This is a genomic window from Mesorhizobium sp. M0563 (genome assembly GCF_040321065.1).
Classification (GTDB): domain Bacteria; phylum Pseudomonadota; class Alphaproteobacteria; order Rhizobiales; family Rhizobiaceae; genus Mesorhizobium.
Map to the genome: position 1 here is coordinate 1 of NZ_JAMYQV010000016.1, position 54,693 is coordinate 54,693.

59 protein-coding genes and 1 pseudogene are annotated in these 54,693 nt (G+C 62.6%); 38 read left to right on the plus strand and 22 right to left on the minus strand.

What is annotated here, in order from left to right:
* Positions 1-275 precede the first annotated feature (275 nt).
* Positions 276-1,058: a TIGR02391 family protein gene (locus NKI50_RS19960; protein WP_352717385.1), complete on the plus strand. Its 783-nt coding sequence runs from the start codon at positions 276-278 to the stop codon at positions 1,056-1,058.
* On the opposite strand, the gene NKI50_RS19965 is transcribed toward NKI50_RS19960, so the two are convergent.
* On the minus strand, positions 1,027-2,439 hold the full coding sequence (locus tag NKI50_RS19965; RefSeq protein ID WP_352717387.1) for a DUF6538 domain-containing protein: 1,413 nt from the start codon (positions 2,437-2,439) through the stop codon (positions 1,027-1,029). The genes NKI50_RS19960 and NKI50_RS19965 overlap by 32 nt on opposite strands.
* 213 nt (positions 2,440-2,652) lie before the next feature.
* On the opposite strand from NKI50_RS19965, the gene NKI50_RS19970 reads away from it, so the two are divergent.
* Positions 2,653-3,141 (plus strand): GNAT family N-acetyltransferase, encoded by a 489-nt coding sequence (locus NKI50_RS19970; RefSeq protein WP_352548339.1) that lies wholly within the window; start codon positions 2,653-2,655, stop codon positions 3,139-3,141.
* A 419-nt stretch (positions 3,142-3,560) separates the two neighbouring features.
* On the opposite strand, the gene NKI50_RS19975 is transcribed toward NKI50_RS19970, so the two are convergent.
* From NKI50_RS19975 to NKI50_RS19990, 4 genes are all read right to left on the minus strand, one after another.
* Positions 3,561-3,968 (minus strand): heme-copper oxidase family protein, encoded by a 408-nt coding sequence (locus NKI50_RS19975; RefSeq protein ID WP_023719001.1) that lies wholly within the window; start codon positions 3,966-3,968, stop codon positions 3,561-3,563.
* Between the two features lie 271 nt (positions 3,969-4,239).
* A complete protein-coding gene (locus NKI50_RS19980) occupies positions 4,240-4,512 on the minus strand; it encodes a hypothetical protein (protein WP_031194005.1) in 273 nt (90 codons plus the stop codon).
* Between the two features lie 443 nt (positions 4,513-4,955).
* A complete protein-coding gene (locus tag NKI50_RS19985; protein ID WP_023718999.1) occupies positions 4,956-5,564 on the minus strand; it encodes a YdeI/OmpD-associated family protein in 609 nt (202 codons plus the stop codon).
* A gap of 120 nt (positions 5,565-5,684) precedes the next feature.
* Positions 5,685-6,110, minus strand: a complete 426-nt coding sequence (locus NKI50_RS19990) for a cupin domain-containing protein (protein WP_031194003.1) — start codon at positions 6,108-6,110, stop codon at positions 5,685-5,687.
* A gap of 319 nt (positions 6,111-6,429) precedes the next feature.
* On the opposite strand from NKI50_RS19990, the gene NKI50_RS19995 reads away from it, so the two are divergent.
* The 13 genes from NKI50_RS19995 (at position 6,430) to NKI50_RS20055 (ending at position 19,392) form a co-directional block, all read left to right on the plus strand.
* Positions 6,430-6,864: a DUF3597 domain-containing protein gene (locus NKI50_RS19995; protein ID WP_352483570.1), complete on the plus strand. Its 435-nt coding sequence runs from the start codon at positions 6,430-6,432 to the stop codon at positions 6,862-6,864.
* A 408-nt stretch (positions 6,865-7,272) separates the two neighbouring features.
* Positions 7,273-7,503 (plus strand): hypothetical protein, encoded by a 231-nt coding sequence (locus tag NKI50_RS20000; protein WP_023718996.1) that lies wholly within the window; start codon positions 7,273-7,275, stop codon positions 7,501-7,503.
* A gap of 255 nt (positions 7,504-7,758) precedes the next feature.
* Positions 7,759-7,947 (plus strand): DUF3606 domain-containing protein, encoded by a 189-nt coding sequence (locus NKI50_RS20005; RefSeq protein ID WP_023718995.1) that lies wholly within the window; start codon positions 7,759-7,761, stop codon positions 7,945-7,947.
* Positions 7,947-8,129: a hypothetical protein gene (locus NKI50_RS20010; protein ID WP_036244723.1), complete on the plus strand. Its 183-nt coding sequence runs from the start codon at positions 7,947-7,949 to the stop codon at positions 8,127-8,129. Before NKI50_RS20005 ends, NKI50_RS20010 begins: the two co-directional genes overlap by 1 nt.
* A 161-nt stretch (positions 8,130-8,290) precedes the next feature.
* Positions 8,291-9,772: a hypothetical protein gene (locus NKI50_RS20015; protein WP_352642205.1), complete on the plus strand. Its 1,482-nt coding sequence runs from the start codon at positions 8,291-8,293 to the stop codon at positions 9,770-9,772.
* A gap of 335 nt (positions 9,773-10,107) precedes the next feature.
* Positions 10,108-10,197 carry a K(+)-transporting ATPase subunit F gene (locus tag NKI50_RS20020; RefSeq protein ID WP_023675300.1) on the plus strand — a complete coding sequence of 30 codons (90 nt, stop codon included), beginning with the start codon at positions 10,108-10,110 and terminating at the stop codon, positions 10,195-10,197.
* Positions 10,198-10,222: 25 nt separating this feature from the next.
* Positions 10,223-11,926 carry a potassium-transporting ATPase subunit KdpA gene (kdpA, locus tag NKI50_RS20025; RefSeq protein ID WP_352642207.1) on the plus strand — a complete coding sequence of 568 codons (1,704 nt, stop codon included), beginning with the start codon at positions 10,223-10,225 and terminating at the stop codon, positions 11,924-11,926.
* A gap of 221 nt (positions 11,927-12,147) precedes the next feature.
* Positions 12,148-14,241, plus strand: a complete 2,094-nt coding sequence (gene kdpB / locus NKI50_RS20030) for a potassium-transporting ATPase subunit KdpB (RefSeq protein ID WP_352717391.1) — start codon at positions 12,148-12,150, stop codon at positions 14,239-14,241.
* Positions 14,242-14,253: 12 nt separating this feature from the next.
* Positions 14,254-14,823 (plus strand): potassium-transporting ATPase subunit KdpC, encoded by a 570-nt coding sequence (kdpC, locus tag NKI50_RS20035; RefSeq protein ID WP_352642209.1) that lies wholly within the window; start codon positions 14,254-14,256, stop codon positions 14,821-14,823.
* A gap of 52 nt (positions 14,824-14,875) precedes the next feature.
* The gene (locus NKI50_RS20040; RefSeq protein WP_352717393.1) at positions 14,876-17,614 is read left to right on the plus strand and encodes a DUF4118 domain-containing protein; all 2,739 of its coding nucleotides are present in this window, start codon (positions 14,876-14,878) and stop codon (positions 17,612-17,614) included.
* Positions 17,611-18,303, plus strand: a complete 693-nt coding sequence (locus tag NKI50_RS20045; protein ID WP_023718987.1) for a response regulator transcription factor — start codon at positions 17,611-17,613, stop codon at positions 18,301-18,303. Before NKI50_RS20040 ends, NKI50_RS20045 begins: the two co-directional genes overlap by 4 nt.
* A gap of 147 nt (positions 18,304-18,450) precedes the next feature.
* Positions 18,451-18,756, plus strand: coding sequence for a hypothetical protein (locus tag NKI50_RS20050; RefSeq protein WP_023718986.1), 306 nt, complete (start codon positions 18,451-18,453; stop codon positions 18,754-18,756).
* A gap of 126 nt (positions 18,757-18,882) precedes the next feature.
* On the plus strand, positions 18,883-19,392 hold the full coding sequence (locus tag NKI50_RS20055) for an NUDIX hydrolase (protein ID WP_352483576.1): 510 nt from the start codon (positions 18,883-18,885) through the stop codon (positions 19,390-19,392).
* Between the two features lie 71 nt (positions 19,393-19,463).
* On the opposite strand, the gene NKI50_RS20060 is transcribed toward NKI50_RS20055, so the two are convergent.
* The 6 genes from NKI50_RS20060 to NKI50_RS20085 all read right to left on the minus strand — a co-directional run bounded on the left by NKI50_RS20060 (position 19,464) and on the right by NKI50_RS20085 (position 25,477).
* A complete protein-coding gene (locus NKI50_RS20060) occupies positions 19,464-20,315 on the minus strand; it encodes a citryl-CoA lyase (protein ID WP_352642215.1) in 852 nt (283 codons plus the stop codon).
* A 19-nt stretch (positions 20,316-20,334) separates the two neighbouring features.
* A complete protein-coding gene (locus NKI50_RS20065; RefSeq protein WP_352642217.1) occupies positions 20,335-21,519 on the minus strand; it encodes a CaiB/BaiF CoA transferase family protein in 1,185 nt (394 codons plus the stop codon).
* Positions 21,520-21,534: 15 nt separating this feature from the next.
* Positions 21,535-23,058, minus strand: coding sequence for a tripartite tricarboxylate transporter permease (locus NKI50_RS20070; protein ID WP_352642219.1), 1,524 nt, complete (start codon positions 23,056-23,058; stop codon positions 21,535-21,537).
* A 4-nt stretch (positions 23,059-23,062) separates the two neighbouring features.
* On the minus strand, positions 23,063-23,596 hold the full coding sequence (locus NKI50_RS20075) for a tripartite tricarboxylate transporter TctB family protein (RefSeq protein WP_023718981.1): 534 nt from the start codon (positions 23,594-23,596) through the stop codon (positions 23,063-23,065).
* Positions 23,597-23,751: 155 nt separating this feature from the next.
* On the minus strand, positions 23,752-24,729 hold the full coding sequence (locus NKI50_RS20080) for a Bug family tripartite tricarboxylate transporter substrate binding protein (RefSeq protein ID WP_352453995.1): 978 nt from the start codon (positions 24,727-24,729) through the stop codon (positions 23,752-23,754).
* Positions 24,730-24,937: 208 nt separating this feature from the next.
* Positions 24,938-25,477 carry a GNAT family N-acetyltransferase gene (locus tag NKI50_RS20085; protein WP_352642221.1) on the minus strand — a complete coding sequence of 180 codons (540 nt, stop codon included), beginning with the start codon at positions 25,475-25,477 and terminating at the stop codon, positions 24,938-24,940.
* Between the two features lie 227 nt (positions 25,478-25,704).
* Here NKI50_RS20085 and NKI50_RS20090 point away from each other — a divergent pair, with 227 nt between their 5' ends.
* The 4 genes from NKI50_RS20090 to NKI50_RS20105 all read left to right on the plus strand — a co-directional run bounded on the left by NKI50_RS20090 (position 25,705) and on the right by NKI50_RS20105 (position 29,389).
* Positions 25,705-26,160, plus strand: coding sequence for a DUF2214 family protein (locus NKI50_RS20090; RefSeq protein ID WP_352717397.1), 456 nt, complete (start codon positions 25,705-25,707; stop codon positions 26,158-26,160).
* Between the two features lie 184 nt (positions 26,161-26,344).
* Positions 26,345-27,322 (plus strand): tripartite tricarboxylate transporter substrate-binding protein, encoded by a 978-nt coding sequence (locus NKI50_RS20095; RefSeq protein WP_023718977.1) that lies wholly within the window; start codon positions 26,345-26,347, stop codon positions 27,320-27,322.
* Positions 27,323-27,400: 78 nt separating this feature from the next.
* Complete coding sequence (locus NKI50_RS20100; protein WP_023718976.1) at positions 27,401-27,868, plus strand: tripartite tricarboxylate transporter TctB family protein; 468 nt, start codon at positions 27,401-27,403, stop codon at positions 27,866-27,868.
* Positions 27,869-27,877: 9 nt separating this feature from the next.
* Positions 27,878-29,389 (plus strand): tripartite tricarboxylate transporter permease, encoded by a 1,512-nt coding sequence (locus NKI50_RS20105; RefSeq protein ID WP_023718975.1) that lies wholly within the window; start codon positions 27,878-27,880, stop codon positions 29,387-29,389.
* 34 nt (positions 29,390-29,423) lie between these two features.
* On the opposite strand, the gene nth is transcribed toward NKI50_RS20105, so the two are convergent.
* A complete protein-coding gene (nth, locus tag NKI50_RS20110) occupies positions 29,424-30,245 on the minus strand; it encodes an endonuclease III (RefSeq protein WP_352495480.1) in 822 nt (273 codons plus the stop codon).
* Positions 30,246-30,267: 22 nt separating this feature from the next.
* Between nth and NKI50_RS20115 the strand changes: the two genes are divergently transcribed.
* Positions 30,268-30,762, plus strand: a complete 495-nt coding sequence (locus NKI50_RS20115) for a DUF2244 domain-containing protein (protein ID WP_023718973.1) — start codon at positions 30,268-30,270, stop codon at positions 30,760-30,762.
* Between the two features lie 3 nt (positions 30,763-30,765).
* On the opposite strand, the gene NKI50_RS20120 is transcribed toward NKI50_RS20115, so the two are convergent.
* Entirely contained in the window at positions 30,766-31,581 is an 816-nt protein-coding gene (locus NKI50_RS20120; RefSeq protein WP_352642227.1) for a class I SAM-dependent methyltransferase, read from the minus strand.
* Between the two features lie 114 nt (positions 31,582-31,695).
* Between NKI50_RS20120 and NKI50_RS20125 the strand changes: the two genes are divergently transcribed.
* The 6 genes from NKI50_RS20125 (at position 31,696) to NKI50_RS20150 (ending at position 36,700) form a co-directional block, all read left to right on the plus strand.
* The gene (locus NKI50_RS20125) at positions 31,696-32,589 is read left to right on the plus strand and encodes a methylated-DNA--[protein]-cysteine S-methyltransferase (RefSeq protein ID WP_352717399.1); all 894 of its coding nucleotides are present in this window, start codon (positions 31,696-31,698) and stop codon (positions 32,587-32,589) included.
* Between the two features lie 112 nt (positions 32,590-32,701).
* Positions 32,702-33,610: a ribokinase gene (locus NKI50_RS20130; RefSeq protein ID WP_023718970.1), complete on the plus strand. Its 909-nt coding sequence runs from the start codon at positions 32,702-32,704 to the stop codon at positions 33,608-33,610.
* 6 nt (positions 33,611-33,616) lie between these two features.
* On the plus strand, positions 33,617-35,077 hold the full coding sequence (locus tag NKI50_RS20135) for an amidase (RefSeq protein WP_352495483.1): 1,461 nt from the start codon (positions 33,617-33,619) through the stop codon (positions 35,075-35,077).
* A 103-nt stretch (positions 35,078-35,180) separates the two neighbouring features.
* Positions 35,181-35,795, plus strand: a complete 615-nt coding sequence (locus NKI50_RS20140) for a LysE family translocator (RefSeq protein WP_352717402.1) — start codon at positions 35,181-35,183, stop codon at positions 35,793-35,795.
* Positions 35,796-35,893: 98 nt separating this feature from the next.
* Positions 35,894-36,214 carry a hypothetical protein gene (locus NKI50_RS20145; RefSeq protein WP_023718967.1) on the plus strand — a complete coding sequence of 107 codons (321 nt, stop codon included), beginning with the start codon at positions 35,894-35,896 and terminating at the stop codon, positions 36,212-36,214.
* 249 nt (positions 36,215-36,463) lie between these two features.
* Complete coding sequence (locus NKI50_RS20150) at positions 36,464-36,700, plus strand: hypothetical protein (RefSeq protein ID WP_023718966.1); 237 nt, start codon at positions 36,464-36,466, stop codon at positions 36,698-36,700.
* A gap of 6 nt (positions 36,701-36,706) precedes the next feature.
* Here NKI50_RS20150 and NKI50_RS20155 read toward each other — a convergent pair whose 3' ends face one another.
* The gene (locus NKI50_RS20155) at positions 36,707-37,648 is read right to left on the minus strand and encodes a nucleoside hydrolase (protein ID WP_352483583.1); all 942 of its coding nucleotides are present in this window, start codon (positions 37,646-37,648) and stop codon (positions 36,707-36,709) included.
* 144 nt (positions 37,649-37,792) lie between these two features.
* Between NKI50_RS20155 and NKI50_RS20160 the strand changes: the two are divergent.
* Together NKI50_RS20160 and NKI50_RS20165 are read left to right on the plus strand one after the other, a co-directional pair.
* Positions 37,793-38,217: pseudogene (locus NKI50_RS20160) on the plus strand (Hsp20 family protein).
* Positions 38,218-38,280: 63 nt separating this feature from the next.
* Positions 38,281-38,538 (plus strand): BQ00720 family protein, encoded by a 258-nt coding sequence (locus NKI50_RS20165; protein WP_352483584.1) that lies wholly within the window; start codon positions 38,281-38,283, stop codon positions 38,536-38,538.
* A 71-nt stretch (positions 38,539-38,609) separates the two neighbouring features.
* On the opposite strand, the gene ptsN is transcribed toward NKI50_RS20165, so the two are convergent.
* The 6 genes from ptsN to lptC all read right to left on the minus strand — a co-directional run bounded on the left by ptsN (position 38,610) and on the right by lptC (position 43,860).
* A complete protein-coding gene (gene ptsN, locus NKI50_RS20170) occupies positions 38,610-39,074 on the minus strand; it encodes a PTS IIA-like nitrogen regulatory protein PtsN (protein WP_023718962.1) in 465 nt (154 codons plus the stop codon).
* Between the two features lie 59 nt (positions 39,075-39,133).
* On the minus strand, positions 39,134-39,718 hold the full coding sequence (gene hpf / locus NKI50_RS20175; protein ID WP_352483585.1) for a ribosome hibernation-promoting factor, HPF/YfiA family: 585 nt from the start codon (positions 39,716-39,718) through the stop codon (positions 39,134-39,136).
* Positions 39,719-40,006: 288 nt separating this feature from the next.
* Positions 40,007-41,533: an RNA polymerase factor sigma-54 gene (rpoN, locus tag NKI50_RS20180; protein WP_023718960.1), complete on the minus strand. Its 1,527-nt coding sequence runs from the start codon at positions 41,531-41,533 to the stop codon at positions 40,007-40,009.
* A 197-nt stretch (positions 41,534-41,730) separates the two neighbouring features.
* Positions 41,731-42,549 carry an LPS export ABC transporter ATP-binding protein gene (gene lptB, locus NKI50_RS20185; protein WP_352642235.1) on the minus strand — a complete coding sequence of 273 codons (819 nt, stop codon included), beginning with the start codon at positions 42,547-42,549 and terminating at the stop codon, positions 41,731-41,733.
* Entirely contained in the window at positions 42,549-43,160 is a 612-nt protein-coding gene (locus NKI50_RS20190) for an LptA/OstA family protein (RefSeq protein ID WP_023718958.1), read from the minus strand. The genes lptB and NKI50_RS20190 overlap by 1 nt, the downstream gene beginning before the upstream one ends.
* Complete coding sequence (gene lptC, locus NKI50_RS20195) at positions 43,147-43,860, minus strand: LPS export ABC transporter periplasmic protein LptC (protein WP_352642237.1); 714 nt, start codon at positions 43,858-43,860, stop codon at positions 43,147-43,149. Before lptC ends, NKI50_RS20190 begins: the two co-directional genes overlap by 14 nt.
* 305 nt (positions 43,861-44,165) lie before the next feature.
* Here lptC and sppA point away from each other — a divergent pair, with 305 nt between their 5' ends.
* The 4 genes from sppA (at position 44,166) to lhpI (ending at position 46,887) form a co-directional block, all read left to right on the plus strand.
* Positions 44,166-45,122, plus strand: coding sequence for a signal peptide peptidase SppA (gene sppA, locus NKI50_RS20200; protein ID WP_023718956.1), 957 nt, complete (start codon positions 44,166-44,168; stop codon positions 45,120-45,122).
* A 78-nt stretch (positions 45,123-45,200) separates the two neighbouring features.
* A complete protein-coding gene (locus tag NKI50_RS20205) occupies positions 45,201-45,485 on the plus strand; it encodes an integration host factor subunit beta (protein ID WP_006200394.1) in 285 nt (94 codons plus the stop codon).
* A 49-nt stretch (positions 45,486-45,534) separates the two neighbouring features.
* Positions 45,535-45,867 carry a DUF1049 domain-containing protein gene (locus NKI50_RS20210; RefSeq protein WP_352483587.1) on the plus strand — a complete coding sequence of 111 codons (333 nt, stop codon included), beginning with the start codon at positions 45,535-45,537 and terminating at the stop codon, positions 45,865-45,867.
* 51 nt (positions 45,868-45,918) lie between these two features.
* Entirely contained in the window at positions 45,919-46,887 is a 969-nt protein-coding gene (gene lhpI, locus NKI50_RS20215; protein WP_352642241.1) for a bifunctional Delta(1)-pyrroline-2-carboxylate/Delta(1)-piperideine-2-carboxylate reductase, read from the plus strand.
* Positions 46,888-46,985: 98 nt separating this feature from the next.
* Here lhpI and NKI50_RS20220 read toward each other — a convergent pair whose 3' ends face one another.
* Both NKI50_RS20220 and NKI50_RS20225 read right to left on the minus strand, forming a co-directional pair.
* Positions 46,986-47,354: a VOC family protein gene (locus NKI50_RS20220; protein ID WP_352717405.1), complete on the minus strand. Its 369-nt coding sequence runs from the start codon at positions 47,352-47,354 to the stop codon at positions 46,986-46,988.
* Positions 47,355-47,440: 86 nt separating this feature from the next.
* Complete coding sequence (locus NKI50_RS20225; RefSeq protein WP_023718953.1) at positions 47,441-48,124, minus strand: helix-turn-helix transcriptional regulator; 684 nt, start codon at positions 48,122-48,124, stop codon at positions 47,441-47,443.
* Positions 48,125-48,248: 124 nt separating this feature from the next.
* Between NKI50_RS20225 and NKI50_RS20230 the strand changes: the two genes are divergently transcribed.
* From NKI50_RS20230 to NKI50_RS20255, 6 genes are all read left to right on the plus strand, one after another.
* Positions 48,249-48,734, plus strand: a complete 486-nt coding sequence (locus NKI50_RS20230) for a DUF1772 domain-containing protein (RefSeq protein WP_023718952.1) — start codon at positions 48,249-48,251, stop codon at positions 48,732-48,734.
* An 89-nt stretch (positions 48,735-48,823) separates the two neighbouring features.
* On the plus strand, positions 48,824-49,885 hold the full coding sequence (locus tag NKI50_RS20235; RefSeq protein WP_352642244.1) for an RsmD family RNA methyltransferase: 1,062 nt from the start codon (positions 48,824-48,826) through the stop codon (positions 49,883-49,885).
* Entirely contained in the window at positions 49,886-50,749 is an 864-nt protein-coding gene (locus tag NKI50_RS20240; RefSeq protein ID WP_023718950.1) for a TrmH family RNA methyltransferase, read from the plus strand.
* Positions 50,750-50,775: 26 nt separating this feature from the next.
* Entirely contained in the window at positions 50,776-51,252 is a 477-nt protein-coding gene (lspA, locus tag NKI50_RS20245; protein ID WP_023718949.1) for a signal peptidase II, read from the plus strand.
* A 52-nt stretch (positions 51,253-51,304) separates the two neighbouring features.
* Complete coding sequence (gene acuI, locus NKI50_RS20250; protein ID WP_352642246.1) at positions 51,305-52,294, plus strand: acrylyl-CoA reductase (NADPH); 990 nt, start codon at positions 51,305-51,307, stop codon at positions 52,292-52,294.
* Between the two features lie 87 nt (positions 52,295-52,381).
* Positions 52,382-54,670 (plus strand): hybrid sensor histidine kinase/response regulator, encoded by a 2,289-nt coding sequence (locus NKI50_RS20255; protein ID WP_023718947.1) that lies wholly within the window; start codon positions 52,382-52,384, stop codon positions 54,668-54,670.
* Positions 54,671-54,693: the final 23 nt, after the last annotated feature.

The following is a 54,693-nucleotide window of genomic DNA, read 5'->3' on the forward strand; positions in this document are numbered from 1 at the left end:
GAGGCCGCAGGCCGAGGCGCTGGAGGTGGAGGCCGCAGGCCGAGGCGCTGGAGGTGGAGGCCGCAGGCCGAGGCGCTGGAGGTGGAGGCCGCAGGCCGAGGCGCTGGAGGTGGCCTACCCCCCAGGGGGGAAGTCCGCCCGCCGCCACGCAAATAGGAGCACTCGGGTGATCGACCCCAGCGGGCGATCCGGTAAGGAAGCCCTATCAATTGAAATATCGTAGACCCCGGCCTAGTGAGGACACAATGTTCATTTCGACCTGAGGAGTTCAAGGCATGTCTCATGCTGCCCAAATGCTTCCCGACGTAGACCTCCTAGTCACAATGGAACCGGAGGAGCTTGCGGCGTCCTTGCTTATGGCGCTCCCCTCGATAGCCAACAGCGGCATGAACATGGTCGCGATGACGAACATTCTCAGCTCACTTTTCACTGTGGGAAACAGTGGGCAGAGCGCGATTCCACTGTCACGTCGCGAGGAAGTCGAGCAGGCGATTACGGAGGCTTGGGTGTGGCTTGAGGTCCAAGGGCTCCTGATCCCTGCCTCGGGAACGAATGGCCAAAACGGATGGAGGAAGCTTAGCCGAAGGGCGTCCAAAATTAAGGACAAGCGCGACTTCCAACAATTCTCCGCCACACGATTCCTACGGAAAGAGTATCTGCACCAGGCAATTGCCGACACGGTCTGGGCTGCCTTCCTTCGGGGAGAGTACGACGTGGCGGTATTTCAGGCCATGAAAGCTGTTGAAGTCGCCGTTCGCGCCGCAGCCGCACTGTCGGATAACGATGTGGGGGTCTCCCTTGTGCGCAAGGCCTTTAATCCAGAGTCCGGCCGACTGACCGACAAGAGCATCCAGACGAGCGAGCGGGAAGCAGTGGTGAACCTGTTTGCGGGCGCAATTGGCCTCTACAAGAACCCGCAATCGCACCGCGATGTGGCCTTGGATGATCCCGTTGAGGCAATGGAGGTGGTGATGCTGGCCAACCATCTTCTGCGGATCGTGGATGCTAGAACAGCAGCGCTGATGGCTACAGGACAGCCTGCCTCACAGGCAACTTGACGGCCTCCACCAAGGCCTTCTTTGACTTCTCCGGGTCCTGCCCCGCGTAACCGTGCTGGCTAAGGTCGAGGCTCTTCGCCCGGTCGCTGTCGGTATGCCCGACCACCCAGGTCAGCGTCCATTCGTCAAACCCCGAGTCACCCGCGAGTTTCGCATTGCGGACCTTACGGACAAACCAGCGGCGGAACGAGTGGAAGTCCACGTTGCTCTTGGCCTTGTCGTTCGGCCGCTCGTCCACCCCGATGTCCCGACGATACCGGGTGAACCGCTTGATGGCTGGGTCCGATCGCGTCTCGCGTGACTTTGGGGTTGGCGGGAGTTCTTCGAACAGGAAGTCGCCCGGCTTCTTACTTTCGATGCGGCGCTTGACGATCCCGACCAGGTCGCTGTGGATTGGCACCGTTCGGCGGGCGTTGTCGGTCTTACCGGCCCATACGTTGAAGGCCTCTCCGACACAATCCGAGACAAACAGTTGGCACATCTCCTCGACCCGCATGCCGCTCAAGGCACCCACCCGCATCATATCGTTGAGAAGCGGCCCGGCGTCACCAGCCAGGAGCGAGACCACTTCGTCATCCGTGAAGGGACGCTTACCCCGGTCCGGGTCGGCTTCGCGTTGTCGCCTGGGCGGAGCCGGCAGGGTCTGGCCAGCCCAAGGGTTGTCGGCGGTGAGGTGTCCCTTGTCCCGCAGCCACGTCCAGTACTGTCGGATGAACCCTAGATACGCGGCGGCCTTCTGCGCACCCCTGCCGACCACAAGGCTCTCCGTGATGAAGCGCCCGGCCTCGATCCTGGAAACGCCTTCAAGGGCCACCGGCAAGTTGCTATCCCGTAGCCATGTCGTGAGCCAAACCAGAACCCTGCGGAAGTCGCCCTCGGATTTCTGCCTGTAGCCCTGGTGCGCCAGGAAAGCGTCCGCATGGTGATCCAGTGGCGTGATCTCTCCGCTGGCTAGACCGTAGAATGCCTGGGCGCGGGCGAACCCTTCAGCCGCCTCGACCTGGGTGGCTCGGTTATGGAGAAAGTATTGGGTCGCCTCGTCGTCTTTCGTGAGGCGGAACTTCAGCGCCTCGGCCTCAAGCGGATCATTGGAGGCCAGCGCTCGGCTGGCTGCCATGATGACCTCCTTGAGCCTGGCCACTATGGGCCACTTGCGGGCATCCGCATCACTGAGGTCCGAGGTGTGGAGCGGGAATGTGAGCTTGCCCCGCCCGATCAAGTCGCGCACTTTGGCGGGAACCTTCACGCGGACTCGCCATTGCTGTCCGTGCCATTCGAGATATTGCCTTTGGTTTGCCACTCTGACCCGGTGCCCCACTCTGGTGCCCCACTGCTGGGCCTCAAGGAGGCGGAAGTCAAGAGCCGCAAGGGGTCTAGGCATCTGGAGGAGAGTGTCCCGCTCTCTCCGCCAGCTAATCCCGAGAAACCCTTTATTTTCGGGGCGTTTGGTAAGGTTCGGTTAGTAGCCTACTAACCAGCCTACTAATCACTAGGGTCAAAACTCCGCCAATGGCCGAGATGGGTGGAAGACCGACGTTCGCTGACAGAAAGACATCACCGTCGCAGCGTCGTCTACAAACGGGGAGGTGTCTCAATGTCAGTGGAAATCCGGGCTGCCTCGGAGGCAGACTTTGACGCGCTCGTTCGGCTCAATCAGGTGGTTCAGAGTCTCCATGCTGAATTGCATCCAGACGTTTTCAAACAGGCAGCCGATCCGTCTGCGGTGAGGACATTCTTCGCAGCGAGGCTGGCTGATCCGAAGAGCTCGATCGCGATTGCTGAGATTGATCGCGCTCCAGTCGGCTACGTCTGGTTTGAAATTCAGTCGCTGCCAGAAACGCCGTTCACTTTCCCTCGGCCCCTGATCTATGTGCACCACATCTCGGTTATGCCGGAAGCTCGTCGTCGTGGAGTTGCCGCAGCTTTGATGTGCCATGTTGAACAGCGAGCTGCTTGCGAAGGTATCGACGAAATTGCTATGGGCATCTGGGCAGCCAATCTCGACGCGCGGCATTTCTTTGGGTCGCAAGGATGCGTTCCGTACAACATTGCACTTTGCAAGAAGCTTGTGAGAGTCAGCTAAGGGTCAGCAAGCGGACGTTTGAATTACGGTGACAGTGCACTTTGAATTACGGCGACAGAATTACGGTGACAGTGCACTATTTGTCATGTTTGCTCGGCTGTCGCTGTGCGTAAATTGAACGCATGGCTCGACTTGCATTACCGCGCCGCCGATGTCGCGCAACCGATGGGCAGCGAAGCACTTCTCGACCGTGATTGCCGAGCAAACCGGAAAGAGCAGTGAAATTGGGAAACGCGACAGGCGGGAAAAAGAAGATGGTGCACTGTCACCGTAATTCGTAATTTGCAGAGGGCGCGAAGGATCGCTACTGAGCGGCTCCATCTGCGCCGCACCCCTTACCCCAGATCAGCCCACAAGCCGAACGACCCGCGCTCCACCAGAGCGCGGGCTTCGACAGGTTCGTTAGTGTCGCTACGCGTCTAGCGCGGAACCGCTTGTATTCCCGAGACCGAGCGCTCTGTTTCGCCGGAGAAAACCACGAAGGCAAAGATCAGCACGGCGACAGCGACAATCATTGAGCCGGTGGCGACGATCGGCTCGAGCGCCGGATTTCCCTGCAGCATCAGGTAAAGCGCCGGCAACATCACGACCAGGCCGAGATTGTAGACGCCATAGTGGATCATCGCCGTCCTGCGGGCAGCCTTCGCCGGGTTCAGCGCATAATAGCCGCCGAATATTGCACTGGTGACCCATCCCAGCAGGTTGATGTGCGCGTGAGCCGGAAACGCGCCGTGATCGCCTGAAATTGCCATCTGCAGGCCAGCTGCAATTCCCAGAATAAGAAAGACGATGGCTGTCTTGAAAAAGAGCTCCGAAACCTTAGGCATGTCATTCTCCCAAACCCGTTTTGCCGCCGCATCATGCTTTGTTTCCGGCGACCTTGCCAAGGGGGACCGTCGGGCCTGCCGAACCATTTGTTGGCGGCCTGACGGCCCGTTGGCGGCCGGCCACCGAGACTGGCCGGTTGCGAGTCCAGCCGGTAAAAAATATGCGCTCACGCTAATTTGATTGCAATATCACCCGCCAGGCTTCCACGTCGTTCTCACAAGGGAAGTGTCCTGCACGATGGTGGTGCCATACGCGCCAAAGGTCAGCCTGTCAGTGTTGCAGCAAGGCCTCGCCAAACTTCTCCCACAGCTGTGTGCAATCTGTTGCTCTGAGGCTGGGGGTTCCGAGTGGGCCATATCGGATGACGGCGGCGTGAACATCATAGCCAACGATAGGTGCATTGGCGACAAAGTGGATAGCCTCGCCCAATCGGCGAGAGCCAATTGGCGCATCGGTTTTGTTGGTGATGTCGAAGACACCACAAATATCCACTTCCTGATTTCTGGCTGCCAACGCAGCTTCCATTACCTGTTCGTGCATCATCGAAATCTCTCCTAACGGTCTAAGTCTAAGAACCGCGGCTTTTGCCGGTCCGGCAGCTGACAACCGCCAAGTCGAAGTGCCTTTTGCAGCATCTCGATTGGCTCTTGCTGCGAGCCACTCCGCCCGCTCCCGCGGCAAGCCGATAAGGCAACTGCCCGCGAAATCCGCAGGCACGTCCACGGTCGCATCAAACACGGCCCACGTGCCAGTCGGCTCCTGAACGGGCAAAAACCTCATAACAGCGTCTGCTAATATACCATACCGACTGTGAGGACGGAGCTTTGTTCCTGCATCGATCAAACGAATGAGAGATGTTGTCGAAATGTCAGGCGACGCTCGCCGAAAACAATCGTCGGCGACATCGCCAGGATCGAAGGCTGAGCAGCGATCCGGCCGCATTCGGGACAAGCACAAGATGCCGGAGACAAGCGCGGTCAGAATGTTCAGCCAGAATCGCGTTTTCGTTGCGGATGGATGGTCTCGCCGCGCTTCAGCATCTCCACGAACGCCGCGATCTTCTTCTTGCGTCCGGCTTCGGTCTTCATGTTGTGGGTGCGGAAGGCGAGCGCGAAGCGGTTTTGCTCGCTGAGCTTCGCCAGCATCTCTTTCGCCTTGGGCTCGGCGTCTATTGCCGCCTGGAGGTCGTCGGGGATCTTCATCTCCTTGCCGCTCCTATAGGCGCGCGCCCAGCGGCCGTCGGCCTTGGCTGCCTCGGCCTGCCTCAGCCCATGCTCGGTCATCCGGCCCTCCTCGATCAGCCGGGCGACATTGTCGACGTTGATCTGGCTCCAGGTGCTCTTCTTGCCGCGCGGGGTATAACGCTGCAAATAGCTTTTGCCGTCCAGGGCCTTGCGCACCGCATCGATCCAGCCCCAGCATAACGCCACGTCGATGGCTTGCTTCGGCGTGATCGACGGCAGCCCCGAATCGCGCTTATGGATCTTGATCCAGACTTCGTCCTCGCTGTCGTGATGCTCGCCAAGCCAGGCATGGAAGCTTTCGGCATCCCTGAACTCGCGCACCTTGGCCGGGTCGACCTTGACGGGCGCCATCAGCCGGTCCGCCCGTGACACAGGCGCGTAACGACGCCGAACCGCTTGCCGGCCGCGCGCGCGCTCATCTCAGCTCCAAGTCCGCAATCGGCAGGCCGGATGATTCCCGCTGGCACGCGTTCAGCCTGCGCGATTGGGCGTGCCGAGGACATGGGATTTCGGCGGCAGCATGACGTCGTCGAATGTCTGCGTGAACATCGCCGCCGCAAAGAAAGCGACGGCGCGCAGGGTTTCGGTGCCGGTGTTGACGAGGTCGTGCCGGACCGGCGTCGGAAGTACCAGGACGCTGCCGGGCCTGACCGGGTGGATGCTGCCGCCCTCGATGTGCAGCTCGCCGGTGCCGGCGATGATGTATTGCGTCTCCTCGGTGGCGTCGGTGTGCCAGCCGAGCCGCTTGCCGGGCTCGATCTCGTAGACAATGACTGAGGACTGGGTGGTGCCGTGCCCGCCGTAAACCGCGAAAGCGCCGGCCCATTTGACCGACGGATCGTCCTCTGCCCAAACCAGCGAACGTTCGAGCCTGTCGGATGCGACGACTGCTGTCATGGCTTCGTTCCTCTCAGCGAATGGCGAACACGAATCTAGATGATTTTTCTGGTCTGCGTCAGCAAAACTGGCTGCCAACCGTTTCCTCGCCCATTGCGCGTAACTATTTGTCGTGCCGCGATCTGACCATTCTACTCTGGGATCGTATCACTGAGCCGATTTCACCATGCAACCAAGCCTTTACCTTTCAGCCAGTTTGGAGTTGCCCCTGCGTTGCGTTCGTGGTCCGGTACAACCAGGGCGCTCAATGCGAATTCGGCAACGGTCGCCTCACCGACCGTCAAGGCAACACACCGTGAAGGCAACCCAGGAGATAGCAATGGGCATTTTCGACAGTATCAAAGGTGCGATTTTCGGAAACGCGGTTGCGGCCGAAGCGCCGCCGGCGCAACCGTCTCCCGCGCCTGCTTCGAGCACGGCCACCCAGCCGACGGCGCCTACCCGACCCGACCCGGCTGCAACCCCGGCTCCGGCAACGCCATCCGCGCCGTCCTCTGCTCCTGACATCGCTGCCATTCTCGACAAGGCGGTGGCCGCGAAAGGGCAAAAGCTCAACTGGAAGAATTCGATCGTCGACCTGATGAAGGCTCTGAATATCGATAGCAGCCTCGGCGCCCGCAAGGAGCTTGCTCACGAGCTGAACTACACCGGCGACATGAACGACACCGTAACGATGAATCTGTGGCTGCATGATGCACTGATGAAAAAGCTGGTCGAGAATGGCGGCAAGCTTCCGAGCGATCTGGCCGCCTAGAGTCATAAGACAAGCAATTCCAGGAAAACGTGTGAACGGTTTTCCATCCGGAATTGCGTCAAACAAAAAAGACAGACCGGTTCGGCGTTCCGTGAAACGAAGAACCGTCCTGGTCCTGCCCGCACCGTGGTTCTTGCTGCGCTGACTTCGACCGCAACCGAGCAGACCCGACTGCCAAGCAATCAAACTGCCAAGTAAATAAATTGAGACCCATCCCGGCCGCCGGGATGGGTCTGTGGCGAAGTCGCATGGCACAAAAGTGCTGCCGCCTCGCGCCCGGATTGCCTCACGCAAAACCGACGATTTCGGTCGCTGCCCCGCGCGCTGGTAGGACCACCATTTCGCTGGCGAAACCCGACGTTCGGCGTATCATTCTCGCGGGAGAGGGTTCATGGTGGGAGGAAGCCAATGAACGTGGTGCAGAGGGTGACTGTCGCCGACTTGACGGCCCAAGAGCTTGTTTCATCTGCGCTTTCAAGATTCGGCGCCGGCGACACCATATCGACGAGGGCGATGCTGGACATCGTTCGCCGGACGGCCCCGGCCTGCGGTGACAGTGACGACGATCTGGTCGAGATTATCGTCATGACGGCCGTTGGTAGGACCATGGGGGTCGTGTTCGACCATCGCTACCCTTAGCAATCCGCAACGAATACCAGGCTGCGCCCAGGAGCAGTGGCGGGCGGTTGGCAGCGCGCGGCGGAAATTTACTGGTGCGGCCAAGGAAGCGAGCCTTTTTGTGCGCGAAGGCCAGCCTGGCGCCGTGCCCTTGCTTTGAGCAAAAACCGCCGCTCATGTCGGGTCATGCCCGAGGGTAGGCAACTGGGCGACACGCTCGAAGGAACTCGCTGAAATCTTGCCCGTTATGCTCTCGTTGAGATGAGGAGAGCTGCCATGGCCGACGACAAAACCAGGACCGACAGTCGCGACCGCTCACGAGTGGCGGGCGGCGAAGACTATGAGGTACGTCATTTCGCCGAGGAAGCGGGCATTACCCCTGATCAGGCACGCACGCTGATCAAGCGCCACGGCACCGACCGCAAGGTGCTGAACGAAATCGCCGAGAGCATAAGAGCGTCGTAATGGCTAACAAGAAAACCGCAATGGCCGACCGCAAGACGCGCGATCCGGACGAAAAGAAGGCTCTGCACCTGGCCGAAACCACCGACGTTTCGCCGAAGCAGGCGAAGGATCTGATGCGCAAGCACGGCAAGGACAGCCCGAAAGTCGAGAAGGAAGCCAAGAACTTCAAGGCCGAGGGCTGAACGGCCGGAGGTCTGCCCCTCACCCGCAACTTAGTAGTCGCTGCTCAACGTGCCCAGCCGGTTAGACGCGCGGCACAGGGTTGTGGCCGCAATCCTGCAGCTTATCGGTTTTCTAACAAATTCGGGCTATCCCTTCCGCTATCGCGGCTCAGGGATGCCATATGCGCGGGATGTCTGGTGAGGCGAGGCCGTCGATAGACGACATACGGCATGTGAGGCTGGTGTTTTGCCTGCTGGCGGCCGTCGTGATGGCGACGGCGCTCCTCGCCTTTGCCACCTCCCTCCTGCAGGATCCCGATAGCTGGTGGCACATCAAGGTCGGCATGGATATGCTGGCAAGCCGCACATTCCCCTCCGTCGACATTTACTCCTACACTTTTGCCGGCCAGCCATGGATCGCCAAGGAATGGCTTAGCCAGGTTCTCCTTGCCCTTGCCTTCGAAGCCGGCGGCTGGAACGGCGTGGTACTGCTGGCGACTGCGGTAATCGCGCTGACGGCCTTCTTGACGTCGTGGTATCTCAGCGCGTCGTTGAAGCCGACGCTGGCGATAGCACTGACACTGGTGCTCGCGCTCTTGATCGGGCCAATCTATGTCGCCCGACCCCACATCTTTACCTTGCCCATTATCGTCGTCTGGACCGCCGGTCTTTTCCAAGCCGCACGCAACGAGAAAGCGCCGCCTCTATGGCTGCTGGCGCTGCTTTGCCTGTGGGCCAATCTCCATGCCACCTTCACCTTCGGTTTCATTATCGCCGCCTTCGCCGGCCTCGATCTCGTCATGCGCACGCGCTTGTCGAACCCCCGGCTGCTGGCCAAGTGGATCGCTGTCGGGCTGCTTTGCCCGCTGGTCAGCCTGCTCAATCCCTATGGCGTCAAGGCCATACTCGCCACATTCACCGTGGCCTATGGCAATGAGGCGGTGCCTTACATTGCGGAGTGGCAACCCTTCGACGCCTCGCGGCATACCCTCCAGGAGGTGGCCCTGCTGGTGGCGTTTTTCGGGCTGCTCGCGTCGAGATTGCGTATTGGCTGGGCCAAGGCGCTGTTCCTTGTCTTCACCTTGCACGTCTATCTCACCCACATACGGTTCATGTACCTGTTCTTTCTTCTTGTCCCGGTCGTCCTTGCCGTCGAGGTTGCGCAACAATATCCAGCGCTTTCAGCCCCTACATGGGCCGCGGAAAAGCGCGACGGACTTGAACAATTTTTCGCGCGGCAATTTTCCAGAATTTGCGCTGGACTTGCCGTTTTGCTGGTTTTGGCGGCCGCGGTCTTCCTGGCCTATCCGGTCGTGCCGAGCCAGAAGACTTCGGCGAGGGATGCGCTGGCCTTCGCCCAAGCCCATAATCTGTCAGGCAATCTGCTGAATTCCTACAATTTCGGCGGCACGCTGATTTTCCATGGCATCAAGACGTTTATCGACGGCCGGGCGGATCAGCTCTTCCTGAACGGCTTTACGGAAACGGATGAGCAGACTGGGCACAGCCGGGGCAAGCCGATCCTGAAAGCCCAGCTCGAGAAATATGCGATAGGCTGGGCATTGTTGACCGCCGACGACAGCCGCATTCCGTTCTTCGACGAACTGGGCTGGAAGCGGGCCTATGCGGACGATTACGCTCTGATCTATACCCGCGCAGACTGATCCCCGGCAGCTTCGCGCGCCGGTGCGCACCTCCCCCTGAAGCTGTGGCCAGCGCCGAGGCGGCGAAATCCTTATGGGATTTTGATTTCTTTGCTCCGCGTCCCGTCTCGAACCTTTATGGCACTTTGATCCATATTCGGCAGAGCGATGTATCCGGCCGCCGATGTGAAGCGGTGAGCGGGCTTGGACAGTTTTGTCCAAGTTGAAAAGAACAAACTCAATATAGGAAATTGCACGATGGACATCATTGTTGTCGGGATAGGAATCTCGTTCTTTGCTCTATGCTTCGGTTACATCAAAGCCTGCGACGGGCTGTAAGTTTAGGGGATCGAAACATGCTCTTCGACTATATCCTCGGCGGCGCCGTGACCCTGTTCCTTCTCGCTTACCTGACATACGCCCTCGTTCGCCCGGAACGCTTCTGATCTCCGCTGGCAAGGAGCCAACCCCATGACAATCAACGGATGGCTGCAGATCCTCGTCTATTGCGGGATCGTCGTTTTGCTGGCCAAGCCGCTCGGCGGCTACATGCATCGCGTTTTCAGCGGCGAGCGCACATTCCTGTCGCCAATTCTGGCCCCGCTCGAGCGCGGGCTCTACCGTATGTCCGGGACCAGCGAGCGCGAGGAGCAGCACTGGACCTCCTATGCGGCGGCCCTGCTGTTCGTTAACCTGGCCGGCTTCCTGGTGCTCTATTTCCTGCAGCGGCTGCAAGGCGGCCTGCCCTACAATCCGGCCGGCATGACCGCCGTCGAACCTGGGCTTGCCTTCAACACCGCCGCCAGCTTCATGACCAACACCAACTGGCAGAACTACGGCGGCGAAAGCACGATGTCCTATCTCGTGCAGATGGCCGGCTTGACCCTGCAGAACTTTCTGTCGGCCGCGACCGGCATCGCCATCGCGGTCGCACTGATCCGCGGTTTTGCTAGAGCCTCAGGCAAATCGATCGGCAATTTCTGGGTCGATATGACCCGCTGCACGCTCTATCTGCTTGTGCCGTTCTGCATCGTGTTGACGCTTGTCTATGTCTATCTCGGTATGCCGCAGACGGTTGGTGCTTACGTCAACGCGACGACGCTGGAAGGCGCGCAACAGACGATCGCGGTCGGGCCGGTCGCTTCGCAGGTTGCCATCAAGATGCTCGGCACCAATGGCGGCGGCTTCTTCAACGCCAATGCAGCGCATCCCTTCGAAAATCCCGACGCGATCTCGAACCTGATCCAGATGGTGACGATCTTCGCCTTCGGCGCGGCGCTAACCAATGTCTTCGGTCGCATGGTCGGCAACCAGCGCCAGGGCTGGGCAATTCTGTCGGCGATGGGCGTGCTGTTCATCGCCGGCGTTGCCGTCTGCTACTGGGCCGAGGCCGCCGGCAATCCGCTCGTCCATGCGCTGGGCATCGACGGCGGCAACATGGAGGGCAAGGAAAGCCGCTTCGGCATCGCTCTGTCGGCACTGTTTGCCGTCATCACCACCGCCGCGTCCTGCGGCGCGGTCAACGCCATGCATGACAGCTTCACCGCACTCGGCGGCATGATCCCCATCATCAACATGCAGCTCGGCGAGGTCATTGTCGGCGGCGTCGGGGCCGGCTTCTACGGTATCCTGATGTTCATCGTGATCGCCGTCTTCGTTGCCGGGCTGATGGTCGGACGCACGCCCGAATATCTCGGCAAGAAGATCGAGGCCAAGGAGGTCAAGATGGCGATGCTTGCCGTCCTCTGCCTGCCGCTGGCAATGCTGATCTTCACCGCTATCGCGGTGGTGCTGCCGACCGGTGTTGCTTCCATCGCCAACACCGGCCCGCACGGTTTCTCCGAAGTCCTCTATGCCTACACCTCGGCCGCGGCGAACAATGGCTCCGCCTTTGGCGGCCTCAGCGGCAACACGCCCTGGTACAATATGACGCTCGGCATCGGCATGCTGATGGGCCGCTTCCTGGTCATTATTCCGGCGCTGGCGATTGCTGGCTCGCTGGTGGCGAAGAAGACCGTCCCTGCCTCCGCCGGCACCTTCCCGACCGACGGGCCGCTCTTCGTCGGGCTGCTGGTCGGTGTCATCCTGATCGTCGGTGGCCTGACTTTCTTCCCGGCCCTCGCGGTCGGACCGATCGTCGAGCACCTGGCCATGATCAACGGTCAGACCTTCTGAAACGCTGAAACGGCCATGCCCAGGTTCAAGATCATGTCTCGAAAGGTCCGGCATCGTTCCGAGCCGGAGGGGGAGAAAACGCCCCCTCCTTTCCCGACCCTGTCCACATTCCTCGCTATTGCGGCAGCCTTGATCATGATCTGGCTGCTGGCTTACGGGCCGCCGCACCTTCGTTCGGCACACGATCGACCGGTCAACAACATCGACACTGGAGCCACCAAATGAGCCAGTCGAAATCCGTGAGCATCATCGATACCCGCATCCTGTGGCCCGCTATCGGCGGTTCCTTCAGAAAACTGAACCCGCGCACCTTGGTGCGAAACCCGGTGATGTTCGTCGTCGCCGTCGTCTCGGCGCTCACCACCGTGCTGTTCGTCAAGGATCTCGTTACCGGCGGCGGTGATCTCGGCTTCACGCTGCAGATCATCATCTGGCTGTGGTTCACCGTGCTTTTCGCCAATTTCGCCGAAGCGGTGGCCGAAGGCCGCGGCAAGGCGCAAGCAGACTCGCTGCGCCGGGCGCGCACCGAGACGCAGGCCAAGCTGTTGACCGGCGGCGATCGGAGCAAGTTCAAGCTGGTGCCCGGCACCAGCCTGAAGGTCGGCGACATCGTGCTCGTCGAAGCCGGCGACATCATCCCCTCGGACGGCGAGGTGGTCGAAGGCGTGGCTTCGGTCAACGAGGCGGCGATCACCGGCGAATCCGCACCGGTCATCCGCGAATCCGGCGGTGACCGTTCGGCGGTGACCGGCGGCACGCAGGTCTTGTCCGACTGGATCCGCGTGCGCATCACCGCGGCTGCCGGCCATACGTTCCTCGACCGCATGATCTCGTTGGTCGAGGGCGCCGAGCGCCAGAAGACACCCAACGAGATCGCGCTCAACATCCTGCTCGTCGGCATGACTCTGATCTTCGTGCTGGCCACCGCTACAATCCCAAGCTTTGCCTCCTATTCGGGCGGCTATATCTCGGTGACGGTGCTGGTCGCCCTGTTCGTCACCTTGATCCCGACCACGATCGGCGCGCTGCTGTCGGCCATCGGCATTGCCGGCATGGACCGCCTGGTGCGCTTCAATGTACTGGCCATGTCGGGCCGCGCCGTCGAAGCGGCCGGCGACGTCGACACGCTGCTGCTCGACAAGACCGGAACCATCACGCTGGGCAACCGCCAGGCGACGGCGTTCCGTCCGGTGAGGGGCGTCACCGAACAGGAACTGGCCGACGCCGCCCAGCTTGCTTCGCTTGCCGACGAAACACCGGAAGGCCGCTCGATTGTCGTGCTGGCGAAGGAGAAATACGCCATCCGCGCCCGCGACATGGCAAGCTTGCACGCGACTTTCGTGCCCTTCACCGCGCAAACCCGCATGAGCGGCGTCGATCTGGAGAGCTCCTCGGTCCGCAAAGGCGCCGTCGATGCGGTGCTCGCCCACGTCAACCTCTCGACCGTTGCCACGGGCGGTACTCGGCCCGGCAGCGACACAGTCCGCGACCTCCAGGCGATCGCCGACGAGATCGCCAAATCCGGTGGCACACCGCTGGCGGTCGAGCGCGACGGGCGCCTGCTCGGCGTCGTCCATCTGAAGGACATCGTCAAGGGCGGCATCAGCGAGCGTTTTGCCGAATTGCGCCGCATGGGTATCCGCACGGTGATGATCACCGGCGACAATCCGATGACCGCGGCGGCGATCGCGGCGGAAGCCGGCGTCGACGATTTCCTTGCCCAGGCGACGCCCGAGGACAGGCTGAAGCTGATCCGCGACGAGCAGGCCAAGGGCAAGCTGGTCGCCATGTGCGGCGACGGCACCAACGACGCGCCGGCCCTTGCGCAGGCCGATGTCGGCGTCGCCATGAACACCGGTACGGTCGCGGCGCGCGAGGCCGGCAACATGGTTGATCTCGACAGCGATCCGACCAAGCTGATCGAGATCGTCGAAATCGGCAAGGCGCTGCTGATGACGCGTGGCTCGCTGACCACTTTCTCCATAGCCAACGACGTGGCCAAGTATTTTGCCATTATCCCGGCAATATTCGCCGTCTTCTACATCGCCCCGGGCCAGACCGCCGGGCCGCTGCAAGCGCTCAATGTCATGCATCTGGCGACGCCGCAGAGCGCTATCCTCTCGGCCATCATCTTCAACGCGCTGATCATCATTGCACTGATCCCGCTGTCGCTGAGGGGCGTCAAATACCGCGCGGTCGGCGCCGGTGCGCTGCTCAGCCGCAACCTTCTTGTCTACGGCCTTGGCGGCGTCATCGTCCCCTTCGTCGGCATCAAGGTGATCGACATGGCCATCACTGCTCTCGGTCTCGCATAAGGAACCACGTCGATGCTCAATCAAATCAGGCCCGCTATCGTCATGATCGTCTTCTTCTCCGTTCTGACGGGTTTGGTCTATCCGATCGGCATGACCGGCATTGCCCAGGCGCTGTTTCCGGGCCAGGCCAATGGCAGCCTGATCGAGAGGAACGGCAAGGTCATCGGTTCCGAGCTGATCGGCCAGACTTTCACCGGCGATCGCTACTTCCATGGCCGTCCGTCAGCTGCCGGCGACGGTTACAATGCCGCCGCCTCGGGCGGCTCAAATCTCGGCCCGACTAACCCGAAGCTGATCGACCGTATCAAGAGCGACGCCGAAAAGTTGAGGGCCGAAAACCCGAACCAGCCGGTGCCGATGGATCTGGTCACCACGTCCGGCAGCGGCCTCGATCCGCATATCAGCCCCGATGCGGCCTATTTTCAGGTCACCAGGGTGGCCAGGGCCAGGAACGTCGATGAATCCAGGATCAAATCGCTTGTCGACAGCCATGTCGAGGATCGCGAATTGGGCTTTATAGGCGAGCCGGTGGTCAATGTGCTGGCCCTCAACCTTGCGCTGGACGATGCCACGAAACAATGATGGCGGGCGCCGGGATCGACACCGAAGCCGGCGCCGTTCATGATTGATCCTAATGCCAGACGACAGCCGCACCGCCGAAACCAGGCCCTCTCCCGACGCGCTGCTTGAGCATGCCGAGCGGGAGGTGCGAGGTCGCCTGAGGATATTTCTCGGCGCCGCTCCCGGTGTCGGCAAGACCTACGAGATGCTGATGTCAGGCCGCGCCAGGCTGGCCGACGGGATCGACGTGGTGATCGGCATCGTCGAGACGCATGGTCGCAAGGAGACGCAGACGCTGGTCGAAGGCTACGAGGTCATTCCTCGCCTTGAGATCGACTACAAGGGGCGCATTCTCGAGGAGATGGATCTCGACGCCATCCTCGCCCGGCGCCCGGCGCTGGTTCTGGTCGACGAACTCGCCCACACCAACGTCGCCGGCAGCCGCCACCCCAAGCGCTACCTCGACGTCCAGGAAATCCTGACGCACGGGATCGATGTCTACACGACACTGAACATCCAGCACGTCGAAAGCCTGAACGACGTCGTGGCCCAGATCACACGCGTCAGGGTGCGTGAAACCGTCCCCGACTCCATCATCGATCAAGCCGACGATGTCGAGATCATCGACCTCACCCCCGACGACCTGATCAAGCGGCTGGAGGAAGGCAAGGTCTACTTCCCCAACACCGCCCAGCGCGCCATCGAGAACTATTTCTCGCCGGGCAATCTGACGGCGCTCAGGGAGTTGGCGCTTCGCCGCACCGCCCAGCGGGTCGATGAGCAGTTGCTCAACCATATGCAGGCACACGCGATCCCGGGACCGTGGGCGGCCGGAGAAAGGGTTCTCGTCTGCGTCGACGCGCGTCCTGGCGGAGCGGCTCGCATACGCTATGCGTGCAGGCTGGCCGACCGCCTCCGTGCCCCCTGGACGGCGCTTCATGTGGACACCCCTCGCTCAGCCGCCATGCCCGAGGAGGACAAGGATCGGCTGGCGACGCAGTTGCGCCTTGCCGAGCAGCTCGGTGCCGAGGTGACGACCATTCCGGGTCAGAATGTCGCGCAAGACATCGTTCGCCATGCGACGGCGAACAACTTCACCCATATCGTGATCGGCAGGCCGACCCGATCACGCTGGCGCGAATTGATCGAAGGCTCGCTCACCTATGATCTCATCCGCGACGCCGGCAACATCAGCGTCCATGTAATTTCGGGAACCGACCAGGGCACCGACGCACCCTCGAAAAATGTCAGCGCGGCAACCGCGCAGAAGCAGTTTCAGGTTAGGCCCTACCTGCTAGCTACAGCCTATGTCATGGGCTCGCTGGCCTTCAGCACTGTTCTCGACCAGTTTCTCGACGTTCGCAATCTGGCCATTGTCTTTCTGCTGGCGGTGCTCACATCGGCTGTAATGGGCGGGCTCTGGCCAGCGTTGTACGCCTGTGTCGTCAGCGCCCTTGCATTCAACTACTTTTTCCTAGAGCCGCGCTACACACTGACGATCAGGGATCCGGAGAGCATCGTTGCGCTTGCCGTCTTCCTTGTTGTCGCCGTTATCGCCAGCAATCTGACGGCGCGGGTGCAGCGTCAAGCGATCGCTGCCAGCTCACGGGCGCGCGCCACGGAAGACATCTATCAGTTTTCAAAGAAGCTCGCCGGCGCCGGTACCCTGGACGACGTGCTATGGGCCACTGCCTTCCAGATCGCCTTGATGCTGAAGCTGCGCGTAGTGCTGCTTTTGCCCGAGGACGGCACAATCGCGGTCAAAGCCGGCTACCCACCCGGCGACACGCTGGCCGAGGCCGACAGCGCAGCAGCCCGCTGGGCGTGGGAGCATAACCGCGCCGCCGGGCGCGGCGCCGACACGCTGCCCGGAGCAAAACGCCTCTATCTGCCCTTGCGGACCGGACGCACGGCGGTGGGCGTCGTCGGCCTCGACAACGACAAGCAAGGTCCGCTGCTGACACCCGAGCAGCAACGTCTGCTCGATGCGCTCGCCGACCAGGCGGCGGTCGCCATCGAGCGCATCCAGCTCGTCGCCGATGTTGACCGGGCCAAGCTTGCGGCCGAGGCAGACCGTCTGCGCTCGGCCTTGCTCACCTCCATTTCCCACGATTTGAAAACGCCGCTTGCCGCCATCATGGGCGCGGCCGGAACACTCAGGGACTTCGAGGCCGCACTGCCCGAGCAGGACCGGGCGGAACTGCTGTCGACCGTGCTTGATGAATCGGAAAGGCTGAACCGCTTCATCGCCAATCTGCTCGACATGACCAAGATAGAATCCGGCACGATGGAGCCGAATTATGCATTCCACTATGTCGGCGACATTGTCGGCTCAGCCCTGCATCGGGCCCGCAAAATCGTCGGCGAGCATAAGACCGAGACCGATATTCCATCGGATCTGCCGATGTTGCGGCTCGACCCCGTTCTGTTCGAGCAGGTGCTGTTCAATCTCCTCGACAATGCTGCAAAATACGCGCCGCCAGGTTCGACGATCCGCCTGCAGGCCTGGGCCGACAATGGCAGCGTCATCCTGCAGATCATGGATGAGGGACCAGGCATTCCGCCAGCGGACCTGGAGCGCGTTTTCGACACTTTCTACCGTGTGCGCAAGGGTGACCAGGTGCGTGCCGGCACCGGGCTCGGATTGTCGATTTGCCGCGGCTTCATCGAAGCGATGGGCGGGACGCTCTCGGCGGCGAACAGGACCGACCGCTCGGGCGCGGTTTTCACTATAAGAATGCCGGTGCCGGCAGAACTCCCCGATGTCGGTGAACCCGATGCTGACGATCGAAACATGGACCACCTGTCATGACGAATTTGGACGTCAGGATATTGGTGGTCGACGACGAGCCGCCGATCCGGAAACTGCTTCGCGTCGGGCTCGGCAGCCAAGGCTATGCGATCAGCGAGGCGCCGAACGCCAGCGCGGCGATTGAACTCATGGAGACGGAAAAGCCGGACCTGGTCCTCCTCGATCTCGGCCTGCCCGGCATGAGCGGGCATGAGCTGCTGCGCAAATGGCGGGATGATGGCCTGGACATTCCCGTGGTTATTCTTTCGAGCCGCACTGATGAGGCCGGCATCGTCTCGGCCCTCGAACTCGGCGCCGACGATTATGTCACCAAGCCGTTCGGTATGAACGAGCTTGTGGCACGCATCCGCGTGGCGCTGCGCCACAAGTTCCAGCAGCAGGGTGAGAAACCGGTGTTCCACACCGGCGACCTCTCCGTCGATCTGGTGAAGCGCATCGTCAAGGTCGAGGACAAGGAGATAAAGCTCTCGCCGAAGGAATACGACATCCTCCGCATCCTCGTACAGCACGCCGGCAAGGTTCTCACCCACCAATTCCTGCTGAAGCAGGTCTGGGGCGATTCCACCGACGTTCAATATCTCAGGGTCTATGTCCGGCAACTCAGGCAAAAGATCGAAAAGATGCCCGACCAGCCCCGTTATATCACCACCGAGACCGGCGTCGGATATCGGCTGCGCGAAGTCGAGTGAAATGGGAGAGCCAGCCTCGCGTACCGCAATGCCTCCTCAAAGCCGGCAGGACGACGTAGCAATTCGCCGCGAATCAGCGGCGGCCATGGCATCGCCGGGCAAAACCCCTATATTAATCTGAGGTCGGTTTTGTGCGGGAATTAATGAATGTCACAGCTTCGTCTATTGACGTTTTTAGGGTCGGCAATGCTGGCAACGGTGATGCTGTCGGGCGTAAATCCTGCCGCATCGGCACAGATCGTCAGCCCCGCCGACCGCAACGCATTGATCCAGCAAAACCAGTTGCAGATGCTGGAGAACAGGCTGCAGCGGCAGCAATATCAGCAGCAGCAACAGCAATACCGTGCGCAGGACCGCCAAATCCCGGCGCCCCAACCGCAGGTGGTGCCGCAGATGAAGCCGACTTGTCAGTTGCTGCCGTCAGGGAGCGGCTTTGTCAGCACTTGCCGCTAACGTTTTCATTTATTTAGCCGACTTATTATGCTTGGATGCCGCCGCACCTGAGATAACATCGAAGGCGGTTTGGATTTAGCAATGCTGCCCTTCGTGCTTTGGGCACCGCTTCGACTGGATTTTTGAATGGCAGCCAGCAGAAAGAAGGTCGTCCGTAAGGCAAGGAAGGGCGCCCGGATTCGCCAGGTCGCGGCGATCCCCTTTCGGCTGAGCGAGCATGGCGATGTCGAGGTTATGCTCGTCACATCGCGAACGACGAGGCGCTTCATCGTGCCGAAAGGCTGGCCGATGAAGGGCAAGGGCGGTCGCAAGGCGGCCACCATCGAAGCACAGGAAGAAGCCGGCGTCCTCGGCAGGATATTGAAACAGCCGGCCGGCACCTATTGCTACTGGAAGCGGCTGGCGAACCGCTTCGTCCGCGTCGACGTCGTCGTCTATTTGCTGGAGGTAACCGAGGAACTTGCCGACTGGCAAGAAGCCAACAGGCGGCAGCGGGCATGGCTGGCACCGGCCGACGCGGCGCTGCTCATCGACGAGCCGGATCTTTCGACGCTGGTGAGGAACATCAGGAGTCCCGAGCTGGAGCATACCCCCAAAAAGCAGAATCCGGCTTTCGGAAAAGATCACGCTCAATAAAACATGGGGGTCTATCCCGACTCTATCGGGAATTGGCTCCAGCGCCCTCCGCTGTCGCTTGAACCGACATCTCACTGACTGCCTTCGTCTTCCTCGGGCAAAGGCCGCGCCGGCGTGCCGGTATAGGCCCACAGCCATTCGCGCGGCAGCGGCCCTTTGTTGCGGTCGCTTTCCTGCGACTGTTCCCATGCATGGGCCAGGATGCCGACCGAGCGCGACAGTACGAAAAGGCCTCGCGTCAGCGGCGGCGGGAAGCCGAGCTCTCCGTAGATGACGGCCGTGGCGCCGTCGATATTGAGCGGGATTTTTTTGCCCTTGCCCCGCGCAACTTCCGCCTCGACCATCTCGGCGATGTCGGCGAAGCGCCCGCTGACGACGCCGCGCGCGGCAAAGTCGCGGGTCAGTTCGATGAGGCGCGGCGCCCGCGGGTCGACCGGGTGGAAGCGGTGGCCCAGCCCCGGCACATAGCCGTCTTCCCCAGCAAGGACACGATCAACCCGCGCCGACACCGCGTCCGCGAGCGGCACGCCGGCGTCCAGTTCGGCGGCGATGTCTCCGTAGAAGGAGAGCGCCTGTTCGCCGGCGCCTCCATGCACGTCGCCAAGCACGTTGACGGCCGACGCCATGGCGCTGTTGATGCCGACACCGCACGTGATCGCCATGCGGGCGATGGCGATGGACGGCGCCTGCGGCCCATGGTCGACGGCGGCACCCAGCGCGCTGCCAAGCAGCGCCGCCTGCTCCTCGCTCGGCAGTTCGCCGCGCAGCATCAGCCAGATCATTGCCGGAAAGCTGACGCGGCCGATCAGATCCTGGATCTCATAGCCGCGCAGCCGGATGACGCCGGGCCGCATCTCGATGATGCCGGTCTGCCACCATTCCTCGCCGCGCGCGCGGCCAGTCTTGTTTTCCGTGTCGCTCATGCCTTCTTTTCCGTGCCGCTCATGCCTTCGCTCTTTTCTTGGCGCGTGGCGGCAAACCGGCAAAAACCTCGTCCATATGCTCGCCGAGCCCCGGCGGCGGCCTGCTCGGCAAAGGTGCCTCGCCATCGACCATGAAGCCGCCGCGCACCACGATCAGCGGCCGGTCCATCCCGGACACAGCCTGGAAGCGCGCCGTCATGCCGCGCTGGATCACCTGTTGCTCTTGCAGTACCTGCGGGATTGTCAGCACCCGGCCTGCCGGCACGCCGGCGCGATTGAACGTCTCCTCCCAGGCGGCGGCAGAGCCGCTCGCCAAGGCATCCTCGATCAGCGCTTTCAATGCAATGCGGTTCTGCTTGCGCGTTTCGCGCTCGGCAAAGCGGACATCCGACGCCAGCTCCGGCCGATCGATCAACCGGCACAGTGTGACGAACTGCTCCTGCTTGTTGGCTGCGATGTTGAGCAAGCCGTCGCCGGTGCGAAACGCGCCAGACGGTGCGGCCGTCATGTTTTCATTGCCCATCGGCTGCGGCTCGACGTCCGCCGTCAGATAGTTCGACACCGGCCAGCCGAGCGCAGAAAGCGTGCATTCGAGCATAGAGACGTCGAGGAACGCACCCTCGCCTGTCGTCTTCTGCTTGACCAGCGCGGCGGTAATGGCGAACGCCCCGACCAGCCCGCCAAGCGTATCGGCGACGGGATAGCCGACACGCAGCGGCGCCGTTTCCGGTGTACCGGTGATGCTCATGATGCCGGAAAGACCCTGGATGATCTGGTCATAGGCTGGATTGTCGCGCATCGGCCCGGTCTGGCCGAAGCCCGATATCGCACAATAGACAAGGCTTGGCCGGACCTCCTTCAGCCTGGCATGGCCAAGCCCCAGCCGGTCCATGACGCCGGGGCGGAAATTCTCGACCAGCGCGTCGGCCGAAGCGACCAGATCGAGGAAGCGTTCGCGGTCGGCCTCCTGCTTGAGATCGAGCGCCACCGAGCGTTTGCCGGCATTCTGCGCCAGGAACGAAGCGCCCATGCCCACCCGGTTGAGCTCCGGCGAGGCGCCAAGCTGGCGCGCCAGATCACCGCCTTGCGGCGTCTCGACCTTGATGACGTCGGCCCCGAGCAATGCCAGCTGGTAGGCGCAATAGGGGCCGGCCAGCACATTGGTCAGGTCAAGGATGCGGATGCCGGAAAGCAGGTCTGTCATGACGTCACGAACAGCTCAGGCATCGCCCGGCACGCGCTCCGGTCCGCGCATGCGCCTGTGCTCGATGTAGGCCCAGATATGCGGTCCAACCAACCCGATGAAGGCCAGCGTCAGCAGCGTCAGCGACAGCGGATGCTTGTAGAACACCGTCCAATCGCCGTTCGAGATGGTCATCGCGCGGCGGAACTGCGTTTCGGCAAGCGGCCCGAGAATCATGCCGATGATGACTGGCGCGGTCGGGAAATCGAAACGCCGCATCAGGAAGCCGGCGGCACCGAGCAGATAGAGGATGATGAGGTCGATCGGCGATTGCGAAATGCCGTAGGTGCCGACCGTGGCGAACACCAGAATGCCGGCATAGAGCTGCGGCGCCGGAATCTTCAGTAATCGCACCCAGAGCCCGATCAGCGGCAGGTTGAGGACGACGAGGATGACATTGGCGATGAACAGGCTGGCGATCAGCCCCCACACCAGGTCGGCCTGCGTCGTCAGCAGCAGCGGCCCCGGATTGATGCCGTAGCTCTGAAATGCCGACAGCATGATCGCGGCCGTCGCCGAGGTCGGCAGGCCGAGCGTCAGCATCGGCACCAGCACGCCGGCGGCGGATGCATTATTGGCCGCTTCCGGCCCGGCAACGCCCTCGATGGCACCGACCGTGCCGAACTCCTCCTTGTGTCTGGAGAGTTTCTTCTCGATGGCATAGGAGAGGAAGGTCGGGATTTCGGCGCCGCCGGCCGGCATGGCGCCGATCGGGAAGCCGATCAGGGAGCCGCGCAGCCATGGCCTCCACGAGCGCGACCATTCAGCCGCGGTCATGTAGAGCGACCCTTTCAACGGCACGATGTCGTCCTTGCCGGCATAGCGGCGCGAGGCCATGTAAAGCGTCTCGCCAACGGCGAACAGGCCAACGGCGACGACGATGACGTCGACGCCGTCCAACAATTCGCTCATGCCGAAGGTGAAGCGCGGCTGCCCCGTCTGCAGATCGACGCCTATCATGCCGACGACGAAGCCGACGAACAGGCTGGTCAGGCCGCGCACCGACGACGAGCCGAGCACCGCCGAAACCGTGATGAAGGCCAGCACCATCAGCGAGAAATATTCGGCCGGACCGAAAGCCAGCGCGAATTTGACGACGATCGGCGCCAGGAAGGCAACGCCGATCGTGCCCAGCGTGCCGGCGACGAAGGAGCCGATCGCCGAGGTTGCCAAGGCCGCACCGCCACGGCCGGAGCGGGCCATCCGGTTGCCTTCCAGCGCGGTGACGATAGTGGCGCTTTCGCCAGGCGTGTTGAGCAGGATCGATGTCGTCGAGCCGCCATACATGGCGCCGTAATAGATGCCGGCAAACAGGATGAACGACGCCTCCGGCGCCACCTGGTAGGTGATCGGCAACAGCAACGCGATGGTCAATGCCGGTCCGAGGCCGGGCAGCACGCCGATCGCAGTCCCCAGCGTGGTGCCGACCAGGCACCATATGAGATTGATCGGCGAGAAGGCGACCGAAAATCCGTGCGCGAGATGGCCGAGCGTTTCCATGGCGTCAGCCCCTCAGCACGGCAACGACCGAATCGACGATCGCGTTCAGCTGGTTTTCGATGAAGCCGGCGCCGATATTGACGCCGAGTGCCCTGGCAAAGCCGAAATAGGCGGCCAGCGCCAGGATCAGACCGAGCAGCACGTCACGCAGCGGACGCCGGCTGCCGAAACCGTGGCAGATGAGAACGAACATGATGACAGATGCGGCGGTAAAGCCGAGCGGCTGGATCAGCACGAGGTTGGCGATCAGTCCGAGGACGACGATGCCCATCGCCTTCCAGTCGGTCGGCGTCTCCTTTTCGTCCTCCGGCTGCCATCCGCCCCGCAAGGCGGCAATGATGAGCAGCAGCGACAGGATCACCATCCCCGTCATGGTGATGTAGGGAAAGACGGTCGGACCGACCTTGGAATAGAGCGGCGACACCGGGATTGCAAGCGTCTGCCAGGCAACCGCACCCGCACAGGCGAGGAGCCCAACGCCGATCAGCAGTTCGGGCACTGCAAGGCGCGGCGGCGCCTGCTGGTCGCTGGTGCTCATCATCGTCCTCCCAATGTCGGTCCCTTGGGGCCGGTTCTCCTTGGACCGGTCTCACTCGGCCGATCTCGGCGTAGTTTCACCTCCGGCGCCGCGTATGTCCATGCGGCTGGCGAAAGCCGGCAAGGGTTGGCGCAGGCCGCCCCTTGCCGAGAGCATCACGCCAGGCCGAGGTCCTTGAGGATCGTCCCGATGCGGGCCGTGTCTTCGGCGACGAATTTCGCATAGTCGTCACCGGTGAGCAGGATCTGCGTCCAGTTGCGGTTCTTGCATTCGGTGGCCCAGGCGTCGCTCTTGGCCATCGTCTCGATCAGCTTGATCATTGCTGCCTTGTCGGCGTCCGAGACGCCGGGCGGCGCGAAGACGCCGCGCCAGTTGAACAGCTCGACGTCGATGCCGGCTTCCTTCATGGTCGGAGCATCGATGCCCTCCTGGCGTTTGTCGGCAGATATCGCCAGCAGCCGCAGCGCGCCCGCCTTGACCTGTTCGGCGAACTCGCCATAGCCCGAGATGCCGGCCGCGACCTGGTTGCCGAGCAGCGCCGACAGCGCCTCGCCGCCGCCGGCGAACGGCACATAGGACAGGTTGGTTGCAGGAACACCGACGGTCTTGGCGATGAGGCCGAACAAGATGTGGTCCGAGCCGCCGGCCGAACCGCCGGCGACTGGAACCTGCGTCGGGTCGGCCTTGAGGGCGGCAACGAAGTCGGCCGCAGTCTTGAACGGCGAGGCGGCCGGCACCACAAGCGCCTCGAACTCGCCGGTAAGGCGGGCGATCGGGGTGACCTCGGTAAGGTTGTTAGCCGCCTTGTTGGCGATAATGGCGCCGACCATGACCATGCCGGCCACCATCAGCGCATTGCCCTTGCCCTTCCACTGGTTGACGAATTGCGGCAGGCCGACAGTACCGCCGGCGCCGCCGACATTGGTGATCTGCGAGCCGGAGATCAGCTTTTCACTGCGCAGCACCTGGTCCATGGCGCGCGCCGTCTGGTCCCAGCCGCCGCCCGGCGCCGCCGGCACGAAAATCTGCAGCTGCGGTGCGTCCTGCGCGAAAGCGGGGATAAAATGCGATGCCGCGAGCCCGGCAGCACCTGCCGCCGCGGTGCTCATCAAGAATCTGCGTCTGTTCAGCATGGGATTCCTCCAAATCGCGACACCTCCTCCGGTGCCTGCCAGAAACGTAGCCTGAATTCAGACCCGCTCGATAAAATTCATGCAGAGTTTGCGTCATCCTGTCAAAGACAGAACACGCTGCATGCGCCACAATCGGCCCGTGCGATGTTCAGGCTGGCGAACTCGACGCCCGACGACGATGTGGCAGGCAGTGCCCAGACAGCATCCGTCAGGGCTGCCGCTGCAGCAGGATGGTCGGCTTGTCTTGATAGACGGTTCGCAGCACTTCGCCATAACCGCATTTTGCCGCGACGTTCAGCGAGCCGGTGTTTTCCGGATCGATGATGCAGACGGTCTTCGCGGCTGCAAATGCCTCATCGCCCCAGGCAAGCACCCGTGCGACGACTTCGCTGGCCAACCCCTGGCCATGCACGCCCGAAACCAGAGCCCATCCGGCCTCCGGAATGCCCTCGATCGACGGCGTCATGTCGCGTTTCAGATCGTGGAAGCCGGCCTCGCCGATGAAGCGGCTGGTCGCCTTTTCCTCGACCGCCCAGAAGCCGTAGCCCAGAAGCGACCACAGGCCGGCATGGCGCAGGAAACGCATCCAGCTTTCCTCCCGCGTGCGCGGCTTGCCGCCGATAAAACGGGTGACGACGGGATCGGCCCACATTGCGACATAGGCGTCGAAATCGTCCAGCCGGTGCGGTCGCAGGACCGTGCGAGAGGTCTCAATCACTGGGGCGACAATTGTCTCCGGACTGGTCATGGTCATGCCTCGGTTGTGTTGCCGGTGCCTAATGCCGGTCATCCAACGGTTAGGACAGCGACATGCATGAAATGGGGAATCAAAATCCGTTGCGTAAAACAAGAACCAAGGCTGTGTAGATCATCTTCCAGGCTGATGTGAATCCCGCCAAGCGGTGTTAGTTTTTCGCCAGTATTTGGTTCACTGCGTTCGGTTTCGGCGCTGCCGTCCGACAGAGGGGAAACAGCATGGACACCACCGACCTTGTGCTTGCCATCTTCCATCATCTGCTGGTGTTTTCGCTGGCAGGCATCATCGGCGCCGAATTCGTCCTGATCCGCAGCGACCTGTCCGCCGCGACGCTGAAGCGGCTTGCCGGTATCGATCGCCATTACGGCATCATTGCCATGCTGATCATCGTCGTCAGCATCGGCCGCGTCATCTATGGTCTCAAGGGCTGGGAATTCTACGTCTACAACTGGATGTTCTGGGCAAAGATGGCCGCTTTCGCAATTGTCGGCCTGTTGTCGATTATCCCGACCGTCCGATTCCTGTCCTGGAGCAGGCAGGCGAGCGCCAGTCCCGGCTTCCAGGTGCCTGCGGCGGAGCTAGCGTCCGTTCGCACCTATGTCCGCACCGAGGCATTCATCTTCCTGTTGATCCCGGTGTTCGCGGCGGCGATGGCGCGCGGCTACGGCTATTAAGATAGGTCGGAGGAAGGGCATCGCGCGGCCCGACCTTTCCACTCATTTGCGCGGACAAATGTGCAGTTTGCCGTTTGAGGCGATTGTCATTTGTCGGGTTGCGCTAGTTATTGCTCCATCTACATTCGGTTTGAGAGGAACTCCGCGCAGCGGTTGGTAATTCGTATTCTGGGAGGAAATCACGATGAGAAAATTCGTCGCCGCGCTGGCTGCCGTTGCGGTCGCCATGCTTTACCCGTTGGCCGCGGGCGCGCAGACGTACCCCGAACGCACCATCACCGTTGTCGTGCCGTTTTCGGCCGGCGGCCCAACCGACACCGTCACGCGTCTTGTCGCGGAAGCCATGTCGAAGGACCTCGGCCAGCAGGTCATCGTCGAGAATGTCGGCGGCGCCGGCGGCACGCTAGGCGCCGGCCGCGTCGCGAATGCCGATCCTGACGGCTATACGCTGCTCCTGCATCACATCGGCATGGCGACCAGCGCGACGCTGTATAGGAACCTCGCCTACGACACGCTGAACGCGTTCGAATATATCGGTCTCGTCACAGAAGTGCCGATGACCATCGTCGGCCGCAAGGATCTCGAGCCGACCGATCTGAAGGGACTGGTCGACTATGCCAAGGCCAACAAGGACACCGTCACCGTCGCCAATGCCGGGATAGGCGCGGCCTCGCATCTGTGCGGCATGCTGTTCATGAGCGCCATCGGCACGCCGCTGGTCACCGTTCCCTACAAAGGCACTGGCCCGGCCATGACCGACCTTCTCGGCGGCCAGGTCGACATCATGTGCGACCAGACGACCAACACCACCAAGCAGATCCAGGGCGGCACGATCAAGGGCTATGCCGTAACCTCGGCGCAACGCCTCGACGTGCTTCCGGACGTGCCGACAACGACGGAAGCCGGCCTTCCGCAGGTGCAGGTCGGCATCTGGCACGGAATCTATGCACCCAAGGGCACGCCGGCCGAGATCACCGAGCGCCTGTCGAAATCGCTGCAGGTGGCGCTGAAGGATCAGAACGTCGTCGCCCGCTTTGCCGAACTCGGCACCAAGCCGTCGCCCGAGGCCGACGCCACGCCGGCCGCGCTCAAGGCCAAGCTGGAAAGTGAGATCGCGCGGTGGAAGCCTATCATCGAAGCGGCCGGCCAGTACGCCGACTAAAGCTTGAACGGGGCGCCACCAGCGCCCCGTTTTTTACACGGCATCGGCAAAGCCCGCGGCGCGGCCCGGGAGGACGTCATGAAACCGTTCGCAATCGACAGAACCAACGGCATTTGCGCAGCGCTGTTCATCTTCCTCGGCGCATTTTTCGCGCTGCAGTCGCTCGGCCTCGAAATCGGCACCGCCTTCCGTATGGGACCGGGCTATTTCCCGCTGGTGCTGGCGATCGTGCTGATCCTGCTTGGCGCCGTCATCCTCGTCCAAGCGGTGCGTTTCGAGAGCGACCCGATCGGCCACATCGCGTGGCGCGGCATGCTGTTCATTCTGCCCGCTCCGATCTTCTTCGGCCTGACGGTGCGCGGCCTCGGCTTTATCCCCTCGATCTTCCTGACGGCGCTAATCGCATCGTTCGGCAGCGGCCGTATGAAGCCGCTGACCGCGCTCGTGCTGTCGGCCGGCCTGACGCTGTTCGCATTCGTCGTCTTCAGCTACGCACTCGGCCTGCCGTTCCGGCGTTTCGGCCCGTGGCTGCCCCTATCATTGTGAGGAGATGAAATGGAACTCCTCAACAATCTCGCACTCGGCTTTTCGACGGCCACATCTTTGGCAAACCTCGGTTTCTGCCTGATCGGCGTCCTTCTCGGCACGCTGATTGGTGTCCTGCCCGGCATCGGCGCCACCGCAACCATTGCCATGCTGTTGCCGATCACCTTCCAGATCGGCGATCCGGTTTCCTCCCTCATCATGCTCGCCGGCATCTATTACGGCGCGCAGTATGGCGGTTCGACTACCGCCATCCTCATCAACATGCCCGGCGAATCCTCGTCGGCCGTCACCGCCATCGACGGCTACCAAATGGCCAGGAACGGTCGCGCCGGGGCGGCACTGGCGACCGCGGCGATAGGCTCGTTCTTTGCCGGCACGGTGTCGACCTTCCTCGTCGCCATCTTTGCCCCACCGCTGACGGCGATAGCGCTGAGATTCGGCGCAGCCGAGTATTTTTCGCTGATGATTGTCGGCCTGGTCTCGTCCGTCGCGCTCGCCCACGGCTCGATCGTCAAGGCACTTGCCATGGTCGTGCTCGGCCTGCTGCTCGGACTTGTCGGCACGGATATCTACACCGGCACGCCCCGCTTCACGCTCGGCATCCGCGAATATGCCGACGGGCTGAATTTCGTCGCAGTGGCGGTCGGTGTCTTCGGCGTCGCCGAGATACTGCGCAACCTCGAAAACGAGCATGAGCGTTCCGTGCTGATCCGAAAGATCTCCGGCCTTATGCCGACCCGCGAAGATTTTCGGCGCATGGCGGCCCCCATCGTGCGCGGAACAATCATCGGTTCGGCGCTCGGCATCCTGCCGGGAGGCGGCGCGATCCTTGCCGCCTTTGCCTCCTACACCGTCGAAAAACGTGTCTCGAAAAGTCCGGGGGAATTCGGCAAAGGCGCAATCGAAGGCGTCGCCGGACCGGAATCGGCCAACAATGCCGGCGCACAAACCTCCTTTATCCCGATGCTGACGCTCGGCATTCCGGCCAACCCGGTAATGGCGCTGATGATCGGCGCGATGATCATCCAGGGCATCGTACCCGGCCCCAATGTTGCGATCGAACAGCCTGCACTGTTTTGGGGTATCATCACCTCGATGTGGATCGGCAATCTGATGCTGATCGTCTTGAATCTGCCGCTAATCGGGCTTTGGGTGAAACTGCTTACGATCCCGTATTACGTGCTCTTCCCGATCATCATGGCGTTCTGCTCGATCGGCGTTTACAGCGTCAACACCAACGTCTACGACCTCTATGCAGTCGCACTCTTCGGCTTGCTTGGCTATCTCCTGACCAAGCTGCGCTGCGAACCCGCGCCGCTGCTGCTTGGCTTCGTGCTCGGCCCGCTGCTCGAGGAAAACCTGCGCCGCGCCATGATCCTCTCTCGCGGCGATCCGAGTACCTTCGTGACGAGACCGATCAGCGCCAGCCTGCTCCTCATCGCGCTCGCCGTGCTCGTCATCGTGTTTCTCCCCGCGGTCAGGAAGAAGCGCGAGGAGGTGTTTGTCGAAGAGAGCTCCTGAACGTGGACGGCGCCACATAGGAGGAACTTCAGAGTCACTTGGCTGGCACTGATTCAGTAGCCGCCTCTACTGGCCCGAGCGGCGCGATCTCGACCAGTGGTGCAGGCACGCTGGTCGTCTTTTCCTTGGCCTTGCAGATATCGGCGATGACGCAAGCCGGGCAATCCGGCTTGCGTGCCTTGCAAACATAGCGGCCGTGCAGGATCAGCCAATGATGCGCATGCCGCATATATTCATCCGGAATGATCTTCAAAAACCCTTGTTCGACCTGTTCCGGCGTCTTGCCCGGCGCCAGGCCGAGCCTGTTGCCGATGCGGAAGATGTGCGTGTCGACCGCCATCGTATGCTGGCCGAAGGCGACGTTGAGTACGACATTGGCGGTCTTGCGGCCGACACCCGGCAGCTCGACCAGTTGATCGCGATCATCGGGCACCTTGCCGCCGTGGTCGCGGATCAGGGCTTCCGACAACGCGATGACGTTCTTGGCCTTGTTGCGCCACAGCCCGATGGTGCGGATATGGTCGCCGAGCCTGGTCTCGCCCAGCGCCAGCATTTTCTGCGGCGTGTCGGCGATCTTGAACAGCGCCCGCGTCGCCTTGTTGACACCGGCGTCCGTCGCCTGCGCCGAAAGCACCACCGCCACCAGCAGCGTGAAGGCGTTGATATGTTCGAGTTCGCCTCTCGGTTCCGGCCGCTGAACGGAAAAGCGCCGGAAAATCTCATGCACCTCGGCCGGGCTGTAAAGCGCCCGCGACCTCGCCGGCCGCGGACGCGGCTTGGCGTTCGAGCCGTCGCGGCGGCCGGGCAACAGGTCTTTTTTTAGCGCCGAAGAGTTTTTGGACTTGGGGCTTGTCATTGCTTTCGTATAATATTCTGTAATGAGCGACACAAACGCCTCATTTCAGGCCGACGAGCCATTCTTCCAGGCGCTGCTGATACCGCACCGGTCGCTGGGCAAGACCGGCTTTGTCATCTTGATGGGCGCATTGCTGTTCGGGTGGCTGGTGACCGGAGCGTTTTTCCTGTCGCGCGGCGCCTGGCCGGTGTTCGGCTTCTTCGGCCTCGATGTTATTGCCATCTATATCGCCTTCCGCGCCAATTATCGTGCCGCTCGGGCTCGCGAGGAGGTGTCGGTGTCTCGCACCAGCCTCGATATCCGCAAGACTGCCCCGTCAGGCAAATCGGAAGCACATCGCTTCAATCCGTTCTGGGCACGCTTTTCGATCGCCCGCCACACCGAAATCGGCATCACCAGAATGGCGGTCGAGGCGCAAGGAAAAACAGTCTCGATCGGTGGCTTCCTCAACCCCGACGACCGCGAAAGTTTTGCCACCGCATTTTCGCGCGCTCTGGCGACCGCCAAGGCGCGCTGACGATCAAAACCGAAATCTCAACAGCCTGCCGACCCTCCGAAGAGCCGGAACGTGGCTCCAGAGGCGAAAGACCAGTCCGGCGAACCAGCTCACACGGGCGGCATGTTCGGGTTTGTACGCCATCGTTTCCTCGACCAACCGCAGGCCGGGCACTGACCGTTCCAAGTCGCGCGGATCGTTGATCGCCCAGTGGAGTTCGGCTCCGGTGGCGCGGAACGACCGGTTGAGGCGCACGAGCTTTAGACCCAGGTCGCTGTAGGCATCGCAGATAAATTCGCCGCTGGCCAGATGCGACACAAGCCGCGAAACCAGTCTTGGGCCCTCGTCAGCGGCAAGGTAGGGGGTCAGGCCCTCCGCCACGACCATCGCCGGGCGATCGCCGGGCACTTCATCCAACCAGCCAGGCTCCGTGACGGATGATCCGATCAGGTGGTAATGCTCGCGCATCGGGTAGAGCTTGCGCCTGAGCTCGATGACTTCGGCGTAGTCGACGTCGAACCAGTCGACGCCGGCTGGCGGGTCGATACGGAATATTCGTGTGTCCAGCCCGCAGCCGAGATGCAGTACAATGGCGTTCGGGTTGTTCGCCAGAAAAGCCGAAACCCAGTCGTCCAGCGTCTTGGCCCGGATCGCCAGACCGACGCCGAGATTGTTGTCGACCTTGAGCCGCGAGAAATCGTAGTCGATGCGGCGAACCGCCTCGTCCGCAAAGCGGTCTTTCAGCAGCGAGTTGGGAAACCGGCTTTCCAGCGCCTTGCCGTAGACGGTGATCAGCAGCGTTTCTTTTTCCTTGGTCAGCTGCATCTTCTCGCCGGCCATGATTGTCCTCCCCATTCAAAGCCAACTCTATCTGGGTACATGCTGCGGGAAAGCAAGTTTCGGGTGGTGATCGGCGCCGCGAAGGACGATATTCGCACTCAAGGAGATACTACCATGAACGCCCAAATGCCTCTCAAAACGACAGCAATCCTTCAGAAAGACATCACGCCTGAAGGCGGCGACTACGAAATCGTCCGTCGTGCCATCGAAAAGATCAGCCTCGACTATCGCGACCAGCCTTCGTTGGAAGTGCTGGCCGAGGAGGTCGGCGAGACGCCGACCGGGCTGCAGAAGCTGTTCACCCGCTGGGCCGGCCTGTCGCCGAAGGCTTTTCTGCAGGCCGTCACCCTCGATCATGCGCGCAAACTGCTGGATTCCGGCATGCCGCTGCTGGAAACTTCGTTCGAACTCGGCATGTCCGGCCCAGGCCGGCTGCACGATCTGTTCGTCACCCATGAAGCGATGTCGCCGGGCGACTACAAGACCCGCGGCGCAGGGCTCACCATCCGCTACGGCTATCATATCTCGCCTTTCGGCATCGCTTTGATCATGGTGACGGACCGCGGCCTTGCCGGCCTCGCCTTCAACGACCCCGGCGGCGAGCGCGCGACCTTTGCCGACATGTCCAGCCGCTGGCCGAATGCGACCTATGTCGAGGACATGGCGGCGACGGCGCCCTATGCCGCGCGCATCTTCGATCCGACGCTGTGGCGCGCCGACCAGCCGCTGCGCGTCGTCATGATCGGCACCGACTTCCAGGTCCGCGTCTGGGAGGCCTTGCTGCGCATTCCGATGGGCAAGGCCTGCACCTATTCCTCGATCGCCGCGCGCATCGGCGCACCGAGCGCCAGCCGGGCTGTCGGTGCCGCGGTCGGTGCCAATCCGATGTCCTTCGTCGTGCCGTGCCACCGGGCTCTCGGCAAGTCCGGCGCGCTCACCGGCTACCATTGGGGCCTGACGCGCAAACGCGCCATCCTCGGCTGGGAGGCGGGACAAGTCTCTTCTTGAATAGCCAACGAATGGAACGATAGGAGCGAAGGGCCCCGAGGGTGACAAGCAGCGATCTTACGGAGTAGCTTCCCGCGCAATTAGAGTGACATGCGCTAGCGGGAGGCACTTCTTGATCGTCGTCATCGGTTCCATCAATCTCGACCTCATCGCCAGTGTCGACCGCTTGCCCGGTCCCGGCGAAACGGTGCGCGGCTCCGGTTTCGCCACCGCCCCCGGCGGCAAGGGAGCCAACCAGGCGCTGGCCGCCGCCCGCGCCGGCGCCAAGGTGCGCATGGTCGGCGCGGTCGGCAAGGACAGCTTCGCCGGCGAGGCTTTGGCGCTGCTGCGCGACGGCAAGATCGACCTGTCCGGCGTCGGCGAGACCTTTGCCTCGACGGGTACCGCGTTGATCATGGTCGGCGCCGACGGCGAGAACGTGATCGCCGTCGTGGCGGGCGCCAATGATTCGGTCGTGCCGGGTGACCTTTCCAAGGCTTTCCTGAAAAACGGCGATGTCGTGCTGCTGCAGTTGGAGGTCCCGTTGCAAACGGTCGAGACAGCGCTTGACGCGGCAAGGACGGCCAACGCGGTCACCGTGCTCAACACCGCACCTTTCCACGGCGACGCGGCCGGCTTCCTCGGCAAGGCCGACTATCTCGTCGCCAACGAGACCGAGTTCGACCTCTATGGTGAGGCGCTGTCGTTGAGTGGCCGCGACCGCCCGGCACGGATGCGCGACTATGCCTCGAGAACTGGCCGCACCATCGTCGTCACGCTTGGCCCAGACGGCGTTCTCGCCGCGACGCCGGACGATCTCCTGATGGTTCCGGCGCTGAAGATCACTCCGCTCGACACGGTCGGCGCCGGCGACACGTTCTGCGGCTATTTTGCTGCCGGACTGGCGGCAGGCCTGCCGCTCGACCAGGCGCTTGCCCGCGCTGCCGCAGCCGGTTCGCTGGCCTGCCTGAAAGCCGGCGCCCAGCCTGCCATCCCGCTGGCCAGGGATGTCGACGCCGCCATGCCGACATCTGCCGGCTGAAGCGCGATGACAGCCACGCGCCCGACCACCAGGCATGCCGTGCCGCCCGCCGGCGACATCTGCCGCCTGTCCGCCGTGGAACTGGCCGACAGGATCAGGCGCCGGCAGCTTTCGGTGCGCGAAGTGATCGCTGCATTCCTGGACCGGATCGAGGCGGTGAACCCACAGGTCAACGCCATCGTTTCATTGCGTGAGCGTGCCGACATCCTGCGCGAGGCCGACGAGGCAGACGCTCATTTGGCGCGAGGAGCAGATACCGGATCGCTGTTCGGTCTGCCGATCGCGATCAAGGATCTTGCGCTGACAAAAGGCCTGAGAACCACCTTCGGCTCGCCGATCTTCGCCGATTTCGTGCCTGAGGAAGACGACTTCTTCGTCGAGCGTGTTCGGCAGGCCGGCGCCATCATCATCGGCAAGACCAACGTTCCCGAATTCGGGCTCGGCTCCAACACCTACAATACCGTGTTTGGACAGACGCTCAACGCGTTCGACCCAGCGCTGACCGCCGGCGGCTCGAGCGGCGGCGCGGCGGTCGCGCTGGCGCTCGACATGGTTCCCATTGCCGATGGCAGCGACTTCGGCGGTTCGCTGCGCAATCCCGCTGCCTACAACAATGTCTATGGCTTCCGCCCGTCGCAGGGATTGGTACCGGCCGGCCCTGATCTTGATGTGTTTCATGCGCAAATGGGCGTCGAAGGGCCGATGGGGCGTAACGTGCGCGACATCGCCCTGCTGCTCGACGTTCAGGCCGGCTATCATCCTCGCGCGCCGCTGTCGCATGATAAGCCAGGCTCGTTCCTCGAAGGGCTGGAATCGCGGGCGGCCGGCGGGCGCATCGCCTGGCTCGGCGATCTTGACGGTCATCTGCCGATTGAAGCAGGCATTCTACAGCTTTGCGAGGCAGCACTCGGCCGGTTAGCGGATCTATCCTTCGAGGCCGAGCCGCTGATGCCGGAATTCGAGTTCGAAGCGCTGTGGCAGGCCTTTGTAACGCTTCGCCAGGCGAGCAGCGGTTGTGCGCTCAAGGTGCATTACGACGATCCCTTGAAACGCCGCCTTCTCAAGCCGGAGGCCATGTGGGAAGTGGAACATGCACTGGGCCTCACCGCACCGCAGATCCACGCCGCCACGGTGAGGCGCTCGTCATGGCACAAAACCCTGCTGTCGCTCTTCGATCGATTCGATCTCATCGCGCTGCCGACCGCGCAGGTCTTCCCTTTCGAGGTCTCCACCCACTGGCCAAGGGAAGTGGCCGGGCGTGCCATGGACAGCTATCATCGCTGGATGCAGGTTTCAGCGTTCGCCACGCTCGGCGGCTGCCCGGCGATCAATGTGCCGGTGGGCTTCGACCCCAAGGGCAGGCCGATGGGCATGCAATTGATCGGGCGGCCACGCGCTGACCTCTCGGTGCTGGGGGCGGCTGCCGCCTATGAGGCAACGCTACCATGGCAGGCCGGCGCCTGCTGAAATCAGCTCCGCATTGTCGGCGCCTCGCCGGCTTGCACGCAACTCATCGCCATGCATTGATCGCGACAGCGCGCCGCACGAGCGGCATTCTGCGGAGGGAAAAATGTCGCTGGAACTCTACGCCACCTACGTCGTCGCTTGCATCGTCATCATTCTTGTGCCGGGGCCGACGGTCACGCTGATCATCGCCAACAGCAGCCGCCACGGCTCGCGCGCCGGCCTCGCCAATGTCGCCGGCACCCAGGCCGGGCTGGCCATCATGATCGCCATCGTCGGCATCGGGCTGACCTCGCTTATCGCCGGCATGGGCCACTGGTTCGAATGGGTCCGGCTGATCGGCGCCGCCTACCTGATCTGGATGGGCGTGCAGATGTTCCGCTCGAAAGGCAAGCTGAACGCCGACGGATCGGCTAAAAAGCCGCGCGGCGGCTTCTTCCTGCAGGGCCTGCTGGTGGCGATCAGCAATCCGAAGACGCTGGTGTTCTTCGGCGCCTTCTTTCCGCAGTTCATCGCCCCCGAAGGCAATTACGCGTTACAGATCGGCGTCATGGGTCTCACCGCCATGATCTTCGCCGCCGTCTCGGATTCGACCTACGCGTTGGCCGCCGGCCGCGCCGGACGCCTGCTCTCGGCCGGCCGCGTCAAGCTCTTGTCGCGAATCAGCGGCAGCTTCCTGGTGGGCGGCGGCCTGTGGCTGGCGTTTTCCAAGGCGAAGTAACAGCCGCGAGCCGGGACGCAAATAGCAATCTCCTGGAACAGGAAGCCCGATTGAAAGTCAGCCTTCTGTGCACCACATGAATCGACAGTTGGGGGTTCATGCCGGTGCCATGGACTTTTGTGGATGTGAAAAGGCACGCGATCGGCGTGATCCTGATTGTTGCTTTGTTTGCGGCGGTGTTGGCCCTCGATCCGCTCAAGTGGACGAATAACGCCAGCCCGATCCGCTCGGTGGACCCAATCGATGCAGCCGTCAAAAGTGCCCATTGGGGCAAAGGCCGAAGTGTCTACATGCTGGTCCTTGAAGACGGTTCATCTGTTTTCATCGACGACGATCGTCCGCGCCTGATCGGCTCGCACGTCGGCATCGAGCGCGTCACGCGCGACAATGGCTTTGTCTTCTACCGATTTCCAAATTGAACGGCGATCGATCAATGAAGCTGTTTTCGAAGGTAAACGAGTGACAGAGCTCTCTTCGAAGAAATCGCTCTTGAACAAAGCCCTTACGCTATTCAACTCTAAGTGATGGGGCCGACGAATCTTTCTCTTAGAAACCGCCTTCTTCTGCTTCGGGAAGAGTTTCGCGATACAGTCGTTGGCGTCGCTTTCTTTTGCTCATTCGCTCTTGTGGCCGCCGTGGCGATTGTAACAAGACAGAATAGCCCGATCATGGGCACGCAACGCATAGGAGGCATCGTCGAAGATGTTGCGACGATGCCTCTAAATCCGAAAGGTTCCGTCGGCCATGGACTTTATTATAGATATGAAGTCCGTCTCCATGACGGCAACGCACTGGTATTTATCGATGGTGAGGTGGAGACGCCCCACATGATCGGATCGGAAGTCTCGATCGAACAACAGCACCGCAATAACGGCACCAGCACCTACCGCCTGCTCAATGACTGAGCGGCACTAAAGCCGCCCCAGCCTTTCCAGCAACAGCGCGAAAAACGCATCATGATCGATGTCGCGCATCACCATGGCGTTCTTCGGCCGCTTGGTCACTCCCCACCAGTCGATCACCGTCATGCCCATGGTGAGCTCCGAGGCAGTTTCCACGCTGACATTGCAGTTGCGGCCCTTGAACAGCTTCGGCTTCAACAGATAGGCGATGACGCAAGGATCGTGCAGCGGGCCGCCATCGGTGCCGTATTTCTCTTCGTCGAAGCGTTCGAAGAATTCCAGCATGTCCGCCGTCGCCGTGCCGACCCTGGTGCCGAGCTTGCGGAAAGCCTTCGTGCGCTTGGCGGTGGTCAGCGCCTTGTGGGTGACGTCGAGCGGCATCATCACGATCGGAATGTCGGATTTGAACACGACATCGGCGGCATGCGGGTCGACATAGATGTTGAACTCGGCAGTCGGCGTGACGTTGCCGCCCTCGAAGAAGCCGCCGCCCATCAGCACGATCTCCTTGATGCGCGGCGCGATTTTCGGCTCGCGGATCAGCGCCAGCGCAACATTGGTGAGCGGCCCGAGCGCGCAAAGCGTGATCGTGCCGGTCTCCTCCTTCATCAGCGTCTCGACGATGAAATCGACCGCATACTGATCCTGCAGCTTCATCTTTGGCTCAGGCAGTTGCGGTCCGTTGAGGCCGGTCTTGCCATGCACTTCCTCGGCGGTGACGAGTTCACGCGCCAGCGGCCGGATGGCGCCTGCATAGACCTTGACATCCGGCCGGCCGGCCAACTCGCAGATCTTGCGTGCGTTTTTTTCGGTGAGTTTCAGCGGCACGTTGCCGGCCACCGCGGTGATGCCGACGATCTCCAGCTCGGCGCTGCCGAGCGCCAGCAATATGGCGACGGCATCGTCCTGGCCGGGGTCAGTGTCGATGATGATCCTGCGGGATTGGGGCATTTCAATTCCTTGTTTTGGCAAGTCTTTTTGGGCCGGACGTGTGACGGCTTGAAGTCTGCCGGGCGGCGGACCATATCAAGACCATCGGGAAAAATGCCATCCGGGTTTTTCCACTTTATGTCGCTCTTGAGAGGACACTGTAACATGAGCCGAATGACGCCTTTTCCAGCCCGCTTCTCCTCGGTTTCGATTCCATGGAAAAGACACTGGAGCGCTTGGCGAAGTCGGGTGACAGCTATCCTCCGTACAACATCGAGCGCCTCAGCGGTGCCGACGGCAAAACCGAAAGGCTGCGCATCACGCTCGCCGTCGCCGGTTTCGCGGAAAGCGATCTCGATGTCTCCACGGAGGAGAACCAGTTGGTCGTGCGCGGCCGTCAGAACGACGACACCGAGCGCGAATTCCTCCACCGCGGCATCGCCGCGCGCCAGTTCCAGCGCTGTTTCGTGCTGGCCGACGGCATGCGGGTGATTGCGGCGGAATTGAAGAACGGCCTCTTGTCGATCGATCTCGATCGGCCGGAGTCCGAACGGCTGGTACGAAAAATAAACATATCGGTGAAAGACTGAGTTTTGCCGATAGCTCTCATGCGGGATGGCCTTGAGCGGCGTCTCGCGGCAAGGAGGCTTGAAATGACCAGAACTGACGAAAATATCATCATGACCAGCGGCGAATTCGCTCATCTCGGCGAAGGTTCGGTCGCCTATCTCAGGAAAGTGTCGAGCGACGATCTGCGCGGCCGTTTCCCGGGCCTCGGCGAAATCGCGCCCGGGCTGGAACTGTGGGCCCTGTTTGCCGCCAACGGCCAGCCGATCCTGCTTTCGGATGCTCGCGACCGGGCGCTGGCCGGCGCCTTGGAAAACGATCTGACCCCCGTCGCTATCCACTAACAACACGGCGCGCCGATCTGGCTGAAACGGACAGGGCCGCTCACGGCGGCCCTTCAACGGGTCCAATCAACTCAGGCGGCGTGCGAGGCCTGTGTATCCGACAGCAGCGCGTGGATAGCCACGGCATCGCGCGTGCCCCTGATCTTGGCAACCGTGTCGGCATCGCGCAGCACCCGCGCGATGCGCGACAGCGCCTTGAGGTGGTCGGCGCCGGCACCTTCGGGGGCCAAAAGCAGAAACACCAGGTCGACCGGCTGATCGTCGAGGGCCTCGAAATCGACCGGTGTCTCCAGCCGGGCAAAAACTCCAGCGATCCGCTTCACCCCGGCCAGCTTGCCATGCGGAATGGCGATGCCGTTGCCGACGCCGGTCGAACCCAGCCGCTCGCGTTGCAGGATGGTGTCGAACACCTCCCGCTCCGGAATGCCGGAAATTGCCGCCGCCCTTTCAGACAGCAATTGCAGCAGCTGCTTTTTGGAGTTCGCCTTCAACGCCGGCATGATTGCCGGAACGTTGACGAGATCGCTCAGATCCATGCTTGAAATCCCTTGTTCGCCTGCCGTCGCCAGTCCCCACGCTTGCGTGCGGCTGGTTTTTACCCCTGCGCGACCTTGGCCGTAGACGGGTCGATCCAGCCGATATTCCCGTCCGGCCGGCGATAGACGATGTTGAGATGGTCGTTTCCGGCATTGCGGAAGACCAGGACCGGGCTGTCCTTGGTGTCGAGCTCGATCACGGCTGACGCCACCGACATGGTCCGCAGCGTCATGGTCGATTCGGCGACGATGGCCGGCGCGAAATTCTCCGGTATCTCCTCGTCGTCATCGGCAAGCGGGGCCATCACCGTATAGGCGACGTCGGTGAGTTCGCCATTGCTATTGCCTGAATTGTGCGACTTCAGCCGGCGCTTGTAGCGCCTGAGGCGGGTTTCCAGACGGTCCGCCGCGGCATCGAAGGCAAGCGTCGGATCCTGGGCATCGCCGGTCGCCTGCAGCGAAGCACCGGAATCCAGCCGGATCATGCAATCGGCCGTGTAGCGCGACCCCGATTTGACGACTACGATTTGCCCTGAAAAGCCCCGATCGAAATATTTCCCGATCACTTCCCCGACACGGTCGTTGATGCGCGTACGGAACGCATCGCCGATATCCATGTGTTTTCCCGATATGCGCAGTGTCATCTGAAAACTGACCTTCCTTGCTCAGGCTTCAAACTGTCCCGAGTTTATACTCGTGGTCCGTGCGCACAAGCTTTGCGGCGTCACTTGCGCCGATTTTAAATCCGAACTTTCCGGTTGATCACAAGCCGCCTTCTTGGCCGTCCGTGGCCTACGTCGTGACGGACCATCCCTCGTGCGGGCATCAGCGAACTCAAATCCACTCGCCAGCCCGTCTCATGCGGGCGGGCTTCTAGCCACTTCGTTGCCGCTTGTCAATGAACGCGAAAGCTGTGGAAATTCTGCCGGAGTTCAACGGCCGGCGCTGGCCAAAGCGCGTTTTTCGCGCCGCCGTTGCACCGAAGAGGGTATGTTCATGCCTTCCCGGTATTTGGCAACCGTGCGCCTGGCAATGTCGACGCCGCTTTCCCGCAGCATGTCCACGATGGCATCGTCGGAAAGCACATCGACGGCTTTCTCTTCGTCGATCAGCTGCTTTATGCGGTCGCGCACCGCTTCCGACGAATGCGCATCGCCGCCACCCGACGAAGCGATCGAGGCGGTAAAGAAATAGCGCAGCTCGAACACGCCGCGCGGCGTCAGCATGTATTTGTTTGCCGTGACCCGGCTGACCGTCGATTCGTGCATGCCGATAGCGTCCGCCACCGTGCGCAGGTTGAGCGGCTTCAGGTGCCGCACGCCGTGGACGAGAAAAGCGTCCTGCTGGCGCACGATCTCGGAGGCGACCTTGAGGATAGTCTTCGCCCGCTGGTCGAGGCTGCGCGTCAGCCAGTTGGCATTCTGCAGGCATTCGGCGAGGAAATCCTTTTCCGCCTGGTTTTTCGCATGCGGCGTGACCTGAGCGAAATAGATGTGATCGACCAGCACACGCGGTAGCGTCTCGGCATTGAGCTCGACCGTCCAGCTGCCGTCATTGGCTGCGCGCACCTCGACGTCGGCCACGATCGCATCGCTGGCACCGCGCGAAAACGCCATTCCCGGCCGCGGGTCGAGCGCCCGGATCTCGGCCAGCATGTCGAGCAGATCCTCCTCGTCGACACCGCAAATCCGCTTCAGCGTCTGGAAATCGCGCCGTGCCAGGAGTTCGAGATTGGCGATCAATGCCCTCATCGCCGGATCGAGCCGGTCGCGCACGGCAAGCTGCAGCGACAGGCATTCGGCGAGGTCGCGGGCGAAGATGCCGGCGGGCTCGAATGTCTGGCAAATCGCCAGCGCCCTTGCCACCGCCGTGGCGTCCGTGCCGAGGCGGGCCGCGATCTCGGCCATGTCCGCACGCATGTAGCCGGCCTCATCGACGCCGTCGGCAAGCTCGCTGGCGATCAGGCGCGCGGCCGGATCGGCGAAGGCGAGCGCCACCTGCTCGCCGACATGGTCGCGCAGCGTGATGGCAGCCGCCGCCATATCCGCGACGTCGAAGCCGTCGGAGGAAGAGGCGGAACTATTGCCGGACGCCGATTTCCATTGCGCCGTCAGGTCGGGGCCGAGCCGCTCGCTCGTTCCAGGATCGTCGGGAAACAGGTTTTCCAGCGACGTATCGAGCTTTTCCGAGATCGCCTCGGCGCTCCACGCCGTCTCCGCTTCGAACCAGTCGCCGTCGGCTGCCGGTTCCGATGCGGCGTCGCTCTTCTGCGCCTGGTCGCTGGCGGCGTCGTCCTGCGGTTCGGCGCGTTCCAGCAGGGGATTGCGTTCGATCTCGTCGTCGATGAAGCGTTCCAGCTCGAGGTGGGTGAACTGCAGCAGGCGGATCGACTGCATCAGCTGCGGCGTCATCACCAGCGACTGCGACTGTCGTAGCTGTAGTTTTGCCGCCAACGCCATGGTTCGGTTTCAACGCCCCGTCTACGCGCCCGCACTGCTGGAAAGAATTTTCCAGGCCAGCATAGAAACTGGCCCGGCTTTTGCTTGTCAAGGCGAGGTGCGGAAAAACTCGCCTGCCAGCGCGTTTTTCAGGCAGAAAATCGAAGAAAAAGCTGCCGGACTACGCCGGAAATCCCGTTCGAACCGGAATTTCGCATTTAGAGCGTAAATCCCTCGCCAAGATAAAGCCGCCGCACATCGGCATTTGCGACGATTTCGTCGGCTCGGCCATGGGTCAGCACCTGACCGGCATGGATGATGTAGGCGCGGTCGATCAGGCCAAGGGTCTCACGCACATTGTGGTCGGTGATCAGCACGCCGATGCCACGTGCCGTCAAGTGGCGCACGAGCTGCTGGATGTCGGCGACGGCGATCGGGTCGATGCCGGCGAACGGTTCGTCGAGCAGCATGTAGGCGGGGCGGGTTGCCAAGGCGCGGGCAATTTCCAGGCGCCGCCGCTCACCGCCGGAAAGCGACAGCGACGGAGCCTTGCGCAGATGGCTGATGTGGAATTCCTCGAGCAATTCGTCGAGCAGGCGCTCACGTTCCTTGCGGCTCTTTTCGACCACTTCGAGCACGGCCCGGATGTTTTGCTCGACGTTCAGGCCGCGAAAAATCGACGCTTCCTGCGGCAAATAGCCGATGCCGAGACGGGCGCGGCGATACATCGGCATCGACGTGACATCGAAACCGTCGATCTCGATGGTGCCTTCATCGACCGGCACCAGCCCGGTCACCATGTAGAAACAGGTCGTCTTGCCGGCGCCGTTGGGGCCGAGCAGCCCAACCGCCTCGCCGGCGCGCACGCCCAGCGTCACGCCGCTGACGACTTTGCGGCCCTTGTAGCTTTTGGTCAGCCCCTTGGCGATCAAGGTTCCCTTGAACTTTGCCGCTTCGACGGTGACCCTGCCCGGTGCCGCAAGTTTGCTGGCGGCGCGCCCTGGAAGACGCGCCAGCAGCGACGATATGCCGGTCATCAGGGTTTCGCTGCTCCAGACTTCGCCTGCGGCGTGATCGACATCATCACGCGGCCGCCGCAGGCGTCGACCTGGGCAAGGCCGCTCTTCATCTGCACGGTAAGCTTGCAGCCGACAAGCACGTTGTCGCCTTGCGAGAGCACGACCTTGCTGCCCGAAAGCACCAGCACCTCGGTCTTCATGTCGAAGGTGCCGCGGTCGCCGGTGGCAACCTGATTGTCCGATTTGATGTAGACCTTATCGTCGACCACGAGATGGTCGATGTTGGCGGATCCGGTCATCGCCGCGGCACCCGCCGGCTCGGCGCCTTTGGCGGCGGCTGCATCCCTGACGTAATAGACCGTCATTTTGCCGGCCTTGAGTACGGTTGGACCCTGGACGACGTTGACGTTGCCTGTGAAGACGGCGACGCTTTCCGCCTGGCGCACCTCGAGCTTGTCGCTTTCGATCTGGATCGGCTTGTCGCCCGACAGCCTGAGGCCGGACATTTGGCTGGTGGCGCTGGACTGCGCCAGCGACGAAGCCGTCCCCAGGGTCAGCCCCAAGGGCAGCCCGAGGGTCAGCAACGCCGAAACCGCGGCGAGGCGCCGTGCCGAACTACTGAACCGCATTGGTCTCTCCGCTCTTTGCCTCTGCCGCCTTCAAACTGGCGGGATCGATGTCGACGCGCACCTTGTTCTCGAAAACCAGGACCTTGCCATTGTCCTGGACCGACATCGAATCCGCCCTGATCCGCGACCCGCCGCGGCTGACATCGACGGGCTCGCTTGTCTTCATAGTGCCTTCGCCCATGTCGAGATAGACTGATTTGAATTTTGCCACCACGCCATCCGTGGTCGATACCGTCACGTCGCTGGTCAGGCTGAACGTGTTGCCGTCGCGATCATAGGTGCCGCGCGCGGCATCGATGGCGGCCGTGTTGTCGGCAGCAATCGGCAGCCTGGCCTTGATGCCTTCCAGATCGATGATGCCTTGTTTGCTGACGTCCTGTATGGCGCGCAGGGCCGTCATCGAATAGGGCAGGTTCTGCTTGGTGAAGCCGTTGAGCTTGGGATTGGCCATCACCAGCTTGCCATTCGCAAAGGAGCCGCCGTCGGCCTGCACCTCGATTGCAGCGGGAGCCATGAGATAGGAATAGATCGGAAACGCGACCGCGATCAGGGCGGCGACCAGCGGCACGGCCAGCTTGAGGATCCGGACCCGGCGCGAATGACGCTGCGCGATGTCAAAGGCGTCGACCCGCGCCCGGCCTGCGGCCTTGGGAGCCAACTCCGTCTCGGTGTTGGTCGGTTCGATTGGTCCCGCTAACATGACTGCTTCTTCTAAACCCCTGCCCGCCAGGCCGCCCTATAGGTGGGGTGCCGGCGCCCTCAAGCAAGCACAAGCCGAGGAAAACCGCAAAAATATGACAGCCGCCCCTATACAACGAAAATGGCCCCAGCGCAGCCTGAACCTCATACCAGATATGGGCGCACAGTGTTAGAGCCTGTGGAACGCGACAGGTTGAAGCTTGCCCGAACGCCGAAGACGGCTTTGGCGAAGGCCGTCAGGAAACGGTAGCCGGGCGCGAATGGTTGCTTTAAAAGCATCTGCTCCCACCGACTACGAGGCTGACCATGGCATTGAGAGCCGACGACCTGATCGACCGCCGCCGCTTGCGCCGCAAGCTGACATTCTGGCGTGTTGCAGCGATTCTTGTCGCCGCAGCCGGGCTGATCGCCTTTTCCGCGTGGATTTATGGTGACGAATTCACCGGCGCGGCTGTCGACCACATCGCTAAGGTCAAGATCGAAGGTACCATCACCGAAGACGAAGAACTGATCAAGCGGCTGGAAGCCATCCGTCAGTCGCCGCGCGTCAAGGCTGTGATCCTGTCGATCGATTCACCCGGCGGCACCACCGTCGGTGGCGAGTCGATCTACGAGGCAGTGCGCAAGCTCGCCGCCGACAAGCCGGTGGTGGCCGAGGTCGGCACGCTCGCGGCGTCGGCGGGTTACATGATAGCCACCGCGGCCGACCATATTGTCGCACGCAAATCCTCGATCGTCGGCTCGATCGGCGTTCTGATCCAGTACCCGGACGTCAGCGGCCTCATGGACAAGCTCGGCGTCAAGCTGGAGGAGGTGAAATCCTCGCCCTTGAAGGCCTCGCCTTCCCCCTTCAAGCCGACCAATGACGATGAACGCGCCATGGTCCGCAAACTCATTCTCGACAGCTACGACTGGTTCGTCGGCATCGTCGCCGAGCGCCGCAACATGACCAAGCCGGAGGCGCTGGCGCTCGCGGACGGGTCGATCTTCACCGGCCGGCAGGCGGTCACCAACAGATTGATCGACGCGGTCGGCGGCGAGGCCGAAGCGATCGACTGGCTTGCAGGCAAGGGTGTCGATGCCAAGCTCAAGGTGGTGGAATGGAAGGACACGGAAAAACGCGGTGGTTTCCTGTTCTCCAAGGCGATGGCGCAGACCGTCGGCGCTGCGCTTGGCCTGCCTGGCCATGGCGGCGACGTCCTTCACGAAATTGGAGCGGACCGCTTGTTTCTTGACGGTCTCGTTTCCGTCTGGCACCCTTGAGGAGCCGCTTGGGAGTGAAAAAGCAAATAAAATCATTCTGATAATTTCGGCGGCACTGCTTTCACGGGGAGCCTTTTCATGATCAAATCCGAACTTGTGCAGATCATCGCCACGCGCAATCCGCATCTTTTCCTGCGCGATGTCGAAAACATTGTCGGCGCCATCTTCGATGAAATCACCGACGCGCTTGCCGAGGGCAACCGGGTCGAGTTGCGCGGCTTCGGCGCGTTTTCGGTGAAAAACCGTCCTGCCCGCACCGGCCGCAATCCGCGCACCGGCGAATCCGTAGAGGTCGAGGAGAAATGGGTGCCGTTCTTCAAGACCGGCAAGGAGTTGCGTGAAAGGCTGAACGGAGGCAAATAGGCGCGGCGCCCGCCGACCCGTTGCTGCCTTTTCTTCCGAACGGAAAAACATGTTCAATCGCTTCATCCTCATCGTGGTTTTCGTGCCGCTGGCCGTCATCCTGATTGCGCTGGCCGTCGCCAACCGCGAACCGGTGGCCTTCACGCTCGATCCGTTCAATCCCGGCAATCCGGCGCTGACGCTGACCGTGCCGCTGTTCATTTTCCTGTTCCTGGCGCTGGCCATCGGCATGATCGTCGGCAGCCTGGCGACCTGGATCAAGCAGGGCCGCTACCGCAAGCTGGCGCGCCAGCGCGGCGCCGAGGCCGAGAACCTGCGTCTGGCAGTCAGCCGCGCGCCCACAGCGGCGCAGGGCCCGGCCTTGCCGAAGCCGATGAACTGAGCCGCGGCTCGGGCAGGAAGCGCAACCGGCCTATTTCTCCACGGAGCCATCATGCTGACCATTTCCGCCGCCGAGGTCGACCGCGCGCTGACCTTTCCCGGGCTGGTCGAGACATTGCGCGCCGCTTTTCGCGACGGCGCCGTGCAGCCGGTCAGGCATCATCACACGGTCGAGCGGCCCGACGGTACCGCCTCGACGCTGCTTCTGATGCCGGCCTGGACCGACTTCAACGCCGCCGGCACCTCGGTCGATGGCCATATCGGCGTCAAGATCGTCACCGTGTCGCCCGACAACAACGCCGTCGGCAAGCCTGCGGTGATGGGCCTCTACCTGTTGCTGGACGGCGCCACCGGCGAGCCGCAGGCCTTGATCGATGGCCAGAGGCTGACGCAGTGGCGCACCGCCTGCGCCTCGGCGCTGGCCGCCTCCTATCTGGCCCGCGAGGACGCATCACGGCTGCTGGTGGTCGGCGCCGGCGCGCTGTCGCCATTCCTTGCAAAGGCGCATTCGGCGGTACGGCCAATCAAGAACATCCGCATCTGGAACCGCACGCCGGCCAATGCCGAAAAGGTCGCGGCAAATTTGCGTGCCGAGGGTTTTGCGGCCGAAGCAGCAGGCGATCTCGACGTCGAACTCGGCCAAGCCGATATCGTGTCATCGGCGACCATCACCACCGCGCCACTGATCAAGGGGGCACTCTTGAAGCCGGGAACCCATGTCGATCTGGTTGGCGGCTTCACGCCGGCGATGCGCGAAAGCGACGACGACGCGATTGCACGCGCCCGCGTCTATGTCGACACCCGCGCCGGCGCCACCAAGGAAGCCGGCGATATCGTCCAGCCGCTGGCCTCCGGCGTGCTGAAGCCGCAAGCCATCGTCGCCGACCTCTATGAACTGGCGCGCAGCCGGAAAAAAGGCCGGCAGGGCGATGACGAGATCACGCTGTTCAAGTCGGTCGGCGCGGCCCTCGAGGACCTGGCCGCCGGCATTGCCGTGTATCGCGCAAGCGTAGGGCAGTAGGGCAGTAGGGCAGTAGGGCAGTAGGAAACCATGCTAATCGTGCGGCGCCGCGCCTAGTGCTACTTTGCTCTCGCCTACTCACCTACTGCCCTACTGCCTTACTCCTTTTGCCAATAAACCCGCAGCCGGTGGTTGTCCGGATCGAGCGCGACGAAGGTGCGGCCGAAATCCATGTCGGTCGGGCTCTGCAGGATGGTCAGCCCGCGGCCGGCCCACTCGGCATGGGTGGTGTCGACAGCGCCAGGCGTATCCAGCGCAAAGACGACCTCGGCGCCGCCGCCTGCGGCTGCGGCGGCCGGCTCTACGGTATGACGCGACCAGAGGCCGAGCTTGAAGCCGTTGTCGAGCACGAACAGCACGAAGGTCGGCGAGGTCTCGACCGGCTCGCGTCCGAGCAGTGCGCTGTAGAAGGCGCCGCTTTGCTCAGGCTTGTCGACATAGAGGATGACGAAATTGGGCGGTGTCATGAATTGCTCTCCAGATGGTTTCGACTGGAGCAGCATAGCGCAAGCTACTGCCAGATTCTGGCAGCAGTCTTAAGTGAGCAGCAGCCTTAGCTTGGCTTGTCGAGCGTCGCCCGCCATTCTTTGAGCAGCACCTGGCGACGGCGCGGATAACGCGTCTCGGTGGCGTTGAGGCCGGATATCCGATCGGCGCGAAAGTGCCTGAAATCCTGGCGCATCTCGCACCACGCCGCGACGACGCGCACCTTGTCGAAGAAGCCGAGTGCAAACGGCCAGACGGTGCGCTCGGAGGCAGCGCCGCCGGCATCGCGATAGACAAAGCTCAACTTGTGCTCCTCGCGGATGGCTTGCCGCACCACGCCGAGATCGATGCCTTCGGTGACCTCGGTGCGCGACCCGACCAGCAGCGTCGAGGCATCGAGCTCTTCGCGCAAATCGTCCGGCAGCACGGCGGCGATCTTGGCCAGCGCGTCGGTGGCGGCGTTGGCAAGCCGCCAGTCCGGCTGCTTGGCCACCCAGCGCGAACCGAGCACGATCGCCTCGATCTCCTCGTCGGTGAACATCAAGGGCGGCAGCATGAAACCTGGCCTGAGCACGTAACCCAGCCCCGCCTCGCCCTCGATCGGTGCGCCCTGCCCCTGCAACGTGGCGATATCGCGATAGAGCGTGCGGATCGACACACCCATTTCGCCGGCAAGGCTGCGGCCGCTGACTGGCCGGCGATGCCGGCGCAGGATCTGGATCAAGTCGAGCAGGCGTTCGGCGCGGGACATGGATCGCAACCCGGTTTGGATGGATGCCCAATTTGGATGGACGATAGTGCGCCTGCGCTTTCGGCGGCAAGCAGGATGATCGCCGACCGGAACGTATGCGGCCTGACGCCGTTGTCTGGCCATTATGGATATACGCGGTCTTCTGTTGTTCTGGTCTGTTTTGACCGCCACCGTTGCTGCCCTAAGCCTCGGACCATCCTTCGCCCACGTACTGGAATCGGTGCCGCGGCTGACCAGATGGCCGCCTTCGCTCTGGCGAGAAACCACGGTCTTCAATGCTCAGTTCCAGTTCTTTTTGACTGTCGGCGCACCGCTGGACGTGGCGGCCGTCGCCTGTCCGGGGCTCCTCGCATGGATGCTGCGCGGCGACCGCCCGGCATTCTGGTGGGTGTTGGCCGCCACCATGCTTTATCTGATGGCGCTTGTCGCGTGGGTTGCGCTCGTCAAACCGGCAAACGATGTCCTGGCCACCTGGGTGCCTGGACCGATCCCGGGCAATTTCGAAGCTATCCGGAGCCGCTGGGAAGCCGGCCATATGGTCGTCACCGGCTTCAAGGCCGTCGGTTTCATCGCGCTCGCAGTCGGGCTGCTGTCGATCAGGCGTGGCTGATCCGTTCGCAAACGCCTGCAGCCCTTTTGTTGCGCCGGTCAATTCGCTGTGGCAGAAGCGGCGCAGCCGCCGTCCGGAGATGCGCCTTCTTGAAACCTTTTCGCGACAAACGCCGCGACAGCCGCTCGCCCTCGAAAGGCGGGATGGAGCAGCCACGGCGGCGCGACGCCAATCCAACCGCTGGTCCGGAGACGAAACCGCAGGACCGGTCCGAGCAGAAAGCAGCGCCGCGCCCTCTTTCGCGCCGCGATGGCGCGCTGCCTGCCGAACATCTGCCGCTGATCCTCGAAGTCGGCGCCAATCAGGACTACGCGCTGCTCGACAGCGGCACCGGAGAAAAGCTCGAGCAATACGGCCCCTACCGCATCGTTCGGCCGGAGGGCCAGGCGATCTGGCAAAAGGCATTGCCGGCCAGGGACTGGGAACGCGCCGATGCCATTTTCACCGGCGATACCGACGAGGAAGGCATCGGCCGCTGGCGCTTTCCGAAGACGCCGCTCGGCGAGACCTGGCCGATGAAGCATGACGGCATCGACTATCTCGGCCGCTTCACTTCGTTTCGCCATGTCGGCGTCTTTCCCGAGCAGGCCTCGCACTGGGACCACATGGCCGGGCTGATTGCGGCGGCAAAACGGCCGGTGAAGGTGCTGAACCTGTTCGGGTATACCGGCCTTGCCTCGTTGGTGGCAGCGCGTGCCGGCGCCGAGGTCACCCATGTCGATGCTTCCAAGAAGGCGATCGGCTGGGCACGCGAAAACCAGGAGATGGCGGGCCTGTCGCAAAAGCCGATCCGCTGGATCGTCGACGATGCCGTGAAATTCGCCGAGCGCGAGGAGCGCCGCGGCAGCCGCTACGACATCATCCTGTTCGACCCGCCCGCCTATGGCCGCGGACCGAAGGGCGAGGTCTGGCAGCTGTTCGAGGATTTGCCGGCGCTGACCGACATCTGCCGTGCGATCCTGACGCCGAAGCCGCTCGCTGTGGTGCTGACCGCCTATTCGATCCGCGCCTCCTTCTTCGCCATCCATGCCTTGATGCGCGACACCTTCGCCGGCATGGGCGGCACGGTCGAATCCGGCGAATTGATCATCCGCGAGAAATCCGCCGGCCGGGCGCTTTCGACCTCGCTGTTCTCGCGCTGGGTGGCCTAAATGAGTGCGTACGAACGGCATGCAGGCGCGCCAGGGCAGGTGAAGGAAGTCACCAGCCTCGCCAATCCGCTGGTCAAGGACATCAAGGCGCTCGCGCAGAAGAAATTCCGCGACCAGCAGAATGCCTTCATGGCCGAAGGCCTGAAGCTGGTCATCGACGCGCTCGATCTCGGCTGGTCTATCAGGACATTGGTTTTCGCCAAGGCCGGACGTGGCAATGCGGCGGTTGAAAAAGTTGCGGCGCGCACGGTTGCCGCCGGCGGCACCGTACTTGAAGTTTCGGAAAACGTGCTGGTCGCCATCACCCGCCGCGACAATCCGCAAATGGTCGTCGGCGTGTTCTCGCAGAAATTGCTGCCGCTGAAGGACATTCGCGCCCATGATGGCGACGTCTGGGTGGTGCTCGACCGCGTCCGCGACCCCGGCAACCTCGGCACCGTCATCCGCACGGTCGACGCCGTCGGCGCCAAAGGCGTCATCCTGGTCGGCGAGACCACCGATCCCTTTTCGGTCGAGACGGTACGCGCCACCATGGGCTCGATCTTCGCCGTGCCGGTCGCCAAGGCGTCGGCCGAGGCTTTTCTCGCCTGGCGAAAGAGCTTTCCCGGCCTCGTCGCCGGCACCCATCTTAAGGGTGCGGTCGATTACCGCTCGGTCGATTTTTCAAAAGGCCCGGTGCTTTTGATGATGGGCAACGAGCAGCAAGGCCTGCCTGACGAGCTTGCCGCAAGCTGCGACAAGCTGCTGCGGATACCGCAGGCAGGCCGCGCCGATTCGCTCAACCTTGCGGTGGCCACCGGCGTCATGCTGTTCGAGATCCGGCGCGGCGCGCTGAAGCTCGGCCCGGAGGATGCCCGATCGTGACATCCCAAACCGTGAAACTGCAAACCATGAAGTCCTGGAGCCCCTACGCTTTTCTGGTTGTCGCCGCGATAGCGCTCGACCAGTGGTTGAAATATCTGGTCGAGACCGGCCTTGCCTTCCAGGAAAGGCTCGATCTCCTGCCGTTCCTGGCGCTGTACCGCACCTACAACACCGGCATCGCGTTTTCGCTGTTTTCGTCCTTCGGCGACACCGGCCTGGTGGTCGTCGCGGTTCTGGTGGTCGCTTTCGTTCTCTATCTTGCGGCCCGCACGCCGCCCGGCCACCTGCTTGCCCGCGTCGGCTTCGCGCTGATCGTCGGCGGCGCGCTCGGCAATCTGATCGACCGCGCTGCCTATGGCCATGTCATCGACTATATTCTGTTTCACACGCCGGTCTGGTCCTTCGCGATCTTCAACCTCGCCGATGCCTTCATTTCGGTCGGTGCCGTGCTGGTCGTCTTCGATGAGCTCATTGGCTGGTGGCGCGGAACATCGAGCGATTGACCTCACTCGCCCGGCACCGCACATTTCTTATTTGCAAGCCCGAGGAGAAAAAATGCCCGAAACCTTCAAAGCCATCCTTGTTTCGCGCGACGCCGAGAAAAACCAGTCGGTCGCGGTGACCGAGCTTACCGAGGCAGACCTGATGGAAGGCGACGTCACCGTCGCGGTGGAGGCGACGACGGTGAACTACAAGGACGGCCTTGCAATCACCGGCAAGGCGCCGGTGATCCGCCGCTGGCCGCTGGTGCCGGGCGTCGATTTCGCCGGCACCGTCATCTCGTCTTCCAATCCCGACTGGCGCGAGGGTGACAAGGTCATATTGAACGGCTGGGGCGTCGGCGAGACGCATTTCGGCGCCTTTGCCGGACGCGCCCGCGTCAAGGGCGACTGGCTGGTACCGCTGCCGGACGGCATGAGCCCGCATGATGCGATGGCGGTCGGCACCGCCGGCTACACCGCCATGCTTTGCGTCATCGCGCTGGAGCGCCACGGCATCGTGCCCGACCGCGGCCCTGTGGTGGTGACGGGCGCTGCCGGTGGCGTCGGGTCGGTCGCGGTCTCGATCCTGTCCAGCCTCGGCTATCACGTCATCGCCTCGACCGGCCGCAGTGCCGAAAGCCCCTATCTGACCGACCTCGGTGCCGCGGAAGTGATTTCACGCGACGAGCTTGCGCAGCCTGCAAAACCGCTAGCCAAGGAACGCTGGGCCGGCGGCATCGACGCTGTCGGCAGCCACACGCTGGCCAACGTCCTGTCGATGACCTCCTATGGCGGCGCCGTTGCCGCTTGCGGCCTCGCCGGCGGCATGGACCTGCCGGCAAGCGTCGCCCCGTTCATCCTGCGCGGCGTCTCGCTGCTCGGCATCGATTCGGTGATGGCGCCCAAGGCGGTCCGCATCGAGGCCTGGCGCCGCATCGGCACCGATCTCGATCACGCAAAGCTTGCCAGCCTGTCGACGAGCATCGGCTTCGACGGCATCATCGGCGCCGCGCATGACATCGTCGAGGGCAAGATCCGCGGCCGCGTGGTGGTGGACATGTGAGGCTCCAAGGGAAAAAAAGAGCGCGACCGCTAAAATTCGAACGATCAACCACAACCTTCAATAAGCTCTGTCTGGCAGGAATTCCGTATGATTGCGGAACCCGGCATCAGAGAGGCGGAACCAGCCGAACGGGCCGACCGGGCGGCCCCCGAGGCGTCAGGGCGGCAGCTTGTCGCCGCGCCGCCGCTGGCGCCGGAATTGCCGGACGCCAACCGCCACGGCCTGCCCTTCCTGACTCTCGTCGCCATCGTCGTGCTGGCAGGCCTGTCGCATCTGACCGGAGCGCCGATCTTCATCACCATTGGCCTTTTGGCGACAGCCATCGCCGGGCTCGCCATGCATCTGCGCAACAGGCGCACCCAGCGTCGCGCGGTGGCCCTGCTCGATGCCACGACCGCCCGCAGTCGCGCCGAGATCGAGACGCTGGCCGACCGCATGTGGGAAATGCAGGAGAGCGAGGAGCGCTTTCGCGGTCTGATCGATGCACTCGGCGATCTCGTCGTCCACCGCGACCGCGACGGCCATATCGTCTACGCCAACAAGGTTTTCGCCGACCTTGTCGAAACCGACCAGCGCGACCTCGCCGGCAAGACCCTGGCCGAACTAGGCATCGATGTCGGCATCGTTCCCGACGCCGCCTTTTCCGACCATGAATGCCTCAGTTCCACTGATGTCGCCATTCGCACGCCGGACGGCCCACGCTGGTTCTCTTGGATCGAGCTGTCGGTGCGCGACAAGGACAGCGGCGCCGTTTCGCATCGCGCCATCGCCCGTGACATCACCGCCCGCAAACGCGCCGAATCCTCGCTGATCACCGCCCGCGAACGGGCCGAATATGCGAGCCAGGCCAAATCGCGCTTCCTCGCCACCGTCAGCCACGAGATACGCACGCCGATGAACGGCATCATGGGCATGGCCCGGCTTCTCGCCGACACCAGCCTTTCGCCCGAGCAGCGGACCTATGTCGGCGCCATCTCGACCTCGGCCAGCGCGCTGCTGGCGCTGATCGAGGACCTGCTCGACTATTCCAAGATCGAGGCCGGCCGCTTCGATCCCGAACCGCAACCGATGTCGGTGCGCGAGATCGCCGACAATGTCATCGAGCTTTTGGCGGCGCGGGCTTTTGCCAAGGATATCGGCCTCGGCTGCCATGTCGAACCCGACGTGCCGCAGCTGATCACCGCCGACCCCGGCAGGGTCAGGCAGGTGCTGCTCAACCTTATCGGCAATGCCGTCAAGTTCACCGACAGCGGCGGCGTCCTGGCAAGCATTGGCCGCGTCCGCACCGAAACCACCAACCGCATCCGCTTCACCATCACCGACACCGGCCCCGGTCTGCGCGAGGAGGACATGGAGCGCATCTTCGAGGACTTCGAACAGGCTGACGGCACCTCGACCCGTACGCATGGTGGTGCCGGCCTCGGTCTCGCGATTTCCAAGCGCCTCGTGACGGCGATGGGCGGCACTATCTCGGTGTCGAGCCGGCTTGGCCAGGGATCCGAATTCGTCTTCGAGATTCCCGCTATTTCCGCCGTCGAGGCGCTGCAGATCCGCCAGAACGCGCTGTTGGGCCGGCATGCGGTAATCGTGTCGAAGAACCTGGTCGAGGCCGAAGCCATCGCCCGCACCATTCGCGCCAATGGCGGAACGGTCGATCTGGCCGCCGCCGCCGCCCAGGCCGCCCCTTTCGCCGAGGGCTGCAACGTGCTTCTGGTCGATGCTGCCATGGAGCAAAGCGACGGCAGGCTGCTCAGGCGCCTGCGCCAGAGCGGATTTGTCGATTGCGAGGCGGTGACGCTGATCGCGCCGACCGACCGCGGCATGCTTGGCGAGTTCCGTGCCAACGGTTACGCCACCTTCCTGGCGAGGCCGGTGCGCGGCGAGACATTGCTGCGCGTGCTTTTGACCAGCCACGCACCGGTCATCGCCGAGCCGCAACCGCAAAAGCGCGGCGCGCAGGCTGGGCACGCCATTGGCGGCCGCCAGCAGGGCCTGTCGGTGCTGATCGCCGAGGACAACGACATCAACGCCATGCTGGCCCGCGCCACCCTCCTCAAGGCCGGGCATCGGGTGAAAGTGGTCGGCAACGGCAAGGCCGCGGTCGAGGCGGTCATCAGCACCGGCCATAAGCACCGCTACGACGTGGTGCTGATGGACCTGCATATGCCTGTCATGGACGGGCTGGACGCCATCGCCGCCATCCGCCGCCATGAGGAGGAGACCGCGGTTCCGCCGGTGCCGATCATGGTGCTGTCGGCCGACAGCCAGGAAAAGACCCGCCACGCCGTGCTCGCCCACGGTGCCAGCGGCTTCGTCACCAAGCCGCTCGACCCTGATGCCCTGGTTCATGCGGTTGAAGGGCAAGTGGCCGCCTGAGGCACAACATAGACGGTCGATAG

Bases quoted from the DNA above. Each gene is read 5' to 3' on its own strand.
- NKI50_RS19960 (WP_352717385.1), top strand. From the start codon at position 276: ATGTCTCATGCTGCCCAAATGCTTCCCGACGTAGACCTCCTAGTCACA.
- NKI50_RS19965 (WP_352717387.1), bottom strand. From the start codon at position 2,439: ATGCCTAGACCCCTTGCGGCTCTTGACTTCCGCCTCCTTGAGGCCCAG.
- NKI50_RS19970 (WP_352548339.1), top strand. From the start codon at position 2,653: ATGTCAGTGGAAATCCGGGCTGCCTCGGAGGCAGACTTTGACGCGCTC.
- NKI50_RS19975 (WP_023719001.1), bottom strand. From the start codon at position 3,968: ATGCCTAAGGTTTCGGAGCTCTTTTTCAAGACAGCCATCGTCTTTCTT.
- NKI50_RS19980 (WP_031194005.1), bottom strand. From the start codon at position 4,512: ATGATGCACGAACAGGTAATGGAAGCTGCGTTGGCAGCCAGAAATCAG.
- NKI50_RS19985 (WP_023718999.1), bottom strand. From the start codon at position 5,564: ATGGCGCCCGTCAAGGTCGACCCGGCCAAGGTGCGCGAGTTCAGGGAT.
- NKI50_RS19990 (WP_031194003.1), bottom strand. From the start codon at position 6,110: ATGACAGCAGTCGTCGCATCCGACAGGCTCGAACGTTCGCTGGTTTGG.
- NKI50_RS19995 (WP_352483570.1), top strand. From the start codon at position 6,430: ATGGGCATTTTCGACAGTATCAAAGGTGCGATTTTCGGAAACGCGGTT.
- NKI50_RS20000 (WP_023718996.1), top strand. From the start codon at position 7,273: ATGAACGTGGTGCAGAGGGTGACTGTCGCCGACTTGACGGCCCAAGAG.
- NKI50_RS20005 (WP_023718995.1), top strand. From the start codon at position 7,759: ATGGCCGACGACAAAACCAGGACCGACAGTCGCGACCGCTCACGAGTG.
- NKI50_RS20010 (WP_036244723.1), top strand. From the start codon at position 7,947: ATGGCTAACAAGAAAACCGCAATGGCCGACCGCAAGACGCGCGATCCG.
- NKI50_RS20015 (WP_352642205.1), top strand. From the start codon at position 8,291: ATGCGCGGGATGTCTGGTGAGGCGAGGCCGTCGATAGACGACATACGG.
- NKI50_RS20020 (WP_023675300.1), top strand. From the start codon at position 10,108: ATGCTCTTCGACTATATCCTCGGCGGCGCCGTGACCCTGTTCCTTCTC.
- kdpA (WP_352642207.1), top strand. From the start codon at position 10,223: ATGACAATCAACGGATGGCTGCAGATCCTCGTCTATTGCGGGATCGTC.
- kdpB (WP_352717391.1), top strand. From the start codon at position 12,148: ATGAGCCAGTCGAAATCCGTGAGCATCATCGATACCCGCATCCTGTGG.
- kdpC (WP_352642209.1), top strand. From the start codon at position 14,254: ATGCTCAATCAAATCAGGCCCGCTATCGTCATGATCGTCTTCTTCTCC.
- NKI50_RS20040 (WP_352717393.1), top strand. From the start codon at position 14,876: ATGCCAGACGACAGCCGCACCGCCGAAACCAGGCCCTCTCCCGACGCG.
- NKI50_RS20045 (WP_023718987.1), top strand. From the start codon at position 17,611: ATGACGAATTTGGACGTCAGGATATTGGTGGTCGACGACGAGCCGCCG.
- NKI50_RS20050 (WP_023718986.1), top strand. From the start codon at position 18,451: ATGTCACAGCTTCGTCTATTGACGTTTTTAGGGTCGGCAATGCTGGCA.
- NKI50_RS20055 (WP_352483576.1), top strand. From the start codon at position 18,883: ATGGCAGCCAGCAGAAAGAAGGTCGTCCGTAAGGCAAGGAAGGGCGCC.
- NKI50_RS20060 (WP_352642215.1), bottom strand. From the start codon at position 20,315: ATGAGCGACACGGAAAACAAGACTGGCCGCGCGCGCGGCGAGGAATGG.
- NKI50_RS20065 (WP_352642217.1), bottom strand. From the start codon at position 21,519: ATGACAGACCTGCTTTCCGGCATCCGCATCCTTGACCTGACCAATGTG.
- NKI50_RS20070 (WP_352642219.1), bottom strand. From the start codon at position 23,058: ATGGAAACGCTCGGCCATCTCGCGCACGGATTTTCGGTCGCCTTCTCG.
- NKI50_RS20075 (WP_023718981.1), bottom strand. From the start codon at position 23,596: ATGAGCACCAGCGACCAGCAGGCGCCGCCGCGCCTTGCAGTGCCCGAA.
- NKI50_RS20080 (WP_352453995.1), bottom strand. From the start codon at position 24,729: ATGCTGAACAGACGCAGATTCTTGATGAGCACCGCGGCGGCAGGTGCT.
- NKI50_RS20085 (WP_352642221.1), bottom strand. From the start codon at position 25,477: ATGACCAGTCCGGAGACAATTGTCGCCCCAGTGATTGAGACCTCTCGC.
- NKI50_RS20090 (WP_352717397.1), top strand. From the start codon at position 25,705: ATGGACACCACCGACCTTGTGCTTGCCATCTTCCATCATCTGCTGGTG.
- NKI50_RS20095 (WP_023718977.1), top strand. From the start codon at position 26,345: ATGAGAAAATTCGTCGCCGCGCTGGCTGCCGTTGCGGTCGCCATGCTT.
- NKI50_RS20100 (WP_023718976.1), top strand. From the start codon at position 27,401: ATGAAACCGTTCGCAATCGACAGAACCAACGGCATTTGCGCAGCGCTG.
- NKI50_RS20105 (WP_023718975.1), top strand. From the start codon at position 27,878: ATGGAACTCCTCAACAATCTCGCACTCGGCTTTTCGACGGCCACATCT.
- nth (WP_352495480.1), bottom strand. From the start codon at position 30,245: ATGACAAGCCCCAAGTCCAAAAACTCTTCGGCGCTAAAAAAAGACCTG.
- NKI50_RS20115 (WP_023718973.1), top strand. From the start codon at position 30,268: ATGAGCGACACAAACGCCTCATTTCAGGCCGACGAGCCATTCTTCCAG.
- NKI50_RS20120 (WP_352642227.1), bottom strand. From the start codon at position 31,581: ATGGCCGGCGAGAAGATGCAGCTGACCAAGGAAAAAGAAACGCTGCTG.
- NKI50_RS20125 (WP_352717399.1), top strand. From the start codon at position 31,696: ATGAACGCCCAAATGCCTCTCAAAACGACAGCAATCCTTCAGAAAGAC.
- NKI50_RS20135 (WP_352495483.1), top strand. From the start codon at position 33,617: ATGACAGCCACGCGCCCGACCACCAGGCATGCCGTGCCGCCCGCCGGC.
- NKI50_RS20140 (WP_352717402.1), top strand. From the start codon at position 35,181: ATGTCGCTGGAACTCTACGCCACCTACGTCGTCGCTTGCATCGTCATC.
- NKI50_RS20145 (WP_023718967.1), top strand. From the start codon at position 35,894: ATGCCGGTGCCATGGACTTTTGTGGATGTGAAAAGGCACGCGATCGGC.
- NKI50_RS20150 (WP_023718966.1), top strand. From the start codon at position 36,464: ATGGGCACGCAACGCATAGGAGGCATCGTCGAAGATGTTGCGACGATG.
- NKI50_RS20155 (WP_352483583.1), bottom strand. From the start codon at position 37,648: ATGCCCCAATCCCGCAGGATCATCATCGACACTGACCCCGGCCAGGAC.
- NKI50_RS20165 (WP_352483584.1), top strand. From the start codon at position 38,281: ATGACCAGAACTGACGAAAATATCATCATGACCAGCGGCGAATTCGCT.
- ptsN (WP_023718962.1), bottom strand. From the start codon at position 39,074: ATGGATCTGAGCGATCTCGTCAACGTTCCGGCAATCATGCCGGCGTTG.
- hpf (WP_352483585.1), bottom strand. From the start codon at position 39,718: ATGACACTGCGCATATCGGGAAAACACATGGATATCGGCGATGCGTTC.
- rpoN (WP_023718960.1), bottom strand. From the start codon at position 41,533: ATGGCGTTGGCGGCAAAACTACAGCTACGACAGTCGCAGTCGCTGGTG.
- lptB (WP_352642235.1), bottom strand. From the start codon at position 42,549: ATGACCGGCATATCGTCGCTGCTGGCGCGTCTTCCAGGGCGCGCCGCC.
- NKI50_RS20190 (WP_023718958.1), bottom strand. From the start codon at position 43,160: ATGCGGTTCAGTAGTTCGGCACGGCGCCTCGCCGCGGTTTCGGCGTTG.
- lptC (WP_352642237.1), bottom strand. From the start codon at position 43,860: ATGTTAGCGGGACCAATCGAACCGACCAACACCGAGACGGAGTTGGCT.
- sppA (WP_023718956.1), top strand. From the start codon at position 44,166: ATGGCATTGAGAGCCGACGACCTGATCGACCGCCGCCGCTTGCGCCGC.
- NKI50_RS20205 (WP_006200394.1), top strand. From the start codon at position 45,201: ATGATCAAATCCGAACTTGTGCAGATCATCGCCACGCGCAATCCGCAT.
- NKI50_RS20210 (WP_352483587.1), top strand. From the start codon at position 45,535: ATGTTCAATCGCTTCATCCTCATCGTGGTTTTCGTGCCGCTGGCCGTC.
- lhpI (WP_352642241.1), top strand. From the start codon at position 45,919: ATGCTGACCATTTCCGCCGCCGAGGTCGACCGCGCGCTGACCTTTCCC.
- NKI50_RS20220 (WP_352717405.1), bottom strand. From the start codon at position 47,354: ATGACACCGCCCAATTTCGTCATCCTCTATGTCGACAAGCCTGAGCAA.
- NKI50_RS20225 (WP_023718953.1), bottom strand. From the start codon at position 48,124: ATGTCCCGCGCCGAACGCCTGCTCGACTTGATCCAGATCCTGCGCCGG.
- NKI50_RS20230 (WP_023718952.1), top strand. From the start codon at position 48,249: ATGGATATACGCGGTCTTCTGTTGTTCTGGTCTGTTTTGACCGCCACC.
- NKI50_RS20240 (WP_023718950.1), top strand. From the start codon at position 49,886: ATGAGTGCGTACGAACGGCATGCAGGCGCGCCAGGGCAGGTGAAGGAA.
- lspA (WP_023718949.1), top strand. From the start codon at position 50,776: ATGAAGTCCTGGAGCCCCTACGCTTTTCTGGTTGTCGCCGCGATAGCG.
- acuI (WP_352642246.1), top strand. From the start codon at position 51,305: ATGCCCGAAACCTTCAAAGCCATCCTTGTTTCGCGCGACGCCGAGAAA.
- NKI50_RS20255 (WP_023718947.1), top strand. From the start codon at position 52,382: ATGATTGCGGAACCCGGCATCAGAGAGGCGGAACCAGCCGAACGGGCC.